The organism is Kitasatospora sp. NPDC036993, assembly GCF_055607525.1.
On record NZ_JBVJRP010000002.1, the window covers coordinates 1 to 56,983 of the forward strand.

The following is a 56,983-nucleotide window of genomic DNA, read 5'->3' on the forward strand; positions in this document are numbered from 1 at the left end:
CCTTGGTAGGCCATTACCCCACCAACAAGCTGATAGGCCGCGGGCTCATCCTGCACCGCCGGAGCTTTCCACCAACCCCCATGCAGAGGAAGGTCATATCCGGTATTAGACCCCGTTTCCAGGGCTTGTCCCAGAGTGCAGGGCAGATTGCCCACGTGTTACTCACCCGTTCGCCACTGATCCACCCCGAAGGGCTTCACCGTTCGACTTGCATGTGTTAAGCACGCCGCCAGCGTTCGTCCTGAGCCAGGATCAAACTCTCCGTGAATGTTTACCCGTAGTCGGGTTCACACTCGCGTTGAGCGGCACGGCAACCACCGGAATAGGGCGGTCCCGCGCACTGCGTCCTCGCTAGTGTTTGTTTCAAAAGGAATCTCCAACCCCAGGAAACCTGAGGCCGGGGATGTCAACATATCTGGCGTTGACTTTTGGCACGCTGTTGAGTTCTCAAGGAACGGACGCTTCCTTCGGACTGCCTTCCAGCAGGCCCTCCGGGCTTCGTTCTTTCGTGTTTCCAGCTTATCAGATGGTTTCCGCCCCCGTTTTCCGGAGTTTCATTCATCGGATTCGCTTTCCGCTTTGCCGCCCCGGTCTCCCGCGGCGACTCCGGAACTGTACGGGGACCGGCCCGCCACATGCAAATCGTCCCGCCCTGCTGTCGCAGGACGGGACGATCCGTCGTCGGGGCACCGTCAGGCGCGGCCCATCTCCTCGGCGATGGCCTCCGCGAAGGCGTCGATGTCGGCCTCCGTGGTGTCGAAGGCGCACATCCAGCGGACCTCACCGGTGTGCTCGTTCCAGAAGTAGAAGCGGTAGCGCTTCTGGAGCCGCTCGCTCACCTCGCGCGGGAGGATCGCGAACACCGCGTTCGCCTGGACCGGGCGGACCACCTCGACGCCGTCGATCTTCCGGACCGCGGCCTCCAGGCGGCTGGCCATCGCGTTGGCGTGGCCGGCGTTGCGCAGGTAGAGGTCACCGGAGAGCAGCGCCTCGAACTGGACCGAGACGAAGCGCATCTTCGAGGCGAGCTGCATCGAGGTCTTGCGCAGGTACTTGATGTTGCGCACCCGCTCCGGGTTGAGCACCACCACGACCTCGCCGAACAGCAGGCCGTTCTTCGTGCCGCCGAAGGACAGCACGTCGACGCCCACGTCGGTGGTGAAGGCGCGCAGCGGCTGGCCGAGCGAGGCCGCGGCGTTGGCCAGGCGGGAGCCGTCCACGTGGACGAGCATCCCCAGCTGGTGGGCGTGCTCGGTGATCGCGCGGATCTCGTCGGCGGTGTAGAGGGTGCCGAGCTCGGTGCTCTGGGTGATGGAGACCGCGAGCGGCTGCGCGCGGTGCTCGTCACCGAAGCCCCAGGCCTGCTGGTCGAGCAGCTCGGGGGTGAGCTTGCCGTCCGGGGTGGGGACGGTGAGCAGCTTGATGCCGCCCATCTTCTCCGGGGCGCCGCCCTCGTCCACGTGGATGTGGGCCGACTCGGCGCAGACCACCGCGCCCCAGCGCGGGAGCAGCGACTGGAGGGCGACCACGTTGGCGCCGGTGCCGTTGAAGACGGGGTAGGCCTCGGCCTTCTCGCCGAAGTGGCGGCGGAAGACGTCCTGGAGGTGGGCCGTGTAGTCGTCCTCGCCGTAGGCGATCTGGTGACCGCCGTTGGCCAGGGCTATCGCGGCGAGTACCTCCGGGTGCACGCCGGCGTAGTTGTCGCTGGCGAAGCCGCGGACGGCGGGGTCGTGCCGCCGTACCGCGTCCGTACGGGTGAGGTCGGTCATCGGGCTGTCAGCCACAGGTGCTGTCCGTTCAGTTCTGCTGCGGGGCGGTCCCAGAGGCCCGCCAGGTGGTCGGCGAGGTCAGCGGTGTCGGTGAAGCCGGCGAACTTCGCCTCCGGCTTCTCGGCCCGCATCTCGGGGCTGACCAGCGCCTTGATGACCAGGATCGCAGCCGCCGCGGTGGGCTCGCCGTCGGGGGCCGTGGTCTCCTTCTTGAAGGAGTCGGCCATGGCGAGGGTCCACGCCTCGGTGGCGGCCTTGGCGGCCGCGTAGGCGGCGCCGCCGGCGGTGGGCTTGTGCGCGGCCGCGGCGGAGATCATCGCGTAGCGGCCGGCGGTGCTGCGCAGCAGCGCGGGTTGGAAGGCCAGCGAGGTGTGCTGGAGGGTGCGCACGACGGTGTCGTGCAGGAAGTCCCAGTCGTCCAGCCGGGTGTCGAAGAAGGACTTGCCGCCGCGCCAGCCGCCGACCAGGTGGAACAGGCCGTCCACGTGGCCGTGCTCGGACTCCAGGTGGTCGGCCCAGTCGTGGACCTCCTGCGGGTCGAGCAGGTCGATCACCTGGCCGCTGACCTTCGCTCCGCGGACGGCCACCCGCGTGGCGTCCAGGGCGGACTCCAGGCGCTGGGCGTCGATGTCGGCGCCGATCACGGTGGCGCCGCCGGCGGTGAGGCGGCGCAGCACGGCGCGGCCGGCCGGGCCGCTGGCTCCGGCGACGGCGACGACCTTGCCGGCCAGCGGGGCGTTGGTGGAGGTGGTCACGCGGCAGCTCCCTGGGTGCTGGTACCGGTGATACCGGCGGTGGAGGCGATGACGCCGCTCAGCTTCTTGTTGAGGGCCTCGTAGAACATGCTCAGCGGGAACTCGTCCGGGAGCACGGCGTCGCACAGGGCCTTGTTGAGGGCCTTGCCGTCGGTGATGTCGAGCGGGAGGGCCTCGGAACCCTTCGCCCAGGTGGAGGCGGGGTGCGGGGTGAGGTACCGGGAGACCAGCTCGTAGGCGGCGATCCAGTGGGCCGGCTTGGGCCGGTCGATGCCGTCGCGGTACAGCTTCTCGATGTCGCCGCAGAGCGCGTTGGTGACCTGCTGGGCGCGCTCCCAGTCGATGCTGAGGCGGTTGTCGCGCCAGCTCAGGGCCTCGTGCTTGTGCAGGTAGGCGAAGAGCAGCTGGCCGCCGAGGCCGTCGTAGTTGCGCACCCGGTCACCGGAGACCGGGAAGCGGAACAGGCGGTCGAAGAGGACCGCGTACTGGACGTCGCGGGCGTGCGGGTTGCCCTCGGACTCCAGCTGCACCGCCTCCTTGAAGGTGGTGAGGTCGCAGCGGAGCTCCTCCAGGCCGTACATCCAGAACGGGCTGCGCTGCTTGATCATGAAGGGGTCGAACGGCAGGTCGCCGTGGCTGTGGGTACGGTCGTGGATCAGGTCCCACAGGACGAAGGTCTCCTGCGCGCGCTGCTGGTCCTGGAGCAGGCCCTCGGCGTCGGCCGGGATCTCCAGGCCCAGCTGCCGGACGGCGCTGGTGGAGACGGCGCGGAAGCGGGCGGCCTCGCGGTCACAGAAGATGCCACCCCAGGTGAAACGTTCCGGCGCCTTGCGCACGGCGACCGTCTCGGGGAAGAGCACGGCGGAGTTGGTGTCGTAGCCGGCGGTGAAGTCCGTGAAGGTGATCGGCACGAACATCGGGTTGTCGAAGCGGGTGCGCTCCAGCTCGGCCAGCCAGTCGGGCCACACGACGCTCAGCAGGACGGCTTCCAGGTTGCGGTCCGGGTTGCCGTTCTGGGTGTACATCGGGAAGACGACGAGGTGCTCCAGGCCGTCCTCGCGCTGGTCGGCGGGCTGGAAGGCGAGCAGCGAGTCCAGGAAGTCGGGCTCGCGGTAGCCAGTGTCGGCCCACTTGGCGAGGTCCGCGTCGACGGCGTCCAGGTAGGCGGCGTCGTGCGGGAAGTTCGGGGCGAGTTCCTTGACCGCGGTGCGGACGCTGGCGACCAGCGGGTCGACGGTGTGCCGCTGGACGGCGGCCAGGTCGATCGAGCCGTCCTTGGACTGCAGCGGGCGCAGCGTCTCGACGGCCTCCTTCAGGCGCAGCCAGGCCGGGTGGCCGGCGAGGGTCGAGACCGGGGCGTCGGCCGCCGCAGCGAGCCTTGGCGAAAGATTCTGCATCGTGGACTCACTTCGACAGGAGTTATTTCAACGAGGCCACCATAAGTACGAAAGGTTCTCCTGTTCAAGGGGGTCAGGACCGGCAAAGTTCCGGCGCGCCGCCGCTCCGGGGACGAAACCTCCGGCGAGAGGCGGGTCGTCCGACATGTGGACACTGATCTGGATGATCTGGACAGATGCGCCGCTCTGATGCGAACCTCCCCGCATGCTCCCGGCGGTGATCACGGTGGCCGAACGCCACGACAGCCCGTTCCGGGCGCCCTCCCGTCGGCACGTCCGCCGTCGCGCGCGCGGCCTCTGTTGCCGCTGTCGCCGCTGTTGTTGACCGGTTGCCGCCGACCCGGCTGCCGCCGGTCCGGCTCGGGGGGGCGCCGCGGACGCGGGCCCGTACGCCGACCATGCCGTGTGTGTTCCGGCGCCGCCACCGGGGGAAGTGACCCGCCGGGATCCGGCCCGCCTCGCCGCGCCCTCCCGTGCCGCCGCCCTTTCCCCGTCCCGCCCGGTCCTTCCCCTGGAGCCCGCCATGACCCTCCGCAAGCCGTCCGCCGTACTGCCCGTCGCCGCGCTGGTCGCCGCCGCCGCGGTGCTGACCGCCTGCGCTCCGCAGGACTCCAAGTCCGACGCCGCCTCCGGTGCCTCGGGCGCGGCCGTGACGGCGGCGGGCTGCGCGCCGGGGGCGCTGGCGACGCGCACGGGCGGGACGCTGACCGTCGGCACCGACAAGCCCGCGTACGACCCGTGGTTCTCCGAGGACAAGCCGGAGAACGGCAAGGGCTTCGAGTCCGCCGTGGCCTACGCGGTCGCCGAGAAGCTGGGCTATCCCAAGGAGAAGGTCAGCTGGGTGGTGGCACCGTTCAACAAGGCGACCGCGCCGGGCGCCAAGGACTTCGACTTCGACATCAACCAGGTGTCCGTCAGCGACGAGCGCAAGCAGGCGGTCGACTTCTCCTCCGGCTACTACGACGTGCGCCAGACCGTCATCGCGCTGAAGAACTCCAAGGCGGCGGGCGCCAAGAGCATCGCCGACCTCAAGACCACCAAGCTCGGCGCGCAGGTCGGCACCACCAGCCTGGACACCATCACCGACACCATCAAGCCGAGCACCCAGCCCGCCGTCTTCGACTCCAACGACCTGGCCAAGGCCGCGCTGAAGAACGGCCAGATCGAGGCCCTGGTCGTCGACCTGCCGACCGCCTTCTACATCACCGGCGCCGAGGTTCCCGAGGCCCAGGTGGTCGGCCAGTTCGAGGCGGGCGCGCGGGCCGAGCAGTTCGGCCTGGTGCTGGACAAGGGCTCCAAGCTGACCGGCTGCGTCTCCCAGGCGGTGGACGCGCTGCGCGCCGACGGCACGCTGGCGAAGCTGGAGAAGCAGTGGCTCTCCGACGCCGTCTCGGCGCCGGTGCTGAAGTGAGCGCTGACCTGGGCCCCGAGCTGAGCGGGGAGACACCGGACACCGCGCCGGCGGAACTCACCAAGACCTCGGCGGCGCGGGCCGGGGCGCCCACTGCACGGACCGGGAAGCAGGCTGCACGGGCCGGGGCCCCGGAGGCGGAGGGCGGCTACCGCCCCTCCGAGCGGCGGCTGGCACACGAGGCGTACCGGCGGTCCCGGGCCCGCCGTTCGGCGCTGATCGCCACCGCGTCGACCCTGGCGACGGCCGTCGTGCTCTACCTACTGGTCGTCAACTCCCCCGGTTGGGAGGTGACTCGGCGCACCTTCTTCAACCTCGACTACGCCCGTCAGGCGCTGCCCGAGGTGTTGAAGGGGCTGCGGCTCAACCTGGAGCTGATGCTCGGCTGCGGGGCGCTGATCCTGGTGTTCGGGCTGCTGCTGGCGGTGTTGCGGACGCTGCGCGGGCCGGTCTTCCTGCCGGTGCGGCTGCTGGCCACCGCGTACGTGGACTTCTTCCTCGGACTGCCGATGATCATCTGCCTGCTGGTGATGATCACCGGGGTGCCGGCGCTGCGGCTGACCGGAGTCACCACCGATCCGCTGCTGCTGGGCGGGGCCGCGCTGGTGCTGACGTACTCGGCGTACGTGTCGGAGGTGTTCCGATCCGGCATCGAGTCGGTGCACCCGAGCCAGCGCGCCGCGGCCCGCTCGCTGGGGCTGACCAACGCGCAGGCGATGCGGTACGTGGTGCTGCCGCAGGCCGTCCGAAGGGTCGTACCGCCGCTGCTCAACAACCTGGTGAGCCTTCAGAAGGACACCGGGCTGGTCTCGATCGGCGGCGCGATCGACGCGGTGTACGCGGCGAAGATCATCGCGGCCCGGTCCTTCAACTTCACGCCGTACCTGATCGCTGGGCTGGTGTTCATCGTGCTGACCATTCCGCTCACCCGGTTCGCCGACTGGCTGACCGCCCGGACGAACCGCCGCCGGCTCCAGGGCGGTGCGGTGTGACGGCGAGCGAGGTGCTCCGGCTGGAGTCGGTGCGCAAGACCTTCGGCGGCCAGGTGGTGCTGCGCGGCGTGGACCTCGCCGTGGCCGAGCACTCGGTGACGGCACTGATCGGGGCGTCCGGCTCCGGCAAGTCCACCCTGATGCGGTGCGTCAACCTGCTGGAGGGGATCGACGACGGGGCGATCTTCCTGGACGGCGAGGAGATCACCGATCCGCGTGCCGACGAGGACGCCGTGCGGCGGCGGATCGGTGTGGTGTTCCAGTCGTACAACCTGTTCCCGCACCTGACGGTGCTGGAGAACATCACGCTCGCGCCGCGCCGGGTGCACCGGGTCGCCCGGGCCGAGGCGGAGGCACGGGCGCTGGAACTGCTCGACCGGCTCGGGCTGGCGGCCAAGGCGAAGGAGTACCCGGACCGGCTCTCCGGCGGGCAGCAGCAGCGGGTCGCCATCGTGCGCGCGCTGGCCACCGGGCCCCGGCTGCTGCTCCTGGACGAGATCACCGCGGCGCTCGACCCGGTGCTGGTCGGCGAGGTGCTGTCGGTGGTGCGGGACCTCAAGGAGCAGGGGATGACGATGGTCATCTCCACCCATGAGATGGGCTTCGCCCGCGAGGTGGCCGACCGGGTCTGCTTCCTGGACGACGGAGTGGTGCTCGAACAGGGGGCGCCGGAGCAGGTGTTCGGCGATCCGCAGGAGGAGCGGACCCGGCAGTTCCTCAGCCGGGTGGTCGCCTCGGGGCGGCTCCAGGGCTGAGGCCTCCGCGACGGTCGGGCGGGCGCGGACGGGGCCGGCCACGGGTGGGCCGGGGCGAGGTGGGCGCGGCGAGGTGGGCCCGGCGAAGTGGGCCGGGGCGGGCTGGGGTGCGGGCCGGTGCGCGGTCGGGGCTTTCGCAACGGTGACACCACTGTGCGCCCCTGTGCGCGCCCTGGCAGCGCCCGGCCGGGTGCGGTGATCGTGGACCGGACGACCGTCGCCGCGCGCGGAGGATCGGCGGACGGATGGCAGTCGGCAATAACAGATGACAGATGACAGCGAACAGATTTCATCATCTGTCACCTGTCAGTTGTCTGCCGTCCGCTGTTCGCCGCCCTCCGTCGCCCATCGCCCCGGGAGGCCGCCGTTGCACGGACCCACCCTGGTCAACTGGCTCCTCGCCCTCCTCACCGCAGGCGCCGGCGCCTCCTGTCTGGTCAGGCTCGGCCACTCCCCCTGCGCCCCGGGCGGCGCGCACCGGCCGCTCGCCCGCGAGTCCGACGCCGCCGAGGCCCTGATGGGGCTCGGCATGGCCGCGATGGCCGTCACCGGCGCCATCGTCCCCGCCCCCGTCTGGGCCGCACTGTTCGGCCTCCCCGCCGCCGCCTTCCTGTTCGCCGCCGCACACGCCCCCACAGGCCGGGCCCACCGGCTGCACCACGCCGTCGGCGCGCTCGCCATGACGTACATGGCCCTCGCGATGGCGGCCACCTCCGGCCACACTCACCACCACCACGACGCCACCCTGGGCCTCCCGGCACTGACCGGCATCCTCCTCCTCTACTTCGGCGGCTACACCCTCTGGGCCGGCAGCCGACTGCTGCGCACCCCGGCGGGCACCCTCGCGATCGGCACCGCCGGGCTGCCCCAGGCCTGCCGACTCACCATGGGCATCGGCATGTTCGCCATGCTCCTGACCATGTGACGGCCCCACCGGCCCCACCGCCCCACCCGGCACCCCGCCGGTCCGGCCCCGCCCGCCCCCGGCCCGCCCCCGTCGGGCCCCAAAAACCCGGCTCGGGCGTGGCGTTGGTCACTGGCCGGTCGAAAGCCGTTCCACCGGGCGTCGCCAGCGCATAGGTTGACGGGGAGCGCGTTGTCGCGTTCCGTGCGTACTCGGGGAGCCCATCGATGCCCGCCCTGATCGGCCTGTTGCTGCTCGGACTGCTGCTCTCGACCCTCGCGCCCAGGCTGCTGGCCCGGGCCCGCTGGGCGGAGCGCGAACCGGTGCTGGCCCTGCTGGTGTGGCAGTGCCTGGTGGTGGCCGTGCTGCTCTGCTGCGCACTGGGCCTGGTGCTGGCCGCCTCCGCCGCCCTGCCGGAGCTGCGCTCACTGGTGTTCGCGGGCGCGCCGCGCGGCGTGGAGGCCGCGTACGGCCTCCAGGACGCCGAGGGCTGGGGTCGGCTGTGTGCCGCGGTACTGGCGGCGGGCGGGGTGCAGACGGTGCTGGCGCTCACCAGGGAGGTCCGTACGGCCAAGGCGCTGCGCACCCGCCGGCACGCCCAACTGGCGACCCGCGCGCCCGAGTTGCCCGACACGATCGAGACCGCCCGGAGTCGCGGGGAGCGGCTGGTGGTGCTGGAGAACGTCCGCCCCGAGGCCTGGTCGCTGCCCGGCCCCGACTCCCGCCTGGTGGTCACCACCGGCGCCCTCCAGCAGCTGACCGACCGGGAGCTGGCGGCCGTGCTGAGCCATGAGCGCGGCCACGTCAGGGCCCGGCACCACTGGCTCCAGCAGTTCGCCCAGGCACTCGCCTCCGGCTTCCCCGGGGTCCGGGTGTTCAGCGCCTTCCGCGGCCAGGTGGCGGAGCTGGTCGAGCTGGCCGCCGACGACCGGGCCGCACGTCGGCACGGCCGGCACACCACCGCCCTGGCGCTGGCCGAACTCAACCTGGACCGCGGTGTGTTCGGCTCCTGCCCACCCGGCCTGGCACAGTCCCCGAAGCGGGTGGACCGGCTGCTCGCGGGCCGCCCGCGGCTCACCGTGCCGAACCGGCTGCGGCTCACCGTCGCGGCCCTCGCGGCGCCCGTCGTGGTCGTCCTTCTGGCCGCCGCGCCCGGGCTGCACTCACTGCTCTGAGACCGCTCCCACGCCGACGCGTGACCCCCGACGATCCGCCGGGCGGCCGGCCGGCCCGTCAGTCCGTGGGCGATCCGCAGGCCTGGCCTGGCTCGTCGCCGAGGGTCCGCCCCAGCACCTCGCGGTGGAGCGGCCTGGCCTGCTCGTAGCGCTCCCGACCGGCGTCGGTCAGGGTGAGCAGGACGCCCCTGCGGTCGCTCTCGCACATCGCGCGAGCGACCAGCCCGGCCTTCTCCAGCCGGGCGATCAGCCGGGACAGCGCGCTCTGGCTCAGGTGGACGGTATGGGCCAGCTCGCTCACCCGCACCGCGCGCCCGCCACCGCCCCCGCACTCCTCGACGAGGCGCTCCAGCACCTCGAACTCGCTCATGCCCAGCTCGTACCGGTCGCCCAGCTCACGGTCGAGCGTGCAGGCCGCGGCGGCGTGCCGGGCCAGCAGCTCGCGCCACTGCGCGACGAGACCTGCCTCCGCCGGGGAGTCGAGTTCAGCCACGCCGCCACCCTAGCACGTGCATCGTCAATTATTGCGTTCACATCTAATTCATTTGCATTGAATGCATGTGCATGTACTGTCCTCTCCATGACCACCGCGACCGTCACGTCACCCGACGCCCCGTCAACCAGCGGGCCGCACTGGACTCCCCGCCTCTGGGGCACCCTGATCGTGCTCTGCGCCGCCATGTTCCTGGACGCCCTGGACGTCTCCATGGTGGGCGTCGCCCTCCCGTCCATCGGCTCCGACCTGCATCTCTCCACCTCCACCCTCCAGTGGGTGGTCTCCGGCTACGTGCTCGGGTACGGCGGCCTGCTGCTGCTCGGCGGGCGCGCCGCCGACCTGCTCGGCCGCCGCCGGGTGTTCCTGGTCGCCCTGGGCGTCTTCGCCGCCGCCTCGCTGCTCGGCGGCCTGGTCGACGACGGCGCACTGCTGATCGCCGCCCGCTTCCTCAAGGGCGTCAGCGCCGCCTTCACCGCGCCGGCCGGCCTGTCGATCATCACCACGACCTTCGCGGAGGGCCCGGCCCGCAACCGCGCGCTGTCGATCTACACCACCTGCGGCGCCAGCGGCTTCTCGCTCGGTCTGGTCCTCAGCGGCCTGCTGACCTCGGTCGGCTGGCGCTGGACCTTCCTGATGCCCGTCCCGGTCGCGCTGATCGCCCTGGTCTTCGCCGTCCGACTGCTCCCCCGCCCGACCGAGGAGCCCGCCAAGGGCGGCTACGACGTGCTGGGCGCGATCACCGGCACCACGACCGTCCTGCTGCTGGTCTTCACCGTCACCGAGGCCCAGGGCGCCGGCTGGCTGAGCCTGCGCACCCTCGGCTCGCTGCTCGTCGTCGCCGTCCTGGCCGCCGCCTTCCTGCTGGTGGAGAGCCGCACCGCGCACCCGCTGGTCCGGCTCGGCATCTTCCGCAACGGCTCGGTCGCCCGGGCCAACGTCGTCGCCTTCGCGATGACCGGCGCGTACGGCGGGTTCCAGTTCGTGGTCACCCTCTACCTCCAGCACCTGCTCGGCTGGTCGGCCCTGGAGATGGCCCTCGGACTGCTCCCCGCCGCGGCCCTCATCGCGCTCTCGGCACCCTTCATGGGCCCGATCGTGGACCGCTTCGGCACCGGGCGGCTGCTGCCGATCGGCCTGCTCTCGCTGGTCGCCGCCTTCGCCCTGTTCCTGCGGCTGGACGAGCACAGCTCCTACCCGGGCCTGGTGCTGCCCTCGATGCTGCTGCTCGGCGTGGGCTTCGCGTTCGCCTTCCCCTCGGTGAACATCGCCGCCACCGACGGCGTGGCCAACGAGGAGCAGGGCCTGGCCTCGGGCCTGGTGAACACCGCGATCCAGGTCGGCACCGCGGTGGTGCTGGCCGGGTCGACCGCGATGATCACGGCCGGCAGCGCGGGCGGCGACAGCCCGCAGGCCCAGCTGGACGGCTACCGGCCGGCCCTGATGTTCGTCACGGCGATCGCGCTGGTCGGCCTGGCGGTCGCCGCGGCGGGCGCCCTGGTGGACCGGCGCGGGAACTCAACTCCCCTACCGGTACCGGATCATGACGCCCCGCCGGCCGGATCGCCTACGGCCCGGACCGAAGTCCTGGCCCAGCGCTGACCCGCGGGCCGGCCCACGGCCGGCCTCCGGACCGTCGGGCAATGGCGCCGGCTCCACCAAACCCCCGTGTTGGTGGAGCCGGCCGTCTTCGTGGCCGCCGCCCGGGCAGCGCCCTCCGGGGGCGCGGTTCCACGGTGCGGCTGTCGGCTCCGCAAGTATATTGGCTCGAAGCCAACGAACGTTCGGAGCAGACACGATGGCACCTCGCGGGGATTCGGTCAATGAGGAGATGCGGCAACGCTCCCGCCGACGCATCATGCGGGCCACCGTCGAGCTGGTTGACCAGCGCGGTTACGCGGGCACCACGCTGACGGACATCGCCGAACGGGCCGGACTCGCCCGTGGACTGCTCTCGTACTACTTCGACGGCAAACGGCTGCTGATGCAGTCCGCGACCCACCGGATGATGCACCAGTCCCTGGCCGACGCGCTGGCGGGACTGCCCTCCGGCTCCTCCCCCGACACCCGGCTGGCCCGGGCGATCGACACCGTCCTCGGGCTGGCGCTGGACCACCCCCGGGTGATGCGCTCGCACCTGGCACTGATCCTCGACCCGGACACCGGCGCCTTCGTCCAGGACCCGGAGCAGCAGCAGCTCGGCGCCATCCTCCAGAGGCTCCTGCACGACTGGGGCGCACCCGATCCGATCGCCGAGCACGCGGTGCTGCGCAGCGCGCTGATGGGCGGCTGCATCGGGGTGCTGCTGCCGGGCGCCGAGATCTCGCTGGCGCCGATCCGGGCCGACCTCTTCCGCCGCTACGACCTGGCCTGGGAACTGGGCCGCCCGCCGCAGCCGTCCCCGCCGGAACGCGAACGGCCGCCGGCCCGCGACTGACGGCGGGTGGGCGGCCTGGTGACCGGCTGCCGGGGGGCCTCGCGAGCGAGGGAGCTCACAGGCCCCGGGCGGCAGCGGCTCAGCGTTCCTTCAGGATCGAGGCGAGCAGGTCGATGGTGCGCTCCGGCGTGAGACTGTCCACGCAGAGCCGCTCCATGACCTGGATGTAGGCGTCGACGTCGTCCCGCTTGTCCAGGTAGAGCGCGCTGGTGAGCTGCTCCAGGTAGACCACGTCGGCGAGGTCCTGCTCGGGGAACCGGAGGATCGTGAACGCCCCGGACTCGCCCGCGTGAGCTCCGAACCGGAACGGCATCACCTGGATCACCACGTTGGCCTGCTCGGCGACGTCGATCAGGTACTGCACCTGACCGCGCATCACCTTGGGCCCGCCGACCGGCCGGCGCAGCGCGGCCTCGTCGATGACCGCCCACAGGCGCGGACTCGCGCCCTCGGCCAGCAGCTTCTGCCGACGCAGACGGAGGCTGACCCGTCGCTCCACCTCCTCCTCGCTGATGACCGGCCGACTCTGGCCGAAGACCGCCCGTGCGTACTCCTCGGACTGGAGCAGCCCGGGGATGAACTGCACCTCGTAGGTGCGGATCAGCTGGGCCGCCTCCTCCAGCCCGACGTAGGTCTGGAACCAGCCCGGCAGCACGTCGTTGAAGCTGTGCCACCAGCCGGACTTGTTGGCCTCGCGCACCAGGCCGAGCAGGGCTTCCCGCTCGATGCCGTCGTCGACGCCGTACAGGCTGAGCAGGTCGGCGACGTCGCGTTCCTTGAAGCTGACGCGGCCGAGTTCCATCCGGCTGATCTTGGACTCGGAGGCCCGGATCGCGTAGCCCGCGTCCTCTCGGGTGATGCCGCGCGCCTCACGGAGGCGGCGCAGCTGCGAACCGAGGAGGATCCGGCGGACCATCGAGCCGCCGCCCGGCTGAACTGTGGTCATGCGGTCGAAACCTCCACCTAGGGCAAACAGCGCACAGTCTGCCATCAGTTGAGCGCTCACGGTGCCGATACTGACGGATGTTCCTATCAGTTCCACACTCCACGCACCAGGATGCACGTGCATTCGGCGCTTGCATATGCCAATAGTGCGACTGCACGTGAATCGACTCTTGCATCTGCAGTGAGCGCACACCACCATGGTGCACGTGCACCTGCACATCCCTGGCAATCCCGCGGGCTCCGCGTCGACCCCACGCGCGACTCCGCGCACCGACCCGACGGCGTCCCCCGCGCCATCGGGCGTTCGAGTGCGCGCGCGCCTGGTCGAAGGGGCGGCCGAGCGGCCGAGCGAGTCGGAGGTGACCGGCATGACCCCGGCGGGTCCAGCCGTGTCCGCCCCCTTATGGGAGGAGCTCTTCATGAGCACCGGTACGGCTTTGGCGGTTGACCCCCATGTGGTCACCTGTACGCTCGCTCCTCGCTTTGAAGCCGTCAGAACCGCGCGCGACTTCGCCCGGATCACGCTCAAGCGCTGGGGCCTGACGGAACTGTTCGACGATGTCGCGCTGGTGGCCTCGGAACTCGTGACCAACGCGCTCCGGCACGCGGTCGGCGCACGGCCCGACCATGCGGGCGGCGTCCAGGGCGAGTACGACTTTCCCGTACAGCCGACCGCGGACGGCCGGCTGCCGATCCGAATAAGCCTGGTGCACCGCGCACCCCAGGTGGTCTGCGCGGTGAGCGATCCGAGCAGCATCGGCCCGGTCGCCCGGGAGGCGGACTTCGTCGCCGAATCGGGCCGCGGGCTTCACCTGGTGGAGTCGTTCAGCCGCTCGTGGGGCTGGCACCCGCTGGGCAGCGGCAAGGTGGTCTGGGCGCTGTTCGAGGCGGAGGCGACCGGCGGTTCCCCGCTGGACGGACATCCGGAACTCGGCGGCCGCTCACCGCTCGACGGTCCCGTCGAGGTCGGCGGCCGGCATCGGCGCTCGGCCTAGCCCGGGTGTCGCGCCCGAACCGGCACCGCGACTGGGACCGGCAGTGCGACCGGTACTGCACCCGGGACGGGCACTGCGGCTGGAACCGGAGCTGCGGCTGGAACCGGGGATCGCGACCGGGGCCGGCACCGCGCCCCGAGCGGGCCCCGCACCCGGGACGGGTGCCACGCCCGAAGCGGGCCCTGCGCCCAGGCACGGACTCGCGCCGGACCTGCGCGTGGCCGGCCGGGGGAAGCCCCGGGAGGACCACACTCCGGCCCCTTTCCCCAGGTCCCGCCGAGGCGTTCCGGCTCCCCCGGTCCGCGAGCGGTCACGCCCGCCGGACGAATCCGGGAAGGACGCCAGGAAGGGTGCCGGAAAAGACAAAGGCCGTCGTGGTGTCGGCACCCACGACGGCCCTCCGATGACGGAGCACGACGGTCGGTCAGACCGCCAGGTGGTCGAACTCCCCGTCCTTCGCCCCCAGCAGCAGGGCGGCGATCTCGGCCCGGGTGTAGATGAGCGCCGGACCGTCCGGGAACCGCGAGTTGCGCATCGCCACATCGCCGCCCGGCAGGGCCGCGAACTCGACGCAGTTGCCCTGGGAATTGCTGTGCAGGCTCTTCTGCCAGACCACCCCCCGGAGATCGGCGGCGGCCATCCCGTTGTAGGTGTCGTACGAGCCGTGCGTGTCCTGCGAGTCGTGCATAGAAGTCTCCCGAAGAGCTCCGGAGTTGTCGTCCAGCGCGGCGCCCCGGCACCGCCGAACGAACGGACCGGCCCCGTACCGGTCCGGCACAACGCCTCACTTGACGCGATGATAGCCGCAGTGCACGTGCATCAGCACGGGACGGTGCAGGTGCACGAGGCCTTTCATCCGCGGCCCCGAACTCTTCACGGGCCTTTCTCCTGACGGTACGTAAACGGACATAGCCGATGGAATCACCGGGCGCGCGATAACCGGCCGTGAGCACCTCCCCGCTGAATGTTGATCTTCGAATGCCGGGAGTCGCATCTTCGTGACCCTCTGTCAAGCCACCCGCGCACTGTGAGACATCTCACGCGCCACGGGCGCAACGCCCGCCCCCTCGGATCGCGTCGAGCAATGGCGAGCAATGCTGACGCCCACTCGGGGATCGGGCGAGGAATGTCCGGATTGTAGGCAAAGCGTCAGGACCGGCGCCGGAGACTCACCGGCTCCGCACCGCGGCCGCGCGAAACCCGTACGGCAGCCGACTGCAAGCCGGACGGGCCGATGTCCTACGATCTCCGGCATGAGCACCGCAGCCATCCCGGGCGCGCCACTGCCCGTCCGTACTCCAGGCTCCCGTGCGCGGGGGCGCCATCGTCGTCCTGAGCGCCCCGAGATTCCGGCCGGCGCCCCGGCCCTGGTGCTCGCCGTACCCGCGACCGCCGGGCCCGAGTCCCGCTCGGTCGTCGAGGAGCTCCTCTCGATCGTCCGCACCGAGCAGAACGGCGTCCGGACCGCGGTCGGCTACCTGCCCGGCAACGGCAATGGCACCGAGGGCGTGGGCGGCGAGGACCGCACCGTGGCGGAGCTGCTGAGCCTGGCCGCCGAGGCCGGACAGCCGATGCCCGTCCTGGTGCCGCTGGTACCCGGCCCGCACACCTTCCTGACCGGGCTTCACGCGCTCGCCGCCGAGTACGGCGCACCCGTCACCGACCCGCTGGGCCCGCACCCGCTGCTGGCCGAGGGTGTGCACGTCCGGCTGTCCGAGGCCGGACTGGCCCGGGCCGACCGCGCCCGGCTGTTCGCCATCGCGACCGCCGCGGACGGCGTGGTCCTGACCACCGTCGGCGGCGAGGACGCGGCCGCCGCGGCCGGCATCACCGGTGTGCTGCTGGCCGCCCGACTGGCCGTTCCGGTCGTCGCCGCCGCGCTCGACGTTCCCGGTTCGGTGGCCGCGGCCGTCAACCACCTCCGTGACACCGGCTCACAGCGCCCCGCGCTGGCCCCGCTGGTGATCGGCCCCGAGGCGGACTCCGAGCTGCTCGCCACGGCCGCCGAGGAGTCCGGCTGCCCGTCGGCCGCGCCGCTGGGCGCGTACCCGTCGGTGGGCCAGCTGATCGCCTCCACCTACCTGGCCGCGCTGCCCACGCCGTCCCCGGAGGACCTGGCGCGGGCCGAGGCGGAGGCGGCGGCCGCCGCCGAGGCCGAGGGGGTCGTGGAGGGCGCTCGTGGCGCCCACGCGGCCGTCGAGGGACGCGCCGGACGGTAGTCGACGCCGCGCGCCGCTCCGCGCGCACCGAGGGGCCCAGAACGCTCGTGCGTTCCGGGCCCCTCGTGCTGTTTCCCCATCCTGTCCGGGAGGCAGTCGGGAGGAAGTCGGCAACGGGGTGTCAATGAAGTGGAATGTCCGATCTGGCGCCATTTGAAAGGAAATAGGCAGCGCGCGCGGGGGCGCTCGAATCGCGGCCGCTCCGCCGCTTCCCAGGGGGCGTGATTCCTCGCCTCGACGCCCCGTCACACCCCTTCTGAAGCGGAGCCAGTTGTCGCCTTCAGCAACAGCATTGCCCGAAAACGATCATTTACGATCATGACGGACGGCAATTTTGGCGATTTCCACTAAACCGTGATGCGCGTCACAGGAGTTTGCGGTTTGAACTTCAGTCTGATTAACGTGCTCCCGTTCGTGACCACACGAACCCGGTTCATCCGCGACGCCGAGTCCTGCCGTCGGATGTCCTGGCAGCGCGAAAACGCACCACGGCAGGAGCGGGGGACCCACAGGTAAGTCGCCCCGGACCGATCCCAGGAACGGTCCAGGGCTAGGGGTGAAGCCGCGCCCATGGCGCGGCCGGGCAACTCCAGCCCGAATCCGACAGCTCACCTCGCAGGCGTGGGAGAGGAACGCGTCTTCATGCTGCCCACCAACGGCAACCGTCTGTCCAGCCGCACCCGTCGCGTGATCGCCGCCCTCGGCGTCGCGGGTGTCGGCCTCACCGTTCCCTGCCTCACCACCGGCACCGCCTCCGCCGCGTCCGTCTCCACCTGGGACGCCGTCGCCCAGTGCGAGAGCGGCGGCAACTGGGCCATCAACACCGGCAACGGTTTCTACGGCGGTCTCCAGTTCACCTCCAGCACCTGGGCCGCCTTCGGTGGCACCGCCTACGCCCAGCAGGCCAACCAGGCCACCAAGGCGCAGCAGATCGCCGTCGCCGAGAAGGTCCTCGCCTCGCAGGGCCCGGGCGCCTGGCCCGTCTGCTCCGTCAAGGCCGGCCTGACCAAGGGCGGCACCCCGGCCGCCGTCGACACCTCGGCGGGCTCCACCACCGGTGCCGGCACCGGTTCGACCGCCGCCAAGCCCGCGCAGACCCCGAAGCCCGCCGCCCCGGCCGCGAAGCCGGCCGCCAAGCCCGTGCAGCCCCAGGCCCCCGCCGCGAAGCCCGCCGCACCCGCCCAGGACGGCGCGCAGGCCGCCACCGGCTCCGCCGACTCCGGCAACCGGAGCGCGTGGGCCCAGAAGCGCCAGCAGCAGGCCCAGAGCGGCGACTACACCGTGGTCGAGGGCGACTGGCTGTCCTCGATCGCCGACGAGCACAGCGTGCAGGGCGGCTGGCAGCGGCTGTACGAGCTCAACCGCGGCACCCTGACCGAGGGTCCGGACGCCATCTACCCGGGCCAGCAGCTGTCCTTCGGCGGCAACGGGCGGGCCCAGGCCGGCCAGTCCTCCGCCACCAAGTCCGGCTCGGACTCCACCTGGTTCGACCGCTCGCAGAAGTCCGGCCAGTCCGCGAACGGCGGTGCCGTGAACGCCCAGCCGACCGCGCAGCCCCAGGCCCCGGCCGCCAAGCCGGCCGCCAAGCCCGCCCCGCAGACCCAGCCCCAGACCCAGGCTCCGGCCGCCACCGGCAGCATGGCCGCCGCGGTCTCCTTCGCCGAGTCGAAGGTCGGTCAGGCGTACGTCTACGGCGGCACCGGCAACGGCGGCTGGGACTGCTCCGGCCTGACCCAGGCCGCGCTGCGGGCCGCGGGCGTCTCCGTCCCGCGCGTCGCCGCCGACCAGGCCGCCGCCAGCACCCACGTCTCGCTGGACAGCCTCCAGCCGGGCGACCTGCTGTTCTGGTCCAACAACGGCAAGGACTCCGGCGTCTACCACGTCGCGATCTACGTCGGCAACGGCAAGTACGTCGAGGCCGCCAACCCGAGCTCGGGCGTCCGCGAGCAGAACATCGCCAACTGGGCCCCGGACTTCGCCGGCCGGGTCTGAGGACGGCACACGGCCGACGGACGACGGTGACAGCCGGCAGGGAACCTCTGACGGATGACAGATAACAGGTAACAGATGTCAGATGACAGATTTCAACATCTGTCATCTGTCCTCCGTCGGCCGTCAGCCGTCGTCCGAACGCTGACCACCCGCCGCCCCCGGGGAGAGTCTGGTCGCTCCTCCCCGGGGGCTCCGGCGTCCCCTCCCCCGGTTCCGCCGATTCCCGTGGTGGATCGCCGCCCCAACGGGCATGCTGCTGCTCTGCACCCGAGGAGGAGTCACATGGCCCAGGTCACCGTCACCCTCGACGCGAACCTCGCGATCGACGCGATGATGCTCTCCGGCACCAAGAACCCGCAGGACGCCGTCGAACTGGTCCTGCGCGACTACCTGGCCCGCGGCCGCCGCACCGAGACCCGCACCGGCGAAGCGGCCGACGGAAACCGCCTCACCGTCGGCCGCCAGGACGCCCAGGAGGGCTGACCGCCGGCGGCCCGCACGGGCCGGTCCCGCGCACACCGAAGGGGTCCCGGAGAGCAACCCGCCCTCCGGGACCCCTTCGTCGGCCGTGACGGCCGGAGCTCAGCGCGCGCAGGCCCCGGTGGACCCGCGCATCACCAGCTCCGGCTGGAACATGAACTCGCCGCGCTGGGCCGCGTTCCCGCCGACCTCCTCCAGCAATGCGTCCACCGCCGCCGTGGCCATCGCCTCGACCGGCTGCCGGATCGTGGTCAACGGCGGCTCGGTGAAGGCGATCAGCGGCGAGTCGTCGAAGCCGACCACCGACACGTCCTGCGGCACCGACAGTCCGCGCTGCCGCACCGCCCGGATCGCCCCGAGCGCCATCATGTCGCTCCCGCAGACGATCGCCGTGCAGCCCTTGTCGAGCAGCGCGCCGGCCGCCGCGTGCCCGCCCTCCACGCTGAACAGCGTGTGGTGGACGAGGTCCTCCGCTTCCGCCTGGCTGCGCCCGAGCACCTCGCGCATCGCCGCCGTGAAGCCCTCGATCTTGCGCAGCACCGGCACGTACCGGCGCTGCCCGACGGCCAACCCGATCCGCTCGTGCCCGAGTTCGGCCAGGTACTGGACGGCCATCCACATAGCCGCCCGGTCGTCCGGCGAGATGAACGGCGCGTCGATCTTCTCGCTGAAGCCGTTGATCAGCACGAACGGCACCCCGCGCCCGGCCAGCCTGGAGTAGCGGTCGTGGGCGGCGGTGGTGTCGGCGTGCAGCCCGGAGACGAAGACGATGCCCGCCACTCCCCGGTCCACCAGCATCTCCACCAGTTCGTCCTCGGTGGAGCCGCCCGGAGTCTGGGTGCAGAGCACCGGGGTGAAGCCGTGCCGGCTGAGCACCTGCTCGATCACCTGGGCCAGCGCGGGGAAGATCGGGTTGCTCAGCTCCGGGGTGATCAGACCGATCAGTCCGGCGCTGCGCTGCCGCAGCCTGGTCGGCCGCTCGTACCCGAGCACGTCGAGTGCGGCCAGCACGTTCTGCCTGGTGGTGGCGGAAACGTTCGCCTTGCCGTTGAGCACGCGGGAGACGGTGGCTTCGCTGACCCCCGCCTGTGCCGCGATGTCTGAGAGTCGCGCCGTAGTCACGGTCCCGAAGCCTATTCCAACCACGTCAGACCGCCCACCAGCCGGTGCTGTCCGGAGCGAGCACGGTCTCGCCGGCGTCCACCACGAGGTCGGCCGAGGCCAGCAGCAGGGCGCCCGGAGCCGCGATCCGTACCGGTCGGCCGGTGGTGTTCGTGGTGCAGACGAAGGAGCCGCGGCGGAACATCAGGGTGCCCTCGGGGCTCTCCAGCCACTCGACACCGGTGCCGGCGCCGAGGTCCGGCTGCGCCCGGCGGACGGCCAGCGCACTGCGGTAGAGCTCCAGGGTGGAGGTCGGGTCGCCGGTCTGCGCCTCGACGCTCAGAGCGGCCCACTCGGCCGGCTGCGGCAGCCAGGACGGCCCGCCGGCCACCGGTCCGAAGCCGTACGGGGCCTCGGTGCCGGACCACGGGATCGGGACGCGGCAGCCGTCGCGGTAGCCGTCCTGGCCCGCCTGACGGAAGAAGGACGGGTCCTGGCGGACCTCGTCGGGCAGGTCGGTGACGTCCGGCAGGCCGAGCTCCTCGCCCTGGTAGACGTACGCCGAACCGGGCAGCGCGAGCATCAGCAGGGTGGCGGCGCGGGCGCGGCGCAGGCCGAGTTCGCGGTCACCGGGGGTGCGGATCTGGGTGCCGAGGCCGGACTGGTTGGCGAACCGGGTGGCGTGCCGGGTGACGTCGTGGTTGGACAGCACCCAGGTGGTGGGGGCGTCGACCGGGCGCATCGAGTCGAGCGAGAGGTCGATCACCTCACGCAGCGCGTCGGCCTCCCAACCGGTGCCCAGGTACTGGAAGTTGAAGGCCTGGTGCAGCTCGTCGGGGCGGACGTAGTTGGCGGTGCGCTGGACGGTCGGGGTCCAGGCCTCGGCCACGCCGATCCGCCGGCCCGGGTACTCGTCGAGGATCTTCCGCCAGCTGCGGTAGATCTCGTGCACGCCGTCCTGGTCGAAGAACGGCATGACCTCGTTGCCGAGCAGCCTCAGCTGGTCGGCGCCGCCGAGGTCGGGCAGGCCGGGGGCCTTGACCAGGCCGTGGGCGACGTCGATGCGGAAGCCGTCCACGCCCATGTCGAGCCAGAACCGCAGGATCGAGCGGAACTCGTCGGCGACGGCCGCGTTCTCCCAGTTGAAGTCGGGCTGCTCCGGGGCGAACAGGTGCAGGTACCAGTCACCGGGGGTGCCGTCCGGGTTCGCGGTGCGCGTCCAGGCCGGGCCGCCGAAGATGGACTCCCAGTCGTTGGGCGGCAGTTCGCCCTGCTCGCCCTTGCCGGGGCGGAAGTGGTAGCGGTCGCGCAGCGCCGAGCCGGGGCCCTCGCGCAGGGCGCGCTGGAACCACTCGTGCTGGTCCGAGGAGTGGTTGGGGACGAGGTCGACGATGATCCGCAGGCCCAGTTCGTGGGCGTCCCTGATGAGGGCGTCGGCGTCCAGCAGGGTGCCGAACATCGGGTCCACCGCGCGGTAGTCGGCGACGTCGTAGCCGGCGTCCGCCTGCGGCGAGGCGTAGAACGGCGAGAGCCAGACCGCGTCCACGCCGAGGTCGCGCAGGTAGGGCAGACGGCTGCGGATGCCGGGCAGGTCCCCCATGCCGTCGCCGTTGGAGTCGGCGAAGCTGCGCGGGTACACCTGGTAGATGACCGCGTCCCGCCACCAGCCTCTGGACGCACTGACGTTCGCCTCGTGAGCGGTGTCGGCGGCAGGCCGGGAGGTGTCGGCCAGGTTCTGGGTCATGGACGGTATCCCTCGGGGATCGGAGGAGCGGGGGGCCGTGGGCGCCGGGTGTGCGGCGCCGGGCGTCACGACTTGGAGGCACCGGCGGTCAGGCCGGTGACCAGGTTGCGCTGCACCAGGTAGAAGAAGCCCGCGGACGGGATCGCGATCAGCACGGCGGTCGCGGCCATCAGGTTCCACTGGGCGTCGTGCTCGCTGACGAAGGTCTGGAGGCCGACGGCCAGCGTGTACTTGTCGGAGCTGAGCATGAAGGTGGAGGCGAACGGCACCTCGGCCCAGTAGGTGAGGAAGGAGTAGAAGGCCGCCACCGCCAGGCCCGGGCGGGCGAGCGGCAGCACCAGCCGCCAGAAGGTGCCGAACGGGGAGAGCCCGTCGACCCGGCCGGCCTCGTCGATCTCCACCGGGATGGTGTCGAAGTAGCCCTTCAGCAGCCAGGCGCAGTACGGCACGGTGGTGGTCGAGTAGACCAGGATCAGGCCGAGGTAGCTGTCCAGCAGGTCGAGTTCGGAGAGCATCGTGTACATCGGCACGATCAGCACCGCGATCGGGAACATCTGGGTCACCAGCAGCGACCACATCAGCGGCCTGTGACCGGGGAACTTCATCCGGGAGACGGCGTACCCCGTGGTGGCGGCCACCAGCACGCCGAACACGGTGGTGATGCCGGAGACCAGCACGGCGTTGCCGAACCAGGTGAAGAAGTCGGTGTCGGACAGCACGTGCCGGTAGTTCGCGAACGTGAGCTTGCCGAGGATCTCACCGGGGTGGAGGTAGTCGGTCTTGTCCGGGCCGAGCGAGACGAACAGGATCCAGGCGACCGGGAACAGCGCGATCAGTCCGGCCACGGCCAGGGTGCCGTGGGACAGCGCCCGGGCCAGCGGGCTCCGCTCGCCGCGGAGACGGACCTTGGCGGGCCGGGCGGCCGGGGCCGCGGTCGCCGGGCCGGCCGGGAGTTCGGTGGTGGTGCTCATCGGGGTTACCTGCCTTCGTGGGTCAACTGGGTCCGGGGCCTCAGCCGTTGGCCTGCTCGTTGCGGGCGAGCCAGCGCCGGTAGAAGGCGGTGAAGACGATCAGGATGGACAGCAGGATCACGCCGTAGGCGGCGGACTGCGCGTAGTCCCGGGGGATCTGGCCGAAACCGAGCCGGTACGCCCAGGTGACCAGCAGCTGGGCGTCGGGGGCGCCGCTGCCGAACAGCAGGAAGATCACGTTGAACTGGTTGAACGTCCAGATCACGCCGAGCAGCACGACCGTGGAGGAGACGGCGCGCAGCCCGGGCAGGGTGACGTACCGGAAGCGCTGCCAGGCGGTGGCGCCGTCCATCTCGGCGGCCTCGTACAGCTCGGCCGGGATCGCCTGGAGGCCACCGAGCAGCGAGATCATCATGAACGGCACGCCGGCCCAGGTGTTCACCATGATCGCGGCCGCCTTCTGCGCCCACGGGTCGGTGAGCCAGCCGGGCTCGGGCAGGTGCAGGAGGGCCAGGGCACTGTTGACGACGCCGCCGTCGGCGAGCATCAGGCGCCAGGAGAAGACGGTGACGAAGGCCGGCACGGCCCACGGCAGGATGAGCAGCATCCGGTAGGCGGCGCGGCCGCGCAGCTTCTGGTTGAGCAGCAGGGCGAGGCCGAGGCCGAGGGTGTAGTGCAGGGAAACGCAGATGGCCGTCCAGGCGATGGTCCAGACGAAGTGCGACCAGAAGCGGTCGTACGAGCCGGGGCCCCACAGGATGTCGGCGTAGTTGTCGAAGCCGACGAACCGGTAGCTCGCCGGGATCTCGTTGACTCCGATCTTGCGGGCGGCGTTGAGGCTGTTGGCATCGGTGAGGGTGAGCCAGACGCCCTCGACGAGCGGGTAGAGCACCAGCACGCCGAGCACCAGCACGACCGGGGCGATCATCGCGTAGGCGTACCAGTGCTTGGCGTAGGAGCGCTTGACGCGTTCCAGCAGGCCCGGACGCTGCTCGCGCTCCCGGCTGCCCTTGCCGGTGGCGCCCTGCACGGCGACTGACATCGTTTGCACCTTCTCGGGGGGAATTCTCGGAGGGAGCCGACGGCCGCGGCCCGCCGGGGGCGGCGGGTGGCAGGTGGCGGGTGACAGGCCGACGGCGGACAACTGACAGATGATGAAATCTGTCACCTGTCATCTGTTATCCGTCTGCTGTCATTCGTTCGCTGTCACCCGCCGGTCGGCGGGCCTGGCACGGGGACTACTTGGCGAAGCCCGGGAGGAGCTTGGCGTAGTCGGTGGCGATGGTGTTCAGCGCGTCCTGGGTGCTCGTGCCCTGGACGGCCTTGCCCAGGTTGGTGTTCAGCGAGGCGAGCAGCGAGCTGTACTCGGGCAGCTCGGGGCGCGGCTTGGCGCTGCTCAGCACGGCCTGGAAGCCGGCGATGCCCGGGTCGGCCTTGACGTCGGCGGTGAAGGCGTCGGAGCGGGTCGGCAGGGTGGCGTTCTTCTGCGCGATGAACGCCTGGCTCTCGGCCGAGGTCATGAAGGCGGCGAACTTCTCGGCCGCGGCCTTGTGGCCCTTGTCGGCACCGGCGTAGACGGAGATGTTGTGGCCGCCGGTGGGGGCGCCTGCCTTGCCCGCGGAGCCACCGGGGACGGCCGCGATGCCGAGGTTCGTCTTGTCGGCGAAGGCGGAGCCCTTGTAGATGTTGGTGATCTCCCAGGGACCCTGGATGATCGCCGCGACCTTGCCACTGGTGAAGGCGTCCATCATGTGCGCGTAGGCGTCGGTGGTGACGTCGGCCTTGGCGGTGCCGGGCGAGGTGAACATCGTCTTGTAGGTCTCGACGGCCTTGACGACCTCCGGCGAGGTGATGGTGATCTTCTTGCCGGCGGCGTCGACGGTGTCGGTGCCCTCACCGAACAGGAACGGCAGCGCGTAGTAGCCGTCCGCGGCCTTCAGCCAGAAGCCGTCCACGCCGGCCTTCTCCTTGACGGCGGCGGCGTCGGCCTTCAGCTCGTCCCAGGTCTTCGGCGCCTCGGTGATGCCGGCCTTGGTGAAGAGCTCCTTGTTGTAGAGCAGGCCGAGCGTGTCGGTCACCAGCGGCACGCCGTACAGCTTGCCCTGGTACGTGGCCTGCTGGATCAGACTCGGCTGGAAGGCGGAGGTGTCGGCGGCGGCCGGGGTGCCGTCCAGCGGCTCCAGGTAGCCGGCCTTGGCGAAGGCGGCGGTCCACCCGACCTCGGAGCGGAAGACATCCGGAGCGCCCTTGGCCCCCATCGCGGTCTGGAGCTTGTTCTGCGCCTGGTCGAACGGCACGTTGACGAAGTCGACCTTGACGTTCGGGTTGGCGGCCTCGAACTTCTTGACGAGCTCCTGGTAGCCCGGCGCCTCGTTGGTGGCGTTCGACGTGTCCCAGTACGTGAGGGTGACCGGCCCGTCGGCCTTGCCGTCGGAGCTGGAGCCGCTGCTGCCACAGGCAGCCATCGAGACCGCGAGGGCCACAACGAGGGCAGAGGCCGCGATGCCACGCCGCATGAGAACTCCTTGGGAGGGTGGGGGTGCCCGAGATGTTCGGAGGCAGGCGCATAATGGCTGCCTCCTGCCGACCGCACCGTTGCTGCCGTCGGGCTCGGAAGGAAGTTAACAGCGGCGCAAGAGTGACGGAAAGTTCTTGCAGCAAATTTCTGCAAGAAAAGCCGATCGTTACACCCACGTGTCCTGGGCGTTGCCGCACGGTAGTTGACAGTGGACCGATTTGATCAGCTTCGCCCGATTCACCCTCGCCGGATTGGCCGACGAGACCACCGTGCGTGGCCGAAAGCGCTCTCCAGCAGACTGGACGCATGCGCATCAGAACCGTCACCAGGGACGAACTTCCGCTGCTCGCCGAGCTGGAGCGGGCCGCCGGAGCCCCCTTCGCCGCGATCGGCATGCCCGAGATCGCCGAGGACGAACCCCCCGCGCCGGAGGAGCTGGCCCACTACCTGGAGCAGGGCGTCGCCCTGGTCGCCGAGGCCCCCGACGGAAGCGTCGCCGCCTACCTGCTGGCCGAGCCGGTGGACGGCGCGCTGCACATCGAACAGGTCTCCGTGCACCCCGACCACGCCCGCCGCGGCATCGGCCGGGCGCTGATCGAACACCTCGCAGCGACCGCCGGCGCCCCCGCGCTCACCCTCACCACCTTCGCGGACGTCCCCTGGAACGCCCCCTACTACGCCCGCTGCGGCTTCCGCCCGCTGGCCGCGGAGGAACTCACCCCGGGCCTGCGCGAGATCCGGCGCAAGGAGGCCGAGCACGGCCTCGACCGCTGGCCCCGGCTCTGCATGCGCCGCGACCTGGCGCAGGCACGGCCGGCGAAGCCCTGACCGGAGAAGCCCTAGTTGGTCCCCAGCCGGAGCACCGTCGTCGAACGGAACTCCTCCCCCGGCCGCAGCTCCGTGCTGGGGAACGCCGGGTGGTGCGGGGAGTCGGGGAAGTGCTGGGTCTCCAGCGCGATCCCGGCGAACGGCCCGTACGGGACGCCGCTCGCGCCGGTGACCGCGCCCCCGAACTTGTTCGCCGTGTAGACCTGGATGCCCGGTTCGGTGGTCAGCACCTCCAGGGTGCGGCCGCTGACCGGGTCCTCCAGCAGCGCCGCCCGCGCCGGGCCGCCGTCCGCCGGGCGGGCCCGCAGCGCCCAGTTGTGGTCGTAGCCGCCGGGCCCGGTCAGCTGCGGGTGCTCGTCGTGCACCGACTTGCCGATCGGCGTGGCCACCGTGAAGTCGAACGGCGTGCCGGCCACCGGCTCGGTCCTGCCGTACGGGATCTGTCGCTCGTCGGTCGGGGTGTACGCGTCGGCGTCCAGGGTGAGCAGGTGCCCCAGGATGTCGCCGGCGCCTTCACCCGCGAGGTTGAAGTACGCGTGGTTGGTCAGGTTGACGACGGTCGGTTTGCCGGTGACGGCGCGGTAGTCGATCACCAGCTCGCCGGACGCGTCCAGGGTGTACGCGACGGTGACGTCCAGCGCGCCGGGGAAGCCCTGGTCCCCGTCCGGGCTGTGCAGCGTCAGCCGGACCCCGCCCTCGACCGGCTCGGCCGCCCACATCCGGTGCGCGAAGCCGTCCGGGCCGCCGTGAAGGGTCATCCCACCGCCGGTCGGGGCGAGCCGGTGCTCCTCGCCGTCGATGGTGACCGACGAGCGGTCGATCCGGTTGGCGTACCGGCCCACCACTGTGCCGTAGTGCCTGGCCGGGCCGAGGATCTCGGACAGCCGGTCGGTGGACAGCAGCAGTTGGGCGGAGCGGCCGGAGCGGTCCGGCGCGCTCAGGGTGTGCAGGGTGGCGCCGAGGGTGAGCACGCTCGCCTCGTACGGGCCGGCCGTGAGCGTCCAGCGCTCGATCGCGGCGCCCGCGCCCGAGGGGTCGAGGGGTTCGTGCCGCACGCTGGTGGCCTCGCTCGCCATGGCCTGCTCCTCACTGGCGGCCACGTCGCACCGCGGCCGCCCCGGTTCCGGGTCCGTCGAGGGGTCGCCGCGGCAGCCCCGTGCCCGTCAGCCTAGCGACGGCGGCGGCAGCGGGGGCGCTTCCACGCGCCCACACGCCGCCTGTCGCGCCGGGCGCGCGCCACCACCATCGGGCGCCCGTACGACCACCCGGCGCCGTACCGGAACCCCGCCGGGGGCAGTACCCGCGCCCCGGACGCGGGCCGTGTCCAGGCCCCGCTAGTCGTCCAGGTTCTCCAGCCGCCCCGCGTCCCGCTGCTGCTGCGGCAGCCCGAGCGCCGAGGCCAGACCGTCCGGCCCGCTGCCCGCCTTGCGGTAGACCGCCGCCAGCCGTCGGTTGACCAGGCCGATCGGCACCCCCAGCTCGTCGGCGATCCGCTGCGGCGGCACGCCCTGCACGGCCCGCTTGGCGACCTCCCACTCCGCGTTGCTGAGCGTCTCGATGGTTTCCCTGAAGTCGCGCAGCCCCAGCCGGTTGGGCCGCAGGCCGTAGTTGGCGAGCTCCCGCCTGGCCCGGTCGACCAGCCCCTCCGCGGAGCAGTGCTGGGCCAGCTCGATGCCCTGGTACAGGTACTCCTGGGCGTCGTCCAGCCGTCCGACCCGGCGCAGCGCGGCGCCGAGGTCGACCAGCGCGACGGCGTGCTCGTAACCGGCCGGCGACTGCCCGAGGTACGCCACCGCGTCCTCCAGCAGCTCGACCGCCGCCTGGCCGTCCTCGATCCTGGCGTGGAGGCGCAGCGCGGTGCCGATCGCCGAGGCGGTGCCGAAGGCGCGCGCGTCCCTGACCGCCTTCTGGGCGTAGTCGCGGGCGCGCTCGGGTTCGTCGTCCGCGATCGCGATGGCGAGGTGGCCGGCCCAGGGCGCCCAGACGGTGTTGTGCCAGCCGCGGACCTCCAGCTGGGCGCCGGCCTCGGTGAGCGCGGCGGCCGCGCCCGCGTACCGGTCCTTGGCGACCAGCAGCTTGCCGTACAGCGAGGCGGCGTCCGGCAGCACCATGGCCGTCGGGTGGTACGGCGGGTGGAAGCCGAAGTCGTTGGCCGTGGTCCAGGCCTCGTCGACCCGGCCGCGGGCGATCAGGGTGTCGACCAGCACGCCGATCGCGTCCCAGGCCAGCGGCAGCCTCTCCCCGATCCGCTCGGAGATCCGGTACGCCCGGCGAAGGAAGTCCTCGGCCTCGGCGAGCAGGCCGCGGCGGAACCGGGCCAGGCCCATCAGGAAGTACGCGAAGCCCCGGTGGGCGCCGCTCCAACCGGCGATCTCGAACTGGATGATGGCGTCCGCGGCCAGCCGTTCGGCCTGGGCGATGCGGTCGTTGTAGATGTACGTCAGGCCGAGCATCGAGGGCAGTTCGAAGCCCCAGGTGGTGTCGGTCCAGCCGAGGCCCTTGGGCAGCCGACCGCCCTCGAGGACCTCGTCGGCGAGCGCGAGAGCGTCCGCGGACGGGGCGCCGCGCAGGGTGAGGTCCCAGGCGCGCATGGCGAGCACGGCCCGGTCGGCCGCCTCCCGGCCGCTCAGGCTCAGGCACATCTCTTCGAGGCGGGCGGAGCGGCCCGGGCCGTCCTCCTCCGACCTGCGGAAGGCGTGCCACATGAACGAGGCTGCCTGGAGCCGCTGGCGCCCGGCCGGATCGATGGTCAGCCGGGCCGCGTCCTGGCAGACCAGGGCCGCCTGGCCCAGCTCGCCGCTGTGGGCGAGCACTTCGGACAGCCGGAAGTTGGCGTCCACGCGCAGTTCGGGGCGCAGCGGCACCTCGTCGGGGTCGAGGGCCAGCTTGAGCTGGTTGACGGTGGCGACGGGGTCGGTGAGCAGTGCGGAGCAGCCGAGTTCGTACAGCACCTCGGCCTTGATCTCGTCGGCGGGCGGCTCGTTGAGCGCGCGGTTCAGACAGCGCTGGGCGGCCTCCGGGGCACCGATCAGCTGGTGCTCGACGGCGGCGCGGCGCAGCTTCCTGACGATCCGGTCGTCGCCCTCGCCGGAGTGGGTCTCGACGAGGTGACGGGAGGCGGCGAGCAGGCCGAGTCCGGCGTTCTCGATCTCGGCGGCGGCGATGCCGTGCATGCCGAGGCGGGTGGCGTCCGGCATGGTGTTGTAGATGGAGCTGGCGATCAGCGGGTGGACGAACTCCAGGTTCCCGTTGGGGGTCTGGGTCAGCACGCGTTGCTTGCGCAGCTGCTTGATGGACTCGCGGGCGCCCTCGGTGCTCTGGGTGGAGATCCGGGTGGCGAGGTCGACCCGGATGTCGGTGCCGAGCATCGCGCAGGCCCAGGCGAAGCGTAGGGTGCTGGCGCCGAGCCGGTCCAGCCAGCTCTTGAGGGTCATCCCGGTGGCGTCGACGGCGAGTTCGCGCAGCTGCCGGGAGTTCTCCTCGACCGGTTCGAGCTCCTGGTCGCGGACCTGGTCGAGCAGGGCGTTGGCCTCGAACGGGTTGCCGTTGACGACGTTCCAGAACTCGTAGCAGAAGGCGTCCTCGGCCCTGTCGCCGAGTTCGGCCCGGATCATGTCGGTGACGGAGCTGAGGGTGAGCCGGTTGAGTTCGTGCTTGCGGCCCTTGAGCAGGAGGACGTCCCGGCGGAATTCCTGGGTCTCGGCGGGCCAGTCGTTGTCGTCCTCCCGGAAGGCGAAGACCAGCAGGACGGGAAGTTCACTCGATCGGATGGCGAACTTGGTCAGCCAGGAGAGCGACTCCCCGTCCGCCCAGTGCAGGTCGTCGACGATCATCACCATCGGCGCGCGGCGCGGCGCGAGTTGGGTGAGGACGTAGTCGAGACCGTCGCGCACGCCCTGCGGGTCGAGGCGGCGGGCGCCGGCCTTGGGCTGCTTGAGGCCCATGGCCGGTCCGACGACCTCCTCCCAGGTGCCCATGACCTGGCGGAACACGTCGGGCTTCAGGTCCGAGAGCACGGGCTGGAGCAGCTGGCGCAGCACGTGGTACGGCTCCTTGAACTGCCGTTCGCCGCCCCGGGCGAACAGCACGGTGGCGCCGTCGCGGAGCTTGGCGAGGCGCCGGACCTCGTGCAGCAGGCTGGTCTTCCCGATGCCGGGGCGGCCGGAGAAGGTGAGCAGGTCACCGATCTCGGTGCCGCCGGCGGCGAAATCGCGGCAGAGCCGGTCGACGGCGGCCTCCACCGAACGCAGTTCGGCGTCGCGGTCGCGCAGCCGGACCCGGGGCGCGGCGCCTTCACCGTCGTGGGCGGAACCAGCACCCGCCCGAATTGCGTTCTCCTGCTCGGTCACCGTCGTGCCTCCGCCTCGCCCGCTTGCGTCACAGCTCCATCACTGCGTGGAGCCGAGGTTAGCGCCGTACGGGCCGCCTCGTGGGGCGTTCGTGCAGGCTGGGGCTGACGGTGAGGGTTCGGACGGCTTACCAAGGGCAATTGCCCTATATCCCTAACGTCCGATCATTACATCAGATACCCTACGGCCTTCGAGGCGCAGATGATCTTGCCCGACCCGCCCCCGCCATCCGCTCCCCGCCGCGTCAACTCCCCCCACGCTCAGTGCTCGAACAAAAAGCGCCCCCACCCTCCGCTGCACCGGGAGTCCGATGTCTGACGACACATCACTTCAGATCCCGTTCCCGCACCGCCGCAGTCCGCACGGCCTGCGCGCCACCGCGCTGCACAGGGACTGGCTGACCCGCCACCCGCTGCTGCCCGACGCCGACCATCCCGGCTACGCGCACTGGGAGGTGGTGGACCTCGCCGCGCTCGGCTATCCGGACGCGGGACCGGACGAACTCGCCCTGGCCGCCGACCTGATGGGGTTCTACTTCCTCTTCGACGACCAGTTCGACGGCCCGCTCGGCCGCCGCCCGGCCGAGGTGGCCCCGATCTGCGAACGGCTGATCGCCGTCCTGCACGGCGCCCGCCCCGACCAGGGCTCCGCGGTCGAGACAGCCTTCGCCGACCTGTGGAACCGCAGCGTGCAGGGCATGCCGGCCCGCTGGCAGGCCCGCGCGGCCTACAACTGGGAGTACTACCTGGCCAGTCACCCGGCCGAGGCGGCCGGCCGGATCTCCAGCCGGCCACCGGACCGGGACGGCTACCTGGAACTGCGACGGGGCACCGCGGCGATGGAGACCATCTTCGACATGGTCGAACGCCTCGGTCAGTTCGAGGTGCCCGCCGCCGTCCTGCACCACCCGGTGCTACGTCAACTCCGTCAGCTGGCAGCCGACATACCGTCACTCAGCAACGACGTGCGGTCCTACCCGCTGGAGGCGCCGCGCGGGGACGTGAACAACCTGGTCATGATCGTCCAGCGGGAGCGGCGCTGCTCGGCCGAGGAGGCCTGCGCGGCGGTCATCGCCGAGGCCCAGCTGATGGTCGACCGCTGCGCCGAGCTGAGCGACCGGCTGCCGGACGTCTACCGCGAGTTGGGCCTCTCCCGGATCGAACGCACGATCGCCCGACGGTACGCGGACGGGCTGCTCACCTGGCTGGCCGGCTACCTCAGCTGGGAGGCCCGCACCGGCCGGTACCACGCGGTCTGACCTGCGCGGGCCCGGAACCGCCCGACGGGCGTGCGGCGGCACGCCCCGGGATCGCCGGCCACTCCAGGCGGCGGCGCGCGGCGGCGCGCCCCGAGAGCGGCCCCACCGGCACAAGGCGGCGTGCGGCGGCACGGCGCGGGAACACGGCCGGAGCGCACGCCCCCCGGTGATCCGGTCCTGACAGCGTCAGCGATCCGGTCCGGGACACCCTCGGTGATCCGCGGCGATCCGCGGCGATCCGCGCCGGGACACCTGGGCGCTCCACGACGGCGCACCCCGCGGCACACCCCCGAGAACGGCCCGCGGGCCCACCCTCCGTACGGGACCGCCGTACGGACCGTAGCCGCGCCGGGCACCCGGCGGCTATCGTGCTCGACGGCGGGCGCCCCTGCGGGACGCCGCTCCGATTGCGTGTCCACACCCTCCCGCCGGACCACCCCCCGACCGGGCGGTCCGGCGCGCCGCCCTTGGCCCGAGCCGTGCCCGGCGGCCCCGACGCAGCGAGGAGACACCGAGCATGACCGTCTACCAGCCCCCCGGCACCCCCGGCAGCATCGTCGCCTACCGCTCCCGGTACGAGCACTGGATCGGCGGCGGATGGACGCCCCCGGTGCGCGGCGAGTACTTCGGCAACCCGACCCCGGTCACCGGCGAGGTGTTCACCGAGGTCGCCCGCGGCTCCGCCGAGGACGTCGAGGCCGCCCTGGACGCGGCCCACGCCGCCGCCCCCGCCTGGGGCCGCACCCCGGCCGCCGAGCGGGCGCAGGTGCTGCTGCGGCTCGCCGACCGGATCGAGGCCAACCTGGAGCAGCTGGCCGTCGCGGAGAGCTGGGAGAACGGCAAGCCGGTGCGCGAGACGCTGGCCGCCGACCTCCCGCTCGCCGTCGACCACCTGCGCTACTTCGCCGGTGCGCTGCGCGCCCAGGAGGGCAGCCTCTCCCAGCTGGACGAGGACACCGTGGCGTACCACTTCCACGAGCCGCTGGGCGTGGTCGGCCAGATCATCCCGTGGAACTTCCCGATCCTGATGGCGATCTGGAAGCTCGCCCCGGCGCTCGCGGCCGGCAACGCGGTGGTACTCAAGCCCGCCGAGCAGACCCCGGCCTCGGTGCTGCTGCTCGCCGAGCTGACCGCCGACCTGCTGCCGCCCGGCCTGCTCAACATCGTCACCGGCTTCGGAGAGGAGGCCGGCGCCCCGCTGGCCGCCAGCCCCCGGATCCGCAAGCTCGCCTTCACCGGCGAGACCACCACCGGCCGACTGATCGCCCGCTCGGCGGCCGACAACCTGATCCCGGTCACGCTGGAACTCGGTGGCAAGAGCCCCAACCTGTTCTTCGCGGACGTCGCCGCCGACTCGGACGCCTTCTACGACAAGGCCGTCGAGGGCTTCGCGATGTTCGCGCTCAACCAGGGCGAGGTCTGCACCTGTCCCAGCCGCGCGCTGATCGAATCGTCGATCTACGAGCGGCTGCTGGCCGACGGCCTGGACCGGGTGCGGGCGATGCGCCAGGGCGACCCGCTGGACACCGAGACCCAGGTCGGCGCGCAGGCCAGCGTGGAGCAGCTGAAGAAGATCCTCTCGTACTTCGAGATCGGCCGGGACGAGGGCGCCAAGATCCTGGTGGGCGGCGAGCGGGCCGAGCTCGACGGCGCGCTCGCCGGCGGGTACTACGTGACACCGACGGTCTTCGAGGGCGACAACGCGATGCGGGTCTTCCAGGAGGAGATCTTCGGCCCGGTCGTCTCGGTCACCCGCTTCGACGGCTTCGACCAGGCCGTCACCCTCGCCAACGACACCCAGTACGGGCTCGGCGCGGGCGTCTGGACCCGCAGCCTCAACACCGCCCACCGGGCCGGACGCGCCATCCAGGCCGGACGGGTCTGGACGAACTGCTACCACGCCTACCCGGCCCACGCGGCCTTCGGCGGCTACAAGAACTCCGGCATCGGTCGGGAGAACCACAAGGCGCTGCTGGAGCACTACCAGCAGACCAAGAACCTGCTGGTCAGCTACTCCCCCGACGCGGTCGGCTTCTTCTAGGCCCGCCCCGCCCGGGCGGTCCCGCCGGGGGCTCCTGGTGCGAATGCGGAGCGGGAGGCCCGAGGACCTCCCGCTCCTTCGCCACTCCCCGTGGCGGGCTCCGGGGGCGAACCGCCTGTTCCGGGGATCAAAGCACATGAATGCGGCCGATTCGCCGACGCGCCGCCGACATGCCGCCGACATGCCCGGACGGCCCGCGCGAACGCCGTAGAACAGGACTCCCCCAACCCGTCGCCCTCTCCGGGAGTCCCCCGTGACCATCGCCGCCGCCAACCTCAGCGACCCCGTCGTCCGCGCCGTCGTCACCGCGATCAACGCGGGCGACCGAGCCGCCTTCGTCGGGCTGCTCACCGAGGACGCGACCATGTCCGACGACGGCTCCGACCGGAACCTGCCCGACTGGATCGACCGTGAGATCTTCACCGCCCACGGCCGGATGAACGTCCAGACCGAATCGGACGGCGGCCGCGCGCTGGTCGCCACCTTCACCAACGACACCTGGGGCGAGATGCGCACCGCCTGGCGCTTCACCGTCGACGCCGGGAAGGTCACCCGCTTCGAGACCGGCCAGGCCTGAGGCTACCGGTCGAGCCCCAGGCACCCCCGCACCGCGCGGATCAGGTTCCGCGAGCGGACGTCCCCGGTGACGCCCGGCTGCATGCCGTTGGTGACGTAGCCGAAGCCCAGCCCCAGCTCCGGGTCGGCGAAACCCAGCGAACCGCCCCGCCCCGGGTGGCCGAAGCTCGCCGGGGAGGCCATCGGCGCGGTCGGACCGTGCCGCCAGAAGCCGAGGCCGAAGGTCGAGTTGACGATCAGCACCCGGTCCGGGCCGCTCACCACGGGACCGACCGCGCGGGCCAGCACCTCGGGGCCGAGCAGCGGCGGCAGCAGCGCACCGGAGCCGTCCGTACGGTCGGCCGCGCCGATCAGCGCCGCGTAGAACCGGGCCAGCGACCGGGCGGTGCCGATGCCTCCGGCGCCGGGGATCTCGGCGGCCTGCACCGCCGGGTCGTTGAGGTCCACCCCGGGGCGCACCGAGGCGAAGGAGCGGGCGGTCAGCGAGGCCGGGTCCTGGTAGGCGTCCCGGACGGACTGCTTGGGCCGCAGCCGCAGCCCGCTCGGGCCGGTCCTGGCCGCCTCCGGAGCCGGCAGGTCGACCAGCCTGCCGACCCTGGGGGCCACGCCGGACGGCAGCCCGATCCACAGGTCCAGCCCGAGCGGCCCGGCGACCTCCTCCGCGAAGTACCGGCCTGCCGTCCGGCCGCTCACCCGCCGCACCACCTCGCCGACCAGCCAGCCGAAGGTGTAGGGGTGGTAGCCGTGCGCGGTGCCCGGCTCCCAGGCGGGCGCCTGCGCGGCGACGGCGGCGGCCGCGCGCTCCCAGGTGAGCACGTCCTCCAGCCGCAGCGGCACGTCCAGCGCGGGCACCCCGGCCTGGTGCGAGAGCAGCCAGCGCACCGGCACCGCGCCCTTGCCCGCCGCCGCGAACTCCGGCCAGTACGAGGCCGCGGGGGCGTCCAGGTCGAGCAGACCGCGCTCGGCGAGCAGCAGCGCGGTGGTCGCGGTCAGACCCTTGGTGACCGAGCGCAGCACCTGCGCGGTGTCCGCCGTCCACGGCACCGCGGGGGCCGGCCGGCCGCCTACCTCGGGACGGGCGTCGCCGCCCCACAGGTCGACCACCTTGCGACCGCGCACGTACAGCGCGAAGGCCGCGCCCAGTTCGCCGTAGTCGGCGAAGTTCCGTACGAAGGCCGCCCGTACGGACTCGAACCCTTCGGCCGTCTCGCCCCAGACCTCCACCACGCGCCCCGCCCTCGACCAGTTCCGCTGCTTCTCGTGCCATTCACGTTCGACCACGATTCCCTTCGACCGAAATCGGAACGGAATTCGATCGAACCGAGCGCCGAAACCCTAACCTGTCCACCATGACCAACCCTGCCGAAGAACTCCTGGACGTCGTCGACGAGCACGACCGCGTGATCGGGACCGCCCTGCGCGGCGAGGTGTACCGGCGCGGGCTCACCCACCGCTGCGTCTTCATCCTGGTCCGCGACCCGGCCGGGCGGATCTTCGTCCACCGCCGTACCGACACCAAGCTGTTCGCCCCCGGCGCGTACGACATGTTCGTCGGCGGAGTGGTCGGCTCCGGCGAGACCTACGTCGAAGCCGCCGTCCGCGAGGCCGAGGAGGAACTCGGCGTCCAGGGCATCGCCCCTCGCCCGCTCTTCAAGTTCCTCTTCGAGCAGGACCGGCTCTCCTGGTGGTGCGACATGTACGAGGCCGAGTGGGACGGCCCGGTCTCCCCCCAGCAGTCCGAGGTCGCCTGGCACGCCTGGCTCACCGCCGCCGAACTCGACGACCGCCTCGCCCGTGACGCCTTCGTCCCCGACGGTCTGGAGGCCTACCGCCGCTACCTGGACCTCCGGGCGGCATAGGCCCACCCCGACCTCGGCGTTCGAGCCGGGTCCTGCGGGCGGGGGCCTGCCGGGTAGCGGTGGCCCCCTGGCTCCACCGGAACGCCATCGACGAACTAGGGTGACGCGCATGGCCTCCCGTACGCCGTCGCCGACGGCCGACCGCGCAGCACGGACCTCCGCATCCGCCCGGGCGGCGGCGGGCGAACGGCCGCGTCGGCGGCTGAGCGTGGACGAGCGGCGGGAACAGCTGATCGCCGTGGCGCTGGAACTGTTCAGCCGGCGCCCGCCGGAGGAGGTGTCGATCGACGACATCGCCGCCGCGGCTGGTGCCTCCCGGCCGCTGGTGTACCACTACTTCCCCGGCAAGCAGGCGCTGTACGAGGAGTCGCTGCGGCGAGCCGGGCAGGAGCTGTCGGCCCGGTTCGAGGAGCGCATGGAGGGGCCGCTGTCGGAGCGGCTGTACCGGGTGATGGGCCGCTACCTGGACTTCGTGCAGAGCCACGGGCCCGGCTTCGCCGCACTGCTGCGCGGCGGCTCGGTGGCGGCCAGCGCGGGCACCTCGGCGGTGATCGACGACGTGCGGCGGGCCGCGCAGGAGCAGATCCTGGCCCATCTGGCCATCCCCGCGCCGAGCGTCGGACTGCGGCTGACCGTCCGGGCCTGGATCGCCAACGCCGAGATCACCTCGCTGGAGTGGCTGGCCGAGCGCACCGTGCCGCTGGAGGAGCTCCAGCTGCACCTGGTGCAGGAGTTCGTCGCGGCGCTCGCCCTCACCGCCGCCCGCGAGCCGGTGCTCGCAGCCGAACTGGCCACCTTCTTCGCCGACGAGCGCCGGGACGGCCCGACCGGACGCCTGGTGCGGGACCTCGCCGGGCTGTTCGCGGTGCCGGGGATCGTCGAGGCGGTCACCGCGCTTGCCGCGGACGCCCCGGAGGACGGGTCCGCGCAGGCCACCGGCGCCGCCGCCGAGTGACCTGGAGCGGTCGTCCGATTTGATCATCGGGTCATCCTGCGGTTCGGTCAGGACAGTGGGCTCTGATAGGAATGAGCCGGGATCTGACGACACGCCGCCGCGGCGGGCCCGGTCCCACCCGAACCACCGGCGGCAGACGGAGCAGAGCGGGGGGCTCACCAGGTGACCCAGGACGTCCAGTTCAGCGCGGAGACCAATCCCTTCGCGGCAGCGGAGCAGGTCTGCGCGACCCTCGGCACCCTCACCGACGCCCTCTTCGACGAGCAGACCTCCCGCCATCCGGCGGCCTCGCTGAGCGCCCCGCGGACGGTCGGACACCCCGCCGCCGAGGCGCTGTTCGGCCTGCCGCTGGCCCCCAACGGCCCGGTGCACAGCGCCCTCGGCCGGCTCGGCACGGTCACCACCGCGGGCACCGCCCGTCCTGGCACCGGCGCGCGGCTCACCGACCGGGTGGTCGCCGCGCTCCAGACCCGCTACGGCGGCGGCGCGGTGCGCGGTGCCATCGCCGACCGGGGCACCACCTCGGCCGCGCTCTTCCAGCTGCCGGTCACCGGCGAGTTCGCCGACGCCAAGCTGCGCCCGCCGTTCGCCCCGGCGCTGGCCGCGCTGGCAGCCGGGCAGCAGACCCGGCAGCCGGTCGAACTGCCCACCGGCGCGGGCACCGAGGTCCGGCTCGTCGTGCCGCCCGGCTTCCACGCCCTGACCTCCCCCGGCGGCCCGCCCGGCGTCTCCGTCCGCACCGTGCCGCCGCTGCCCGACGACGCGGGGCGGACCGACGGTGCCGCCCCGGCCACCGTGGCGGCCGCCGAGGAACTGGCCCGGCACCTGGCCGAGGTCTCCGAGGAACTGTTCAGCGCCACCGGCCCGGAACCCCGGCGGGACTTCGCGGTGATCTCCGCCACCCTCGCCGACCTGGTCCGCGACGCGGGCGTCGTGTACGCCGGCGTCTGCGCCCTGGAGCTGGACGACCGTGCCTCGGACGCCTCCCTCGTCGTCTCGCTCGCCCGGCACCCGCTGCCGATCACCGCGCTCGCCACCGAACTGGCCACCGTCCGGCGGCACGCCGAGGTGTGGACCGTCCTGCTGCCGGCCGGGCCGGCCGCCGTCCTGGTCGAGGGCCGGACCGTCCCGGTGCCGGGGCCGCTGACCGCCGACGGGCAGCGGCGCTGGGTGGTCACCTCTGCGGTCCAGGCCTTCGTACCGCTGCCGGACGGCGGGACGGTGCTGTGCGCCCAGCTGTCCACGGCGCGGCCGGAGGACTGGGAGCTGTACACGGAGGCGTTCGCGGAGCTGCTGAAGAGCATCCAGTTCGGCTGGGACGGCGTACCCGCGCCGACCGCTGTGGCCGGCCACGTTCCGGCGCCTGCGCCCGCTCCGGCGTCGACACGGGATTCCGCTCCGGCCGTCGAGGAGGTGCCGGAGACGGAGGAGGTGCCGGTGCACCTGCGCGGCACGCCGGTACGGGTGCCTCCGGCGGACTTCAACCCCTTCGCGCCGGTCGCGGAGGTCTCAGCCGCCACCGAGGGCGGCGCGGGGCCGGGCGCCGGGGGCCGGCCGAAGGGCACGCCGGTGATGATCCCGCCGCCGGACTTCAACCCCTTCGCCTTCGGCGACCTCCCGGAGCTGTCGGGCGACGCGCCCGCCGCCCGTCCCGACGAGGCCGCTCCGGTCACCGCGGTCGCCGACCCGTTCGGCACCACGGTCGCGGGCGAGCAGAAGGCCGACCCGTTCGGCACCACCGTCTCCGCTCAGGGGCCGGCCGTCCCGCCGCCGCCCTCGATCCCGCCGGTCGTCCCGGCCCCGGCTCTGCCCGCCGCCGAAGCGGCGGAGCGGGGTCCGGAGCAGAGCGAGAGCGAGGAAGAGCCGGCCCCGCGCAAGGGCACTCCGGTGATGATCCCGCCGCCGGACTTCAATCCCTTCGCCTTCGGAAGCCTTCCGGACCTGTCCGCGGCCGAACCGGAGCCGGCGGACGAGGCGGACGCCGAGCCGGAGAACCGCCCGTTCGGCTGAGCCAGGGCCGGAGCCGGGGTATCGCTGTGCAGGGACGCGACGAACAGGCCGCAACGAACAGGTGACAGCCGACAGATTTCAGCGAACGAAAGCTGAAATCTGTTATCTGTAATCTGTCGGCTGTCGGCTGTCGGCTGTTCGCCGCCACCCGCTACCCGTCACCCCGCCGCTCGATCACCGAACCGACCCCGTCCAGCATCCGCGCCATCCCGAACTCGAACAGCGCCTCCAGGCTCATGTCGATCTCCGGCCCCCGGTTGAGCGCGTCGAACATCGGGAACTGCTCCGGATTCGCCATCAGCCGTTCGTGGTCCTCGTCGTCCACGCGCTCCATCCACTCGTCCGCGGACAATCCGCTGTCCTGCTCGGCCTGGGCCTCCCGCTCGAAGTGGACGGCCAGCCCGCACACGAACGCCGCCAGGGCCACAGCCGTCTGGGCCATCTCCTCCCAGCTCAGCCCCCGCCCCGCCAGGACGGCCATCGACCGCTCGGTGTGCAGTGCGGCGTCCGGCGCCAGGACCGGCCGGGTGAAGGACATCGTGGAGGCCAGCCACGGGTGCCGGCGGTAGATCCGCCACTGCAACCGGGCGACCGTCTCCAGCCCCTCCCGCCAGTCCGACGCCGGCGGCTCGGACAGCGGCTGCTCGCCGAACGCCATGTCCATCATGAACCGCAACAGCTCGTCCTTGCTGGGCACATGGCGGTAGAGCGACATCGTCGCGACCCCCAGCTCGGTCGCCACCCGGCGCATCGACAGCGCCGCCAGCCCCTCCTCGTCCGCCACCCGGACCGCCGTCACCACGATCCGCTCCCGGGTGAGGTCGCGCTCGCCGCCGGCCCCGACCCGCCGCGCCCCGGCGGGCTCGGCCAACGAGCGCCCGTCCCCGTGCGCTGTCTGCTGCGGCATCTCACGCGACGGCCGTTGCGGCGCCGGCTGGGACTGCCTCGCCCGGCCCACCGCCGGCTCCGGCTTCCCGGCCACCACCGTGCCCACCCCCGGGACGGCCCGGACGAGCCCTTCCTCCCGCAGACGGTTCAGCACCTTGGTCGCCGTGGCCATCGCGACACCCCACTCCCGGGTGATCCGCCGGGTGGAGGGCAGTCGAGCCCCCGGCGTCAACTCCCCCACCACGATGCGCCGTCGAAGCTCGGCCGCGATCCGCTCCGAGGGACTCCCGCTCTCAGTCACCCAATCCCCCCACCCACCGACCGATCAACTGCCGCGGCACCGAACCTGGTTGAAACACGAGGCATCAACCACCGTCCACCACCGCCAAGTTCACCAACGACCCGTAACCCGCAACCCGCGACCCAGTCCGGCCGAGCCAACCGCTCCCGACCCCGCCCCCGGCCTCAGCCCGCCCGCCGAGCCAGGTGCACCACGTCCGGCACCCCTCGGGCCACCGGAATCTCGTGCGTCACCACGTCCGAGAACCCCGCCGCCCGCAGCACCTCCTCGAAACCCGCCGAAGGCCGCGCACTCCACACTGCCAGCACCCCGCCCACCTCCAACCGATGCCACAACACCGCGAGCCCGTCCGCGCCGTACAGCCCGTCGTTGGACTCGGTGACGGTCCAGTCCGGCCCGTTGTCGATGTCCAGGCACAGCGCGTCGTAGCGCGCGCCGTCCGCCGCCGCGAGGTACTCCAGCAGGTCGGTGTGAAGCACCTCGACCCGCTCGTCGTCCAGCGCACCACCCGAGAAGGCTCCGAGCGGGCCGGTCCGGTGCCAGTCGATGATCGCGGTCTCCCGCTCGACGATGGCGATCCGTCCCCAGCGCGGCTCGGCCGCCGCGTACGCCAGCGAGAAGCCGACCCCGAGGCCCCCGATCAGCACCGACGGCCGCTCTGCCCGGTCACCGGCACGAGCGCCGGTACGGTCCAGCTCGTCGAGGGCGGCCTGCACCAGCAGCCGCTCCGAGCGCCCGTCGGCGGTGTCCATCAGGAAGCAGCCGTTGGCGATGATCTCGAAGTCCCGACCGCGTTGCCGGAGCACCACCTCGCCGTACGGGCCCTCCCGCCGGTCGAGCGTGACGACGGCCTCCTGGCCGTCGCGTCCGGGCAGTGCGGTGGTCATCCGTCCTCCTTGGCGAACCCGGGCGACCGCAGGCAGGTGCAGGCAAACACCGGCGGACTCGGGCGAATTCGAATGCGGGGCCGCCCTGCCCGTACGGGCAGGGCGGGCACCCGCCCGACAATAGCCGAGTCCGCACCCCGGCCCGTCAGGTCGTGACCAGCACTCCCGCGTACGAGACTCCCGCGACGACCACCCAGGAGCCGAGCCCGAGCAGGGCGATCCGCCCGCCGGTGCGCGCCATGGTCGGCAGGTGCACCGCACTGCCGAGGCCGAACAGCGCGGCGGCCAGCAGCAGGTTCTGGGCGTCCGCGGCGAGGCCGAGCGCCCGCTCGGGCAGCACCCCGGTGGTCCGCAGGGCGATCATCGCCAGGAACCCCGCCACGAACAGCGGCACGATCGGCGGACGGCGGCCCGTTCTCGCCGACTTCTCACCCGCCCCGCCACCGAGCGCGCCCCCCGCAGCCCCCGCCCCCGTACCCACACCCACGGCAACCGCCGAGGCCATCGCGGCCGCCCGCAACCGCCGCCGCACCGCCACGGCCACCCCCGCGACCAGCGGCGCCAGCAGCACCACGCGCATCAGCTTCACCAGCACCGCCTCCCGCAGCGCCCCGGCCCCGCCGGTCTGCCCGGTGGCGACCACCTGCCCCACGTCGTGCACGCTCGCCCCGACCCAGCGCCCGAACTCCACCTCGCCGAGCCCGAGCGGGTGCTGGAGCAGTGGCAGCACGGCGATCGCCAGCGTCCCGCACAGGGTGACCAGCGCCACCGAGGCCGCGACGTCCTCCTCCTCACTGCCCGCCGCCTGGCTGACCGCGCCGATCGCCGAGGCCCCGCAGATCGAGTACCCGGTGGCGACCAGCAGCGGCTGGTCCCCGGGCAGGCCGAGCCGCCGGCCCAGCCAGAGCGTGCCCGCGAAGGTGGCCGCGACCACGGTGAGCACCATGGCGACGGTGGCCCAGCCGAGGCCGAGCACGTCGCCCAGGCTGAGCTTCAGCCCGAGCAAGACGATCCCGAGCCGCATCAGCCGCTTCCCGGCCGTCGACAGCCCCGGCCTGGCGATCCCGCGGACCACCGGGCGCAGCCCGGGCAGGTGGGCCGCCAGCATGCCGAGCAGCACGGCGGCGGTGAGCTCGGGCACGGCCGGAACCAGTGCGTGGACCCCGAGGGCGGCGGCCACCCCGAGGGCCGCGAGCAGCAGGCCGGGAACGTCCCCGCGCAGCGGGGGCAGCGAGCCGGTGCGCACGGCGCGCTGGCGGAGGGTCAGTGCCACGCCGCGCTCACTGCTCCCGGTCGGCGGGCAGCCGGTAGACCCGCCGGATGCTGGTGCCGAGCCGCGAGACGTCCGCCCCGTACACGTGGATGGAGATCGCCGTGCTGCTACAGGAGTTGCGCACCAGGTGGATGTCGCCGGGCGGGGCGAAGGCGGCCACGGTGCCGGCCGGGCCGGCCACGTGCTCGGTCTCGACCAGTCGGGCGGTGGGGCCTTCGGAGACCAGCCGGTAGCGAGTCTCGCTCTCCTGCCCCTGGTGGACACCGGCCACGCACCAGGAGACGTGGTCGTGGATCGGGGTCTGCTGCCCGGGCAGCCACACCAGGGCGACGACGGAGAAGCCGCCGTCCTGCTCGGCGTGCAGGACGTGCTGGCGGTAGCGCTGCGGGTCGCCCTCGCACTGGGCGGCGGTGAGCAGCCCGTCGGGCCCGTCCGGGGCGGCGAGCAGGTGCGGGGCGAGGCGCTCGCCGACCAGGTAGGCGGTGAGCTCCGGCGGGAGTCCGCGGTCCACGACGGCGCGGATCTCACTGATCAGCGCGGTCATCCGCTCGGTGAGCCGGTCGCTGCCGACCGTGACTGAGGGTGTCATGCCAACAGGTTCGAACCCATCGACCCATCACGTCCAAGGAGGGTTCCTAAGCAATCCCCCCATCAATGCTTATGGGTCAGCAGCCGACCCGGCTCGCCGCCGCCTGCCGGAGGTGGTCCAGTACCAGCCCGGTGGCGGGGAGCCGACGGTGCTCGCGCAGCACGTACGCGCTCACCTGCCGCCGCAGGTGCGGTTCGACGGCCCGCCCGGTGACCTTGCGGTGGCACATGAAGGAGAGCACCAGCGCCGGCATCAGCGCGATCCCGACCCCGGCGGCGACGAGCGACTGCACCGCGAGGTTGTCGTCGGTGGAGAACACGATGTCCGGTGCGAAGCCCTCCTCGGCGCAGACGTGCAGCAGGTTGGCCCGGCAGCGCGGACAGCCGGCGATCCAGCGCTCGCCGTCGAGGTCGGCCAGCCGTACGGCGTGCCGGCGGCCGAGCGGGTGCCCGACCGGCAGCAGCACGGTGAGCAGGTCCTCCATCAGCGGGATCTCGTCCAGCCCGTCCGGCACCTCGGTGGCCCCGCCCGGGTAGCGGAAGGCCAGTGCGATGTCGCACTCCCCGCGCAGCAGCCGCTGGACGGAGTCCGGCGGCTCGGCCTCCAGCAGCTCGACCCGCACGCCGGGGTGCTCGGCCAGCAGCCGGGCCATCGTCTCGGGTATCAGGGTGGCGTTGGCGCTGGGGAAGGCGCAGACCCGTACCCGGCCGGCGCGCAGCCGGGCCAGCGCGGCGAGCTGCTGCTGGGCGGCGGACATGCTGCCGAGGATCAGCTCGGCGTGCCGGGAGAGCGCTTCGCCCGCCTCGGTGAGCCGCAGTCCGCGTCCGGCACGGGTGAACAGCGGGACGCCGACCGCGCGTTCGAGTGCCTTCATCTGCTGGGTGATGGCGGGCTGGGTATAGCCGAGCTCACGGGCGGCGGCCGAGTACGAGCCGGCCCGGACCACCTCGTGGAACGTCCTGATGTGCCGCGAATCGAACACCGGCTCCATGATCCCTCCTACCCGACCCACCGACTCCGGTCAGCGCCCCGCGGGCACCCTTCGGCGTCCGAGAATCATAAGAGGAATTTGGAGGTACCGGCCCCGACCCCACCCGCACCTTTGATTCAGCCCCGAACCAGGCTGCTCACTGCTGCGCCGACGGCGGCAGCCCCATCGACACCCCGGCCTTCACCACCGGCGCCCCGCCGCGCATGCTCGGACTGCGCCGGCTGCGCCGCTCCACGAAGCGGGCGAGCCAGGAGAGCAGCAGACACATGCCGATGTAGATCGGCGCGATCACCATCACCACCGGGATGAACGGCAGGTCGTAGTCCAGGTTGGTGGCGATCAGCTTGCCCGCGTGCAGGAACTCCTCGTAGGTGATCAGGAAGCCCAGCGAGGTGTCCTTCAGCGCGACCACCAGCTGGCTGATGATGGCCGGCAGCATCGCCCGGACGGCCTGCGGCACCAGCACGTAGGTCATCACCTGGGTCTTGCGCATCCCCAGCGCGAACGCCGCCTCCCGCTGCCCCCTGGGCACCGCGAGCACACCGGCCCGGAACACCTCGGCCAGCACCGAGCCGTTGTAGAGCACGAGCCCGGAGACCAGTGCCCAGAGCGGCTGCACCTTGAGCGCGACGAAGACGAAGAAGATCATCACCAGCACCGGCATCGCCCGGAAGAACTCCACCACCAGCGTGGCGAACCAGCGCACCACGCGGTGGTCGGAGAGCCTCCCGGCGGCGAGCAGCGCGCCGAAGGGCAGCGCGAACAGCACCGTCCAGCCGAAGGCCTTCAGGGTGTTGCCGAGCCCGCGCAGCAGCAGGTCCTGCACGCCCCGGTACTCGAAGGGCTGCCACTTGGCGGACGTGAACTGGTGGGTGTGGAACAGCATGTAGACCACCCAGCCGATCACCGCCGCGATCAGCAGCAGCGCGATCCCGCCGTACAGCCGGTGCCGGGCGAGCGCCTTCGGTCCCGGGACGTCGTACAGCGCGGAGGATTCGACCGTCATCGGGACACCGCCACTCGTCGTTCCAGCAGGTTGAAGACGGCGCTGACGGCCAGGGTGATGATCAGGTAGCCGACGGCGATCCAGACGAAGGTCCAGATGATGCTGTAACCCAGTTCGTTGATGGTCCGGTAGGTGCCCAGCAGTTCGGTGACGCTGAACGAACCGGCGATCGCGGTGTTCTTCGCCAGCGCGATCATCACACTGCCGATCGGCGCCACCACCGAGCGGTACGCCTGCGGCAGCACCACCAGGCTCATCGTCTGCCCGAAGCTCATGCCGAGGCTGCGGGCCGCCTCACCCTGCCCGGTCGGCACCGTGTTGATGCCCGAGCGCATCGACTCGCAGACGAAGGCCGAGGTGTAGCAGCCGAGCGCGAGCACCGCGAAGGTGTAGAAGGGCATCGTGATGTCGAACCGGGGCAGACCCAGCACCACGATGAAGAACAGCAGGGTCAGCGGCGTGTTGCGCAGCAGCGTCACCCACAGCGTGCCGAACACCCGCAGCGGCTTGACCGGCGAGACCCGGAAGCCCGCGATCAGCACGCCCAGCACCAGCGCCAGCACGGCGCTCACCACGAACAGCGAGAGCGTGCCGAGGAACCCGTCCCAGTAGGTCGACCAGTTGTCGGTCAGCGTTTTCACGGCGCGGCCCTCTCAGTACCGGTCGATCTGCGGCGGGGTCGGCGCCGGCTCCCCGGAGAGGCCGAGCGTCGCCTCGAAGGCCCTCTGCCAGTCGCCGTTCCGCATGTGGTGCTCCAGCGCGTCGTTGATCGCGCCGCGCAGCACGGTGTCGTTCTTCGGCACCCCGATCCCGTACGGCTCGGTCGAGAACAGCGGGCCGACCACCTTGAGCTCGTCCGGCACCTTGGCCGCGTAGCCGAGCAGGATCGCGTTGTCCGTGGTCACCGCGTCGACCTGGTTGGTGATCAGGTTGTCCACGCAGGCCGAGTAGGTGTCGTAGCCGATCAGCCTGGCCTTGGGGAACTTCGTCTGGATGCGCTGGTACGGCGTCGAGCCGGCCGCCGAGCAGACCTTCTTGCCGTCCAGGTCCTCCGGGCCGTGGATGGTGGTGTTGTTCTTGCGCACCAGCAGCGACTGCCCGGCGATGAAGTACGGGCCGGAGAAACCGACCAGCTTCTTCCGGTTGTCGTTGATGGTGTAGGTGCCGACGTAGTAGTCCACCTGGCCGTTCTGCAGCGCGGTCTCGCGGTTGGCCGAGGCGATGGTCTTGAACTGGATCCGGTCCGGCGGGAAGCCCAGCGAGGCGCCGACCATCTTGGCGATCTCGATGTCGAAGCCGGAGTACACCCCGGTGGCCGGGTTCTTCTGCCCCAGGTACGGCTGGTCCTCCTTGGCGCCGACCACCAGGTGGCCCCGGCTGCGGGCGGCGTCCAGGGTCGGGGAACCGGTGATCGCGGAGGCGTCCTGCACCTGGTAGCTGGGCAGGGCGCTGGGCTGCGGGCCCTTGGGCGGCGGGGTGCCAGGCTTGCCGCAGCCCGCCGCCAGCGCGGTGAGCAGCAGGACGGCGGCGAGCACGCGCCCGCCCGCCCGCGCCCGCGCCGCCGGCCTCCTCGCGGGCCCCGGCACGGGCGTCGTCTGACGGTTCACGGCGCCGCCTCAGTGCTTCAGGATCTTGGACAGGAAGTCCCGGGCGCGCTCGCTCTCGGGGGCGCCGAAGAAGTCCTCCGGGGCTCGGTCCTCGAGGATCCGGCCGTCGGCCATGAACACCACCCGGTTGGCGGAGGCCCGGGCGAAGCCCATCTCGTGGGTGACCACGACCATCGTCATGCCCTCGCTCGCGAGCTGGCGCATGACGTCCAGCACCTCGTTGATCATCTCGGGGTCGAGTGCCGAGGTGGGCTCGTCGAACAGCAGCGCCTTGGGATCCATCGCCAGCGCGCGGGCGATCGCGACCCGCTGCTGCTGCCCGCCGGACAGCTGGGCCGGGTACTTGTCGGCGTGCGCGGCGAGGTCCACCCGCTCCAGTAACGCCCGGGACTTGGCCTCCGCCTCCGCCTTGGACCGGCCGCGGACCTTGATCTGGGCGAGCGAGACGTTCTGCAGCACGGTCCTGTGCCCGAACAGGTTGAAGGACTGGAACACCATGCCGACCTCGGCGCGCAGCCTGGCGAGGCCCCTGCCCTCCGCGGGCAGTGGCTGGCCGTCGATCAGGATGGTGCCGTTCTCGATCGGCTCCAGCCGGTTGATCGCCCGGCAGAGCGTGGACTTGCCGGAGCCGGACGGGCCGATGACCACGACGACCTCGCCGCGCCCCACCGTCAGTTCGATGTCCTGCAGCACGTGCAGGTCCCCGAAGTGCTTGTTGACCCCGCGCAGCTCGATCAGTGGGGTGAAGCCGGAGGAACCGGCCGGGGCCGGCCCGGGAGCTGCGGTCACTTGTTGCGCCGTCCCTTGAGCAGCCAGCCCAGGGCGACGCCCGCGATCAGGGTGGCCAGCAGCGCGATCCAGAGCGGCGCGGTGACGGTGAAGACCCAGAACTGGATCTTGACCTTGTCGAGGTTGGCGAACAGGAACCACACGGCGAGGACGACGATGACGCCGATCCCGATGTAGCGCGTGGGAATTCCGCCGATCTCACCGCGCGAGGATCGGGACGAGCTGTCTGAAATCTTGGTCACCGGAGCAGTCTGCGGGCCGGAGCACCGATTTGCCCGGCTACGCGCCCTTACGGGCCAGGGAGTAACCCGTACGGGTCAATCCGACCCGTACGGGTTTGACAACACTCCGACCCGCCGATCAAGATCACCTGTCCGACCGGCCGCGACCTCTCGTCCCGCCCACTACCGCTCGTCCCGCCAGGACCGCCAGAGCGCCGCGTACGGTCCGCCGGCCGCGACCAGCTCCGGGTGGCTGCCGTACTCGCTGATCCGCCCGCCCTCGACCACGGCGATCACGTCCGCGTCGTGCGCGGTGTGCAGCCGGTGGGCGATCGCGATGACCGTCCGGCCCTCCAGCACCCTGGAGAGCGAGCGCTCCAGGTGGCGCGCGGCCCTCGGGTCGAGCAGCGAGGTGGCCTCGTCCAGCACCAGGGTGTGCGGATCGGCCAGCACCAGCCGGGCCAGCGCCAGTTGCTGGGCCTGCGGCGGGGTGAGCGAGGTGCCGCCGGAGCCGACCTCGGTGTCCAGGCCCTCCGACAGCGCGTCCACCCAGCCCCCGGCGTCCACCGCGTCCAGCGCGGACCGCAGCTCGGTGTCGTCCGCGTCGGGTGCGGCCAGCCGCAGGTTGTCCCGCAGGGTGCCGACGAAGACGTGGTGCTCCTGGTTCACCAGGGCGACCTCCGCGCGCACCCGCTCGGCCGGCATCCGCGCCAGCGCCGCCCCGCCGAGGGTCACGCTGCCGCGGCCTGGCGCGTAGATCCCGGCCAGCAGCCGGCCGAGGGTGGACTTGCCCGCCCCGGACGGTCCGACCAGCGCGACCCGGCTGCCCGGGGCGACGTCCAGGCTGATCCCGTGCAGGACGTCGGCTCCCTCGCGGTAGCCGAACCGGACGTCCTTCGCCTCCACCCGGCGACCGTCGGGCCGGACGGACTCGTCCCCCTCGTGCTCCGGCACCTCGCGCACGCCGACCAGCCGGGCCAGCGAGGCCTGGCCGATCTGGAGCTCGTCGTACCAGCGCAGGATCAGGTCCACCGGGCCGGTCAGCATCTGCGCGTAGAGCACGCCGGTGGTCAACTGGCCCACGGTGATCCAGCCTCGGATGGCGAACAGCCCGCCGAGCACCATGGTGGCGAGCACCGCCGAGGTGTAGACCGCGTCGATGGTCGGGAACCAGACCGAGCGCAGCCACAGCGTGTAGCGCTCCCACGCCAGCCACTCGCGCAGCTTGCGGTCGGTCAGCCGGACCCGCTGGTCCCCCAGCCGCAGCGCCTCGACCGTCCGCCCGGCGTCCACCGTCTCGGCCAGCACGTTGCTCACCGCCGCGTACCCGGCCGACTCGCTGCGGTAGGACTGCGGCGCACGCCGGAAGTACCAGCGCGAGCTGACCAGCAGCAGCGGCAGCCCGACCAGCGAGGTCAGCGCGAGCAGCGGCGAGGTGACCAGCAGTGCGCCGAACACCAGCAGCAACGACACCAAGGCGACGGCGAGTTCGGGAACCGCCTCGCGCACCGACTTGTCGAGCCGGTCGACGTCGGTGGTGCCCCGCGAGACCAGGTCCCCGGTGCCGGCCCGCTCCAGCACTCCCGTCGGCAGGGCCACCGAGCGGACCAGGAAGTCCTCGCGCAGGTCGGCCAGCACCCGCTCACCGAGCACCGCGCCGCGCATCCGCGACCATCCGGTGAACGCGGCCTGTGCCACCAGCGCCAGCAGGTACCAGGCGACCGCCACCGTGACGGTGGACCCGACGGTGCCGGTGGCCGGCGACTCGACCAGCCTGCCGAGCACCCAGGGCCCGACCAGCCCCGCCACCGTGGCGACCGAGTGCAGCCCCACCACCGTGGAGAACCCGGCGCGATGCCGCCGCGCGAGCAGCATCAGATAGCCGCGCACGGCGGCCGGGGAGCCGACCGGCAGGGTGGCGGCCGGCCCCTGCTCCTCGTGGACGGGGGGCTTCATGACGTACTCCTCGCTTGCTGCCTGGAAGGGAAGTCGACGACGGTCCTCATACGGCCCCACCCACCGGCTGAACCGCCTCCTCCTCGCGGGTGACCACGACCCGGTAGGCCGGCTCGCTGCGCATCAGCTCGCGGTGCCGCCCGGCCGCCGCGACCCGGCCCTCGTGCAGCAGCACCACCCGGTCCGCCTGGTCGAGCAGCAGCGGGCTGGTCGCGAAGACCACGGTGGTGCGGCCGGCCCGGACGCCCCGCAAGCCGGTGGCGATCATCGACTCGGTGTGCGCGTCCACCGCACTGGTGGGCTCGTCGAGCACCAGCACCGGCGGGTCCGCCAGCAGCGCTCGGGCCAGGGCGAGCCGCTGGCGCTGGCCGCCGGAGAGCGAGCGCCCGCGCTCGGTGATCCGGGCGAGCATCGGGTCTCCCCCGCACTCCGGGGAGCCCTCCACCAGGGCCGCCAGCACGTCGTCGGACCTGGCCGCCGCCAAGGCCTCGGCGGCCGGGACCCGCCCCGAGGACGGGATGTCGAACAGCTCGGCCAACGTGCCGGAGAGCAGCACCGGCTCCTTGTCGTGGACCAGCACCGCCGCCCTGGCCTCGGCCAGCGGCACCGCGTCCAGGTCCGTGCCGCCGAGCCGCACGGAGACCCGGGCCCGTTCGCCCTCGGCCCGCGGGACGTGGCCACCGAGCCGCTCGGCCAGCGTCCCGGCGAAGTCCGGGTCACCGCAGACCACCGCGGTCAGCTCTCCCGCCCGCGCGGTCAGGCCGCTCTCCGGGTCGTACAGGTCGGCCTTCTCCGGCCTGGCCGGCGTGACCCGCCCGGCCGACCCGGTCGGCGGGACCGGCTGGGCCTCGGCCGCCCCACCGGTCCGGTCGAGCGAGAGCACCCGGACCGTCCGCCCCGCGGAGACCCGGGCGACGCTCCAGGCGTGCGCGGCCTCGCCCAGGATCCGCAGCGGCGCGGCCAGGAACGCCGTCGCGCCGTACACGGCGATCAGGGTACCGACGGCCAGCTCGCCGGAGGCCACCAAACGGGCGCCGTACCAGGTGACGCCGACCACGAACAGGCCGGGCAGCAACACCTGCTGCGCCTGCATCAGCGACCAGATCCGGGCCGAACGGACCGCCGCCACCCGGACCTTCTGGGAAGCGGCCCGGTACCGGTCCAGGAACAGCTCCTCGCCGCCGATGCCGCGCAGCACCCGCAGCCCCGCGACCGTGTCGGCCGCCAGCTCGGTGGCCTTGCCCCCGAGGGCCCGCTGCTCCTCGTAGCGCCGCTCGAACGGCCCGATCAGCGGCCAGACGGAGGCCGCCAGCACCGGAACACCGAGCAGCACCCCGGCTCCGAGCACCGGATCGACCACCAGCACCGCGACGCTGACGGCCAGCCAGACGGCCACCGCGGACCTCACCCGGGCGACCAGCTCGACGTACCAGCCGATCCGCTCGACGTCCCCGCTGCCCACCGCGACGACCTCGCCGGTGGCGATCCGGCGGGACAGCCCGGCCCCGAGATCCGAGGCCTGACGTGCCACCAACTGCCGCACGTGGGTGGCCGCGTGGATCCAGTTCCAGACCGCCTGACGGTGCGCCAGCACGGCGCCGAGCGCGGCGCCCGCGCCCAGCAGCAGGAGGAGGGCGCCGGCTCGCCAGATTCCGCCGGAATCACCGTCCACCGCGGCCTGCACACCGAACCCGAGCGGCACCGGCAGGGCGGCCTGACACCCCATCTCGATCAGCGTCCAGCAGGTGGCGAGCAGTTGCCCGCGGCGCTGGCTGCGCTGCAACCACCGCAGGAAGGCGAGGGGCGAGGAGAGGTCGGGACTGCCGGGATCGGCCAGCGGCAGGGGGGTGAGCAGCATGACACTCCGATACGAGCGGTGCGAGGGTGCGAGGGCGCGGGAGCACGAGGAAGCAGGGTGCCGGGGCACACGGCGTGCGTGACGGCCAGGCGACGCAGCGGCCCGCCGGCGCGGCAGCACGGCGACGTCGACGACGCGTCCGGCGGAGACACCGGACGGAAACGGGATGGGCACGAAGGGCCGGGAAGTCAGGAGGTCATGGCCGCGAGCCTGCCAAGCCCCGCGCGATCCGCGCAACGGGTTTTCCGCCGCGGCCGCCCGGCACCCCCGCACTCCCCCACCCGTCAGGACCCGCACGCCCCCCGCGCGCCGGCTCCGCACGCCCTGCGCACACCCCCTCACACTCCCGCGCCCGGGCTCCCACCAGGGCATTCTCCGTCCCTCCTTCGTCCGGTAGCCGCCCCGGGCAAACCCCCGCAAAGCTTCACCCAAGATTCGCCCGTTCGGCGGGAACAATCACACCCGGGCACCAGTTGCCCCCACTGGAACAACTGGACGACCAGGAGGGCACCCCTTCCCGTGAGCATCATCCCCACCGTCACCCTCAACGACGGCGCGCAGATCCCGCAGCTCGGCTTCGGCGTGTGGCAGGTCCCGGACGCCGAGGCCACCCCCGCCGTCCGCGCCGCGATCGAGGCGGGCTACCGCTCGATCGACACCGCCGCGATCTACGAGAACGAGACCGGCACCGGCGCGGCGATCACCGAGGCACTGGCGGGCGGCGTGGCCCGCGAGGACCTCTACGTCACCACCAAGCTGTGGAACTCGGGCACCCGCGACTGGTCCGGCGAGCAGGGCCGCGACGCGGTGCTGCGCGAGTTCGACGCCTCGCTGGCCAAGCTCGGCCTCGACTACATCGACCTGTACCTGATCCACTGGCCGCGCCCGATGCACGGCAGCTACCCGAACGTGTGGAAGGCCTTCGAGCAGCTGAAGGCGGACGGCCGGGTCAAGTCGATCGGCGTCTCCAACTTCGGCACCGAGCAGCTGACCCGCCTGCTGGACGAGGCCTCCGTCGCCCCGGCCCTGAACCAGGTGGAGCTGCACCCGTACTTCCCCCAGACGGAGCTGCGCGCCTTCCACGCGGAGCACGGTATCGCCACCGAGGCGTGGAGCCCGCTGGGCCAGGGCAAGGACCTGCTCGCCGAGCCCGCACTGGTGAAGGTCGCCGAGAAGCACGGCCGTACGGTCGCCCAGGTGGTGCTGCGCTGGCACCTCCAGAGCGGTGTGATCGCCATCCCGAAGTCGGTCACCCCGTCCCGGATCCGCGAGAACCTGGATGTCGCCGGCTTCGAGCTGGACGCCGAGGACCTCGCGGCGATCGCCGCCGTGGCCACCGGCAAGCGGATCGGTCCGGACCCGCAGGAGTTCGACTGGAACTGACACCAGGTCCGGGGGCCCGGCCCCCGGGCCCTCCGCCGGTCTGACGTCCGGTCATGCGAAGACCGCCCGCACCCTCTTCCGGAGCGGGCGGCCTTTGGCGTACCCCGATCCGCCGGAGCCGACGGCCGTGGGACCCCGGTGTTTTGGCGAATCGTTTTGGCTACTGCGGCGAAAGTTTGACCTAGAGCCTGGCCGCCTTCGCGATGAGCGCGAGTGCAGCCTCGTGCTCCTCCACTTCCAGCGGTGCCAGCAGCAGTCGCTGGACCTCGGCCACCCCAGCGGCCGAGCGGTGCAGCAGGTCCTGTCCCGCCGGTGAGAGCGAGAGCAGGTTGCGCCGTCCGTCCGAGGGGTCGCGCCGGCGCTGCACCAGACCACGGCGCACCAGCCGGCTCACCATCTCGGCCATCGTGGCCTTGTCCAGCGAGGCCAGCTCGCCGACCGTGCGCTGGTCGGCGCCCGGTTCCAGCTCCAGCGCGTCCAGCACCGCGTACTGCGGAGCCGTCAGCTCGGCGCCCACGTGCTCCGACCAGAGCTTGGTGTGCACCTGCTGGCTCACCCTGATCAGGTAGCCGATCGCCCGCTGGGCGTCCAAGATCGGCCGCGCGTCGGTGATGACGGCGACCGCCGCGGGTTCCAGCCTGGCTATCTTGGCCATCACCCGGACGATCTCGACCTGCTCCTCCGCCACGAGCGGTTCGAACAGGACGCGCTGCACGCGGACCACACCACCGGTGGCCTCGCGCACCGCCTGGGCGCCGCTCTGCGAGAGCGCCAGCAGCTTGCGCCGGCCGTCGGCCGGGTCTCGCCTGCGCAGCACCAGGCCGCGGCGGACGAGCCGCGCGACCATCTCCGCCATCGTGGCCTTGTCCAGCGAGGCGCGCTCGCCCACCGTCCGCTGGTCCGCACCCGGTTCGAGGGCCAGGACCAGCAGCACGGCGAACTGCGGAGCCGTGAGATCGGCTCCGACGTGTTCGGACCACAAGCGGGTGTGAACCTGCTGTGCCACGCGAATGAGGTGTCCGGGCGACTGCTGCAGTCGCGCAGACACGCGGGTTGTCGGGATCTCCCCCAGCACCATGTATCCGTCCCGATGTCACACCCGGTGTGTGTGGGACACCCGGGTGGGGCAGTAACGGCGAGTGGGCGTCCAGCTATGAGGGAGGGCGCTCCAGCCGTGCAGCCGGTGGCTGCTGGCGGACACTATACAAACGGCGGGCCCTTGCTGGCAGGCAGGGGCGGATAGTAGACGCAGGTTCGGCAACATTGGCATATTTACGAGCTGCGAAGGCCTTGCAGTAACCCGTTCTCAGCAGAAAGCCGACCGGTCGGTCCTTACCCACCGTCACCTGCGTCTCTCGTCCCTGGCCGCCCTCCCTACCCGCCGGTAGGGTGTGGCCACCCTCACCGGGGGTTCTCCCCGGAAGGCAATCCAGAGAGAGACGAGAGCGAGCATGACCGAGCAGAGCACCGCCCCCCGGGTCGCCGTCGTCACCGGCGCGGCCCGCGGCCTGGGCGCCGCCACCGCCGCCCGACTGGCCGCCGACGGCTACGCGGTCGCCGTCCTGGACCTGGACGAGGCGGCCGGCCAGGAGACCGTCGACCGGATCACCGCCGCCGGCGGCCGGGCCCTGGCGGTCGGCGCCGACGTCTCGGACGCCGAGCAGGTCCAGACCGCCGTCGACCGCGTGGCCGCCGAACTCGGCGCCCCGGTCGTGCTGGTCAACAACGCGGGCGTGCTCCGCGACAACCTGCTCTTCAAGATGTCGGAGTCCGACTGGGACACGGTCATGAACGTTCACCTCCGCGGCGCGTTCCTGATGACCCGCGCGGTGCAGAAGCACATGGTCGACGCCGGTTTCGGCCGCATCGTCAACCTGTCCTCCTCCTCGGCCCAGGGCAACCGCGGCCAGGCCAACTACTCGGCCGCCAAGGCCGGTCTCCAAGGCTTCACCAAGACTTTGGCCATCGAGCTGGGCAAGTTCGGGATCACCGCCAACGCGGTCGCCCCCGGCTTCATCGCGACCGACATGACGGCCGCCACCGCGGCCCGGGTCGGCATGGACTTCGAAGACTTCAAGCGGGCCGCGGCCTCTCAGATCCCGGTCCAGCGGGTCGGTCGGCCTGAGGACGTCGCCCACACCATCTCGTTCCTCGCGAGCGAGGGCGCAGGCTTCGTCTCCGGCCAGGTGATCTACGTCGCGGGCGGCCCCCTCGACTGAGCACGGAACCTACACAGGGTTACCACGGAGTGGGAAGCCGGTCGCACCGGCCTCCCACTCCGTTTCCTTTACCGGGGCTTTTGCAGAATCATTCGACCACCACACTGACATTCGATACCGGAATAGGGGAAATCACCCAGCGGACCGTCCGGGGTCGACCCGATTGTCGATTTCCCGGGAAAATGACAATTACCACCGGAATAGCCCTGTCCGGATGGGTAAGGTCACCCCGTGCAATCCAGAAGTACCCCCGTTCCCTTTCCGCGCCAGGGGCCGGAGCGCCGCACCGCCCAGACCGGCAGCCGGGTGCGCCCCGCACCCCCCGGCACCCTCACCCCGATCGGCCCCGACCACCGCGAACCCGGCTGGCCCCCGATGAGCCGACGGCAGACGGCCCTGCTCGCCGTCACCCTCGGCGGGTACCTGCTCGTCCTGGCCGGAGTCCTGCTGAACACCGCCCTGGTCGACCTCGACTGGTCGGTCCGCCTGCTGCGCCCCTACGAGCGGTGGCCCCGGCTGGAGCCGCTGCTCGACACCTGGGTGGTCGCCGGACAGCGCGGCCCGTCGGCGATCGCGGCCTTCGCCTGGCTCGGCTGGCGGGCCCACAGGATCGGCAGACTGCGCCCGCTGCTGGTCATGGGCATCGCACTGCTGTTGCTCAACGTCACCGTCGGCGCGGTCAAGATCGTCACCGGCCGGCTCGGCCCGCACTACGCCCAGTACGTCGGCTCGCCCGAGCTGTTCTCCGGCGGCACCATCTTCCCCTCCGGCCACACCGCCAACGCGGTGGTCACCTGGGGCGTGCTCGCCTACCTGGCCGTCCGCTGGCGGCGCACCGGCGCGCTGATCGCCGCCGCCACCGCCTGCTCGATCGGCCTGACCACGGTCTACCTGGGCACCCACTGGGTCACCGACGTGCTGGCCGGCTGGGCCGCAGGACTGCTCGTCCTGCTCTCCCTGCCGCTGCTGGAACCCCTGGTCGCCGCGGCCGAACGGCGCCTTCACCGGCACTTCGTCCACCGCCACCCGCCGTACCGGTCCCGGGCCGCACGGGTACCCGCGCAGCGCGACACGAGCCCCGCGGCTACCCCTCCCAGCTGCGCTCGACCACACCGTTGCGCACCGCGAGGTTGAGCCGTCCCTGCCGGTACTCCATGGTCATCAGCTCCCCCGGCTCCAGCACCCGGACCGAGGCCCAGCCGTGCCGCCGGGCCAGCTCCCTGGCCCGCTCGATCCGCAGCCCCGCGTAGCCCTCGGCGTCCTCGCCGGCCGCACCCGACCCCGCCGAACCCCTCGCGTCCGGACCCGACATCGCGCCTCCCCCGGCTCTCGTCCTCGGACGTACGCTGGAATCGTAGCCCGACCCGCGCGGTCCGGAGGTGAACGGCATGCGCACCACCACCCCGCGACGGTGGCGCAGCGGCACCGAGCCCGCCACCGCCCGCAGCGCCCTCAGGCTCCGCTACCTGCTCTCGCTCACCTTCACCCCGCTGTTCGCGCTGGCCACGGTGGGCTTCGCCGTCTGGGCTGCCGCCGCTCCCGCCCACGGCGCACCCGGCCGGGGCACCCTCACCGGCTTCGCGGTGGCCTGCGGCCTGCTCACCCTGTTCGCCGCCGTCGACCTGGTGGTGGTCATCCGGCGCCGCCGGACCGAACTCTGACGCGGTGTCTCCCACGGAGTGGGAAGCCGGGCCGGCTTCCCACTCCACGCCGACCGCGTCCCCGGCCTCAGCGGTTTCCGACCGCCTGCTTGACCAGCGTCCGCCCGAAGTCCCACATCAGGCCGCTCCCCCGGTGGGCCTCGTCCATGATCCCGGTGAAGGCGTCCACGAACCGGTCCACGTCGCGCTCGGTGATGATCAGCGGTGGAATCAGCTTGATCACTTCCAGGTGGTCTCCGGACACCTGGGTCAGGATCCGGTGCCGTTGCAGCAGCGGCACCACGACCATCTGCGCGAAGAGCCCCTTGCGCGCCGCCTGGAGCGCGGCCCAACCGGTGCGCAGCTTGAGCGACTTGGGCCGGCCGAACTCGATCCCGATCATCAGTCCGCGCCCGCGCACCTCGGCGAGCAGTTCGTACCTGTCG

At 72.1% G+C, this 56,983-nt stretch carries 51 protein-coding genes, 1 rRNA gene and 1 riboswitch (1 of these 53 cut by a window edge); of the genes, 22 read left to right on the forward strand and 30 right to left on the reverse strand.

Annotation, left to right across the window (positions count from 1 at the left end):
* The 4 genes from ACZ7C5_RS03445 to ACZ7C5_RS03460 all read right to left on the reverse strand — a co-directional run.
* A 16S ribosomal RNA gene (locus ACZ7C5_RS03445) occupies positions 1-268 on the reverse strand; the annotation flags it as partial.
* A gap of 424 nt (positions 269-692) precedes the next feature.
* Positions 693-1,769: a threonine aldolase family protein gene (locus ACZ7C5_RS03450; RefSeq protein ID WP_401088165.1), complete on the reverse strand. Its 1,077-nt coding sequence runs from the start codon at positions 1,767-1,769 to the stop codon at positions 693-695.
* Positions 1,766-2,524, reverse strand: a complete 759-nt coding sequence (locus ACZ7C5_RS03455) for an SDR family NAD(P)-dependent oxidoreductase (protein WP_470321883.1) — start codon at positions 2,522-2,524, stop codon at positions 1,766-1,768. Before ACZ7C5_RS03455 ends, ACZ7C5_RS03450 begins: the two co-directional genes overlap by 4 nt.
* Positions 2,521-3,921, reverse strand: a complete 1,401-nt coding sequence (locus ACZ7C5_RS03460) for a DUF6421 family protein (RefSeq protein ID WP_401087776.1) — start codon at positions 3,919-3,921, stop codon at positions 2,521-2,523. The genes ACZ7C5_RS03455 and ACZ7C5_RS03460 overlap by 4 nt, the downstream gene beginning before the upstream one ends.
* 523 nt (positions 3,922-4,444) lie before the next feature.
* Here ACZ7C5_RS03460 and ACZ7C5_RS03465 point away from each other — a divergent pair.
* The 5 genes from ACZ7C5_RS03465 (at position 4,445) to ACZ7C5_RS03485 (ending at position 9,158) form a co-directional block, all read left to right on the forward strand.
* Positions 4,445-5,332 (forward strand): ABC transporter substrate-binding protein, encoded by an 888-nt coding sequence (locus tag ACZ7C5_RS03465; protein WP_470321884.1) that lies wholly within the window; start codon positions 4,445-4,447, stop codon positions 5,330-5,332.
* A 170-nt stretch (positions 5,333-5,502) separates the two neighbouring features.
* Positions 5,503-6,324: an amino acid ABC transporter permease gene (locus tag ACZ7C5_RS03470; RefSeq protein WP_401088167.1), complete on the forward strand. Its 822-nt coding sequence runs from the start codon at positions 5,503-5,505 to the stop codon at positions 6,322-6,324.
* Positions 6,321-7,079, forward strand: coding sequence for an amino acid ABC transporter ATP-binding protein (locus ACZ7C5_RS03475; RefSeq protein WP_401087779.1), 759 nt, complete (start codon positions 6,321-6,323; stop codon positions 7,077-7,079). The genes ACZ7C5_RS03470 and ACZ7C5_RS03475 overlap by 4 nt, the downstream gene beginning before the upstream one ends.
* Before the next feature lie 367 nt (positions 7,080-7,446).
* Positions 7,447-8,004: a DUF5134 domain-containing protein gene (locus ACZ7C5_RS03480; RefSeq protein ID WP_401087781.1), complete on the forward strand. Its 558-nt coding sequence runs from the start codon at positions 7,447-7,449 to the stop codon at positions 8,002-8,004.
* Positions 8,005-8,210: 206 nt separating this feature from the next.
* Positions 8,211-9,158: a M56 family metallopeptidase gene (locus ACZ7C5_RS03485; protein ID WP_470321885.1), complete on the forward strand. Its 948-nt coding sequence runs from the start codon at positions 8,211-8,213 to the stop codon at positions 9,156-9,158.
* 58 nt (positions 9,159-9,216) lie between these two features.
* On the opposite strand, the gene ACZ7C5_RS03490 is transcribed toward ACZ7C5_RS03485, so the two are convergent.
* Entirely contained in the window at positions 9,217-9,651 is a 435-nt protein-coding gene (locus ACZ7C5_RS03490) for a MarR family winged helix-turn-helix transcriptional regulator (protein ID WP_401087784.1), read from the reverse strand.
* An 87-nt stretch (positions 9,652-9,738) separates the two neighbouring features.
* Between ACZ7C5_RS03490 and ACZ7C5_RS03495 the strand changes: the two genes are divergently transcribed.
* On the forward strand, positions 9,739-11,253 hold the full coding sequence (locus ACZ7C5_RS03495; protein ID WP_401087786.1) for an MFS transporter: 1,515 nt from the start codon (positions 9,739-9,741) through the stop codon (positions 11,251-11,253).
* Between the two features lie 229 nt (positions 11,254-11,482).
* Positions 11,483-12,088 carry a TetR/AcrR family transcriptional regulator gene (locus ACZ7C5_RS03500; protein ID WP_401087788.1) on the forward strand — a complete coding sequence of 202 codons (606 nt, stop codon included), beginning with the start codon at positions 11,483-11,485 and terminating at the stop codon, positions 12,086-12,088.
* A 79-nt stretch (positions 12,089-12,167) separates the two neighbouring features.
* On the opposite strand, the gene ACZ7C5_RS03505 is transcribed toward ACZ7C5_RS03500, so the two are convergent.
* Positions 12,168-13,034 carry a helix-turn-helix domain-containing protein gene (locus ACZ7C5_RS03505; protein WP_188297256.1) on the reverse strand — a complete coding sequence of 289 codons (867 nt, stop codon included), beginning with the start codon at positions 13,032-13,034 and terminating at the stop codon, positions 12,168-12,170.
* 418 nt (positions 13,035-13,452) lie between these two features.
* On the opposite strand from ACZ7C5_RS03505, the gene ACZ7C5_RS03510 reads away from it, so the two are divergent.
* Positions 13,453-14,028 (forward strand): ATP-binding protein, encoded by a 576-nt coding sequence (locus tag ACZ7C5_RS03510; protein ID WP_401087789.1) that lies wholly within the window; start codon positions 13,453-13,455, stop codon positions 14,026-14,028.
* Positions 14,029-14,452: 424 nt separating this feature from the next.
* Here ACZ7C5_RS03510 and ACZ7C5_RS03515 read toward each other — a convergent pair whose 3' ends face one another.
* Complete coding sequence (locus ACZ7C5_RS03515) at positions 14,453-14,716, reverse strand: DUF397 domain-containing protein (RefSeq protein WP_380699987.1); 264 nt, start codon at positions 14,714-14,716, stop codon at positions 14,453-14,455.
* A 565-nt stretch (positions 14,717-15,281) separates the two neighbouring features.
* Between ACZ7C5_RS03515 and ACZ7C5_RS03520 the strand changes: the two genes are divergently transcribed.
* The 3 genes from ACZ7C5_RS03520 to ACZ7C5_RS03530 all read left to right on the forward strand — a co-directional run bounded on the left by ACZ7C5_RS03520 (position 15,282) and on the right by ACZ7C5_RS03530 (position 18,722).
* Positions 15,282-16,247, forward strand: coding sequence for a sirohydrochlorin chelatase family protein (locus tag ACZ7C5_RS03520; RefSeq protein WP_401087791.1), 966 nt, complete (start codon positions 15,282-15,284; stop codon positions 16,245-16,247).
* 464 nt (positions 16,248-16,711) lie between these two features.
* Positions 16,712-16,882: riboswitch (cyclic di-AMP (ydaO/yuaA leader) on the forward strand.
* Positions 16,869-18,239, forward strand: a complete 1,371-nt coding sequence (locus ACZ7C5_RS03525; protein ID WP_470321886.1) for a transglycosylase family protein — start codon at positions 16,869-16,871, stop codon at positions 18,237-18,239. Its footprint overlaps the riboswitch before it by 14 nt.
* Positions 18,240-18,521: 282 nt before the next feature.
* Positions 18,522-18,722 carry a hypothetical protein gene (locus ACZ7C5_RS03530; protein ID WP_401087793.1) on the forward strand — a complete coding sequence of 67 codons (201 nt, stop codon included), beginning with the start codon at positions 18,522-18,524 and terminating at the stop codon, positions 18,720-18,722.
* 99 nt (positions 18,723-18,821) lie between these two features.
* Here ACZ7C5_RS03530 and ACZ7C5_RS03535 read toward each other — a convergent pair whose 3' ends face one another.
* From ACZ7C5_RS03535 to ACZ7C5_RS03555, 5 genes are all read right to left on the reverse strand, one after another.
* Entirely contained in the window at positions 18,822-19,841 is a 1,020-nt protein-coding gene (locus tag ACZ7C5_RS03535) for a LacI family DNA-binding transcriptional regulator (RefSeq protein ID WP_188297252.1), read from the reverse strand.
* A 25-nt stretch (positions 19,842-19,866) separates the two neighbouring features.
* Positions 19,867-21,564, reverse strand: coding sequence for a glycoside hydrolase family 13 protein (locus tag ACZ7C5_RS03540; RefSeq protein ID WP_470321887.1), 1,698 nt, complete (start codon positions 21,562-21,564; stop codon positions 19,867-19,869).
* A 65-nt stretch (positions 21,565-21,629) separates the two neighbouring features.
* Entirely contained in the window at positions 21,630-22,535 is a 906-nt protein-coding gene (locus ACZ7C5_RS03545; RefSeq protein ID WP_401087796.1) for a sugar ABC transporter permease, read from the reverse strand.
* Between the two features lie 40 nt (positions 22,536-22,575).
* Positions 22,576-23,577: a carbohydrate ABC transporter permease gene (locus ACZ7C5_RS03550; protein WP_401087798.1), complete on the reverse strand. Its 1,002-nt coding sequence runs from the start codon at positions 23,575-23,577 to the stop codon at positions 22,576-22,578.
* Positions 23,578-23,773: 196 nt separating this feature from the next.
* Complete coding sequence (locus ACZ7C5_RS03555) at positions 23,774-25,051, reverse strand: extracellular solute-binding protein (RefSeq protein WP_470321888.1); 1,278 nt, start codon at positions 25,049-25,051, stop codon at positions 23,774-23,776.
* Between the two features lie 308 nt (positions 25,052-25,359).
* On the opposite strand from ACZ7C5_RS03555, the gene ACZ7C5_RS03560 reads away from it, so the two are divergent.
* Entirely contained in the window at positions 25,360-25,881 is a 522-nt protein-coding gene (locus ACZ7C5_RS03560; protein WP_401087802.1) for a GNAT family N-acetyltransferase, read from the forward strand.
* An 11-nt stretch (positions 25,882-25,892) separates the two neighbouring features.
* Here ACZ7C5_RS03560 and ACZ7C5_RS03565 read toward each other — a convergent pair whose 3' ends face one another.
* Both ACZ7C5_RS03565 and ACZ7C5_RS03570 read right to left on the reverse strand, forming a co-directional pair.
* Positions 25,893-26,957 carry an aldose epimerase family protein gene (locus ACZ7C5_RS03565; RefSeq protein ID WP_401087804.1) on the reverse strand — a complete coding sequence of 355 codons (1,065 nt, stop codon included), beginning with the start codon at positions 26,955-26,957 and terminating at the stop codon, positions 25,893-25,895.
* Positions 26,958-27,215: 258 nt separating this feature from the next.
* Positions 27,216-30,230 carry an ATP-binding protein gene (locus ACZ7C5_RS03570; protein WP_470321889.1) on the reverse strand — a complete coding sequence of 1,005 codons (3,015 nt, stop codon included), beginning with the start codon at positions 30,228-30,230 and terminating at the stop codon, positions 27,216-27,218.
* 310 nt (positions 30,231-30,540) lie between these two features.
* On the opposite strand from ACZ7C5_RS03570, the gene ACZ7C5_RS03575 reads away from it, so the two are divergent.
* The 3 genes from ACZ7C5_RS03575 (at position 30,541) to ACZ7C5_RS03585 (ending at position 34,106) form a co-directional block, all read left to right on the forward strand.
* Positions 30,541-31,488: a terpene synthase family protein gene (locus ACZ7C5_RS03575; protein WP_401087808.1), complete on the forward strand. Its 948-nt coding sequence runs from the start codon at positions 30,541-30,543 to the stop codon at positions 31,486-31,488.
* A gap of 517 nt (positions 31,489-32,005) precedes the next feature.
* On the forward strand, positions 32,006-33,529 hold the full coding sequence (gene exaC, locus ACZ7C5_RS03580; protein ID WP_401087810.1) for an acetaldehyde dehydrogenase ExaC: 1,524 nt from the start codon (positions 32,006-32,008) through the stop codon (positions 33,527-33,529).
* A gap of 253 nt (positions 33,530-33,782) precedes the next feature.
* Positions 33,783-34,106: a nuclear transport factor 2-like protein gene (locus ACZ7C5_RS03585; protein ID WP_401087812.1), complete on the forward strand. Its 324-nt coding sequence runs from the start codon at positions 33,783-33,785 to the stop codon at positions 34,104-34,106.
* A gap of 2 nt (positions 34,107-34,108) precedes the next feature.
* On the opposite strand, the gene ACZ7C5_RS03590 is transcribed toward ACZ7C5_RS03585, so the two are convergent.
* Positions 34,109-35,332, reverse strand: a complete 1,224-nt coding sequence (locus tag ACZ7C5_RS03590; RefSeq protein WP_401088169.1) for a serine hydrolase domain-containing protein — start codon at positions 35,330-35,332, stop codon at positions 34,109-34,111.
* A 122-nt stretch (positions 35,333-35,454) separates the two neighbouring features.
* On the opposite strand from ACZ7C5_RS03590, the gene ACZ7C5_RS03595 reads away from it, so the two are divergent.
* The 3 genes from ACZ7C5_RS03595 (at position 35,455) to ACZ7C5_RS03605 (ending at position 38,929) form a co-directional block, all read left to right on the forward strand.
* Complete coding sequence (locus ACZ7C5_RS03595) at positions 35,455-35,964, forward strand: NUDIX hydrolase (RefSeq protein ID WP_401087814.1); 510 nt, start codon at positions 35,455-35,457, stop codon at positions 35,962-35,964.
* Positions 35,965-36,073: 109 nt separating this feature from the next.
* Entirely contained in the window at positions 36,074-36,919 is an 846-nt protein-coding gene (locus ACZ7C5_RS03600) for a TetR/AcrR family transcriptional regulator (protein WP_401087816.1), read from the forward strand.
* Between the two features lie 162 nt (positions 36,920-37,081).
* Positions 37,082-38,929, forward strand: coding sequence for a hypothetical protein (locus ACZ7C5_RS03605; RefSeq protein WP_401087818.1), 1,848 nt, complete (start codon positions 37,082-37,084; stop codon positions 38,927-38,929).
* Positions 38,930-39,080: 151 nt separating this feature from the next.
* Here ACZ7C5_RS03605 and ACZ7C5_RS03610 read toward each other — a convergent pair whose 3' ends face one another.
* The 12 genes from ACZ7C5_RS03610 to ACZ7C5_RS03665 form a co-directional block, all read right to left on the reverse strand.
* Complete coding sequence (locus ACZ7C5_RS03610; protein ID WP_401087820.1) at positions 39,081-40,118, reverse strand: TetR/AcrR family transcriptional regulator C-terminal domain-containing protein; 1,038 nt, start codon at positions 40,116-40,118, stop codon at positions 39,081-39,083.
* Between the two features lie 164 nt (positions 40,119-40,282).
* Entirely contained in the window at positions 40,283-41,005 is a 723-nt protein-coding gene (locus tag ACZ7C5_RS03615) for a spermidine synthase family protein (protein ID WP_401087822.1), read from the reverse strand.
* Positions 41,006-41,150: 145 nt separating this feature from the next.
* Entirely contained in the window at positions 41,151-42,272 is a 1,122-nt protein-coding gene (locus ACZ7C5_RS03620; RefSeq protein ID WP_401088171.1) for a YeiH family protein, read from the reverse strand.
* A 13-nt stretch (positions 42,273-42,285) separates the two neighbouring features.
* A complete protein-coding gene (locus tag ACZ7C5_RS03625; protein WP_470321890.1) occupies positions 42,286-42,867 on the reverse strand; it encodes a cysteine dioxygenase family protein in 582 nt (193 codons plus the stop codon).
* A 76-nt stretch (positions 42,868-42,943) separates the two neighbouring features.
* The gene (locus tag ACZ7C5_RS03630) at positions 42,944-43,849 is read right to left on the reverse strand and encodes a LysR family transcriptional regulator (protein ID WP_401088173.1); all 906 of its coding nucleotides are present in this window, start codon (positions 43,847-43,849) and stop codon (positions 42,944-42,946) included.
* Between the two features lie 145 nt (positions 43,850-43,994).
* Positions 43,995-44,864: an amino acid ABC transporter permease gene (locus ACZ7C5_RS03635; RefSeq protein ID WP_401087825.1), complete on the reverse strand. Its 870-nt coding sequence runs from the start codon at positions 44,862-44,864 to the stop codon at positions 43,995-43,997.
* Positions 44,861-45,505: an amino acid ABC transporter permease gene (locus ACZ7C5_RS03640; RefSeq protein ID WP_188297898.1), complete on the reverse strand. Its 645-nt coding sequence runs from the start codon at positions 45,503-45,505 to the stop codon at positions 44,861-44,863. Before ACZ7C5_RS03640 ends, ACZ7C5_RS03635 begins: the two co-directional genes overlap by 4 nt.
* Positions 45,506-45,517: 12 nt before the next feature.
* A complete protein-coding gene (locus ACZ7C5_RS03645) occupies positions 45,518-46,399 on the reverse strand; it encodes a glutamate ABC transporter substrate-binding protein (protein ID WP_401088175.1) in 882 nt (293 codons plus the stop codon).
* Between the two features lie 81 nt (positions 46,400-46,480).
* Positions 46,481-47,209 carry an amino acid ABC transporter ATP-binding protein gene (locus ACZ7C5_RS03650; RefSeq protein WP_401088177.1) on the reverse strand — a complete coding sequence of 243 codons (729 nt, stop codon included), beginning with the start codon at positions 47,207-47,209 and terminating at the stop codon, positions 46,481-46,483.
* Positions 47,210-47,256: 47 nt separating this feature from the next.
* Positions 47,257-47,502: a LapA family protein gene (locus ACZ7C5_RS03655; protein WP_188297899.1), complete on the reverse strand. Its 246-nt coding sequence runs from the start codon at positions 47,500-47,502 to the stop codon at positions 47,257-47,259.
* 162 nt (positions 47,503-47,664) lie between these two features.
* Positions 47,665-49,437 (reverse strand): ABC transporter ATP-binding protein, encoded by a 1,773-nt coding sequence (locus ACZ7C5_RS03660; RefSeq protein ID WP_401087827.1) that lies wholly within the window; start codon positions 49,435-49,437, stop codon positions 47,665-47,667.
* A 46-nt stretch (positions 49,438-49,483) separates the two neighbouring features.
* Positions 49,484-51,295 (reverse strand): ABC transporter transmembrane domain-containing protein, encoded by a 1,812-nt coding sequence (locus ACZ7C5_RS03665; RefSeq protein WP_470321891.1) that lies wholly within the window; start codon positions 51,293-51,295, stop codon positions 49,484-49,486.
* A 519-nt stretch (positions 51,296-51,814) separates the two neighbouring features.
* Here ACZ7C5_RS03665 and ACZ7C5_RS03670 point away from each other — a divergent pair.
* Positions 51,815-52,678, forward strand: coding sequence for an aldo/keto reductase (locus ACZ7C5_RS03670; protein ID WP_470321892.1), 864 nt, complete (start codon positions 51,815-51,817; stop codon positions 52,676-52,678).
* Between the two features lie 181 nt (positions 52,679-52,859).
* Here the strand turns inward: ACZ7C5_RS03670 and ACZ7C5_RS03675 are convergent, their stop codons facing one another.
* Positions 52,860-53,684 carry a MarR family winged helix-turn-helix transcriptional regulator gene (locus ACZ7C5_RS03675; protein ID WP_317620182.1) on the reverse strand — a complete coding sequence of 275 codons (825 nt, stop codon included), beginning with the start codon at positions 53,682-53,684 and terminating at the stop codon, positions 52,860-52,862.
* Positions 53,685-54,129: 445 nt separating this feature from the next.
* Here ACZ7C5_RS03675 and fabG point away from each other — a divergent pair, with 445 nt between their 5' ends.
* Both fabG and ACZ7C5_RS03685 read left to right on the forward strand, forming a co-directional pair.
* Complete coding sequence (gene fabG / locus ACZ7C5_RS03680; RefSeq protein ID WP_401087832.1) at positions 54,130-54,897, forward strand: 3-oxoacyl-ACP reductase FabG; 768 nt, start codon at positions 54,130-54,132, stop codon at positions 54,895-54,897.
* 231 nt (positions 54,898-55,128) lie between these two features.
* Positions 55,129-56,031 carry a phosphatase PAP2 family protein gene (locus tag ACZ7C5_RS03685; RefSeq protein WP_401087834.1) on the forward strand — a complete coding sequence of 301 codons (903 nt, stop codon included), beginning with the start codon at positions 55,129-55,131 and terminating at the stop codon, positions 56,029-56,031.
* Here ACZ7C5_RS03685 and ACZ7C5_RS03690 read toward each other — a convergent pair.
* Positions 55,982-56,209, reverse strand: coding sequence for an I78 family peptidase inhibitor (locus tag ACZ7C5_RS03690; protein WP_188297904.1), 228 nt, complete (start codon positions 56,207-56,209; stop codon positions 55,982-55,984). The two genes, ACZ7C5_RS03685 and ACZ7C5_RS03690, sit on opposite strands and share 50 nt — an antisense overlap.
* A 76-nt stretch (positions 56,210-56,285) precedes the next feature.
* On the opposite strand from ACZ7C5_RS03690, the gene ACZ7C5_RS03695 reads away from it, so the two are divergent.
* The gene (locus tag ACZ7C5_RS03695; RefSeq protein ID WP_401087836.1) at positions 56,286-56,558 is read left to right on the forward strand and encodes a DUF6343 family protein; all 273 of its coding nucleotides are present in this window, start codon (positions 56,286-56,288) and stop codon (positions 56,556-56,558) included.
* Positions 56,559-56,625: 67 nt separating this feature from the next.
* Here ACZ7C5_RS03695 and ACZ7C5_RS03700 read toward each other — a convergent pair whose 3' ends face one another.
* Positions 56,626-56,983 carry the 3' portion of an aspartate aminotransferase family protein gene (locus tag ACZ7C5_RS03700; RefSeq protein ID WP_401087838.1) on the reverse strand. Its footprint extends 1,043 nt past the window's final position, so 358 of the gene's 1,401 nt are visible here — the last part of the coding sequence; its start codon lies off the right edge, out of view — the gene reads right to left on this strand; the stop codon is at positions 56,626-56,628.

Coding starts and splice junctions, on each gene's coding strand:
- ACZ7C5_RS03450 (WP_401088165.1), bottom strand. CDS start 1,769: ATGACCGACCTCACCCGTACGGACGCGGTACGGCGGCACGACCCCGCC.
- ACZ7C5_RS03460 (WP_401087776.1), bottom strand. CDS start 3,921: ATGCAGAATCTTTCGCCAAGGCTCGCTGCGGCGGCCGACGCCCCGGTC.
- ACZ7C5_RS03465 (WP_470321884.1), top strand. CDS start 4,445: ATGACCCTCCGCAAGCCGTCCGCCGTACTGCCCGTCGCCGCGCTGGTC.
- ACZ7C5_RS03485 (WP_470321885.1), top strand. CDS start 8,211: ATGCCCGCCCTGATCGGCCTGTTGCTGCTCGGACTGCTGCTCTCGACC.
- ACZ7C5_RS03495 (WP_401087786.1), top strand. CDS start 9,739: ATGACCACCGCGACCGTCACGTCACCCGACGCCCCGTCAACCAGCGGG.
- ACZ7C5_RS03500 (WP_401087788.1), top strand. CDS start 11,483: ATGCGGCAACGCTCCCGCCGACGCATCATGCGGGCCACCGTCGAGCTG.
- ACZ7C5_RS03505 (WP_188297256.1), bottom strand. CDS start 13,034: ATGACCACAGTTCAGCCGGGCGGCGGCTCGATGGTCCGCCGGATCCTC.
- ACZ7C5_RS03510 (WP_401087789.1), top strand. CDS start 13,453: ATGAGCACCGGTACGGCTTTGGCGGTTGACCCCCATGTGGTCACCTGT.
- ACZ7C5_RS03515 (WP_380699987.1), bottom strand. CDS start 14,716: ATGCACGACTCGCAGGACACGCACGGCTCGTACGACACCTACAACGGG.
- ACZ7C5_RS03520 (WP_401087791.1), top strand. CDS start 15,282: ATGAGCACCGCAGCCATCCCGGGCGCGCCACTGCCCGTCCGTACTCCA.
- ACZ7C5_RS03530 (WP_401087793.1), top strand. CDS start 18,522: ATGGCCCAGGTCACCGTCACCCTCGACGCGAACCTCGCGATCGACGCG.
- ACZ7C5_RS03540 (WP_470321887.1), bottom strand. CDS start 21,564: ATGACCCAGAACCTGGCCGACACCTCCCGGCCTGCCGCCGACACCGCT.
- ACZ7C5_RS03545 (WP_401087796.1), bottom strand. CDS start 22,535: ATGAGCACCACCACCGAACTCCCGGCCGGCCCGGCGACCGCGGCCCCG.
- ACZ7C5_RS03550 (WP_401087798.1), bottom strand. CDS start 23,577: ATGTCAGTCGCCGTGCAGGGCGCCACCGGCAAGGGCAGCCGGGAGCGC.
- ACZ7C5_RS03555 (WP_470321888.1), bottom strand. CDS start 25,051: ATGCGGCGTGGCATCGCGGCCTCTGCCCTCGTTGTGGCCCTCGCGGTC.
- ACZ7C5_RS03560 (WP_401087802.1), top strand. CDS start 25,360: ATGCGCATCAGAACCGTCACCAGGGACGAACTTCCGCTGCTCGCCGAG.
- ACZ7C5_RS03565 (WP_401087804.1), bottom strand. CDS start 26,957: ATGGCGAGCGAGGCCACCAGCGTGCGGCACGAACCCCTCGACCCCTCG.
- ACZ7C5_RS03575 (WP_401087808.1), top strand. CDS start 30,541: ATGTCTGACGACACATCACTTCAGATCCCGTTCCCGCACCGCCGCAGT.
- exaC (WP_401087810.1), top strand. CDS start 32,006: ATGACCGTCTACCAGCCCCCCGGCACCCCCGGCAGCATCGTCGCCTAC.
- ACZ7C5_RS03595 (WP_401087814.1), top strand. CDS start 35,455: ATGACCAACCCTGCCGAAGAACTCCTGGACGTCGTCGACGAGCACGAC.
- ACZ7C5_RS03600 (WP_401087816.1), top strand. CDS start 36,074: ATGGCCTCCCGTACGCCGTCGCCGACGGCCGACCGCGCAGCACGGACC.
- ACZ7C5_RS03615 (WP_401087822.1), bottom strand. CDS start 41,005: ATGACCACCGCACTGCCCGGACGCGACGGCCAGGAGGCCGTCGTCACG.
- ACZ7C5_RS03625 (WP_470321890.1), bottom strand. CDS start 42,867: ATGACACCCTCAGTCACGGTCGGCAGCGACCGGCTCACCGAGCGGATG.
- ACZ7C5_RS03635 (WP_401087825.1), bottom strand. CDS start 44,864: ATGACGGTCGAATCCTCCGCGCTGTACGACGTCCCGGGACCGAAGGCG.
- ACZ7C5_RS03660 (WP_401087827.1), bottom strand. CDS start 49,437: ATGAAGCCCCCCGTCCACGAGGAGCAGGGGCCGGCCGCCACCCTGCCG.
- ACZ7C5_RS03665 (WP_470321891.1), bottom strand. CDS start 51,295: ATGCTGCTCACCCCCCTGCCGCTGGCCGATCCCGGCAGTCCCGACCTC.
- fabG (WP_401087832.1), top strand. CDS start 54,130: ATGACCGAGCAGAGCACCGCCCCCCGGGTCGCCGTCGTCACCGGCGCG.
- ACZ7C5_RS03690 (WP_188297904.1), bottom strand. CDS start 56,209: ATGTCGGGTCCGGACGCGAGGGGTTCGGCGGGGTCGGGTGCGGCCGGC.
- ACZ7C5_RS03695 (WP_401087836.1), top strand. CDS start 56,286: ATGCGCACCACCACCCCGCGACGGTGGCGCAGCGGCACCGAGCCCGCC.